Raw genomic sequence first — 56649 nt, forward strand, 5'->3', positions numbered from 1 at the left:
GCGGTGCGGCTGGGGTGGTTCCCCATCGGCGGCTACGGCACCTTCGCGCATCTGGTGCTGCCCTCGCTGACGCTCGGCATTCTCGGGGCGGGGTGGTATTCGCGGATGATGCGGTCGAGCATGGTCGAGGTGCTGCGGCAGGACTTCGTCCGCACCGCCCGCGCCAAGGGCCTGACGCGCCGGCGGGTCATCCTGCGCCATGCGCTGCCCAACGCCGTCCTGCCGGTGATCGCCATGATCGGCATCGACATCGGCATCTTCATGGGCGGCATCGTCGTGGTCGAGAGCGTCTTCGGCTGGCCCGGCATCGGCCAGCTCGCCTGGCAGGCGATCCAGCGCGTGGACATCCCGATCATCATGGGGGTCACGCTGGTGTCCGCCGTGGCCATCGTGCTCGGGAACCTGCTGGCCGACCTCGTCGCGCCGCTGATCGACCCCCGAATCCGACTTCGCTGAATTCGACCTCGCTGAACGACCAACACGGGAGAGACCAATGAAACGACTCCTCGCCTCCTCCGCGCTGCTGGCGGCCCTCGCGGCCCCGGCCCTCGCCCAAGCGACGGACCCCTACCAGCCCGACCCGGCCGCCACGCCCGGCGGCACGATCACCGTCACCTACAAGGACGACGTGGCGACGCTCGACCCGGCCATCGGCTACGACTGGCAGAACTGGTCGATGATCAAGTCGCTGTTCGACGGCCTCATGGACTACGTGCCCGGCACCACCGACCTGCGCCCCGGCCTCGCCGAACGCTACGAGATCAGCGAGGACGGCCTCACCTACACCTTTCATCTCCGCCCCGGCGTGACCTTCCACAACGGCCGCGAGATGACCGCCGAGGACGTGGCCTATTCGCTGAACCGCGTCACCGACCCGGCGACGCAATCCCCCGGCGCGGGCTTCTTCGGCATGATCGAGGGCTTCGACGCCCGCATGGCGGGCGAGGCCGAGACCCTCTCGGGCGTCACCGCCGTCGATCCGCTGACCGTGCAGGTCCGGCTCTCGCGCCCCGACGCCACCTTCCTGCACGTCATGGCGCTCAACTTCGCCTCCGTGGTCCCGCAGGAGGCCGTCGCGGCGGCGGGCGAGGACTTCGGCCGGCAGCCGGTGGGGACGGGAGCCTACCGACTCGCCGAATGGACCCTGGGCCAGCGGCTCGTGTTCGAGAAGAACCCCGACTACTGGCGCGAGGGCATCCCCTATCTGGACGCCATCACCTTCGAGGTCGGGCAGGAGCCTGTCGTGGCGCTCCTTCGCCTCCAGAACGGCGAGGTGGACGTCCCCGGCGACGGCATCCCGCCCGCCAAGTTCCAGGAGGTCATGGCCGACCCCGAGCAGGCGGCCCGCGTGGTGCAGGGCGGCCAGCTCCACACCGGCTACATCACCATGAACGTGACGCAGCCGCCCTTCGACAACGTGGACGTGCGCCGCGCCGTCAACATGGCGATCAACAAGGACCGCATCACCCAGATCATCAACGGCCGCGCCGTCCCGGCGAACCAGCCGCTGCCGCCGACGATGCCGGGCTACACCGAGGGCCACGAGGGCTACGCCTTCGATCCCGAAGGGGCCAAGGCGCTGCTCGCGCAGGCGGGCGTACCCGACGGCTTCGAGACCGAGCTTTACGTGATGAACACCGACCCGAACCCGCGCATCGCCCAGGCGATCCAGCAGGACCTCGCGGCGGTGGGCATCGACGCCTCCATCCAGTCGCTCGCCCAGGCCAACGTCATCGAGGCCGGGGGCGCGGGCACGGCGCCGATGATCTGGTCGGGCGGCATGGCCTGGATCGCCGACTTCCCGGACCCGGCGAACTTCTACTACCCGATCCTCGGCTGCGCCGGCGCCGTGGAGGGCGGCTGGAACTGGTCGAAGTACTGCAACGAGGAACTGGACGCCATGGCGACCCAGGCCGACTCCCTGTCCGACCCCGCCATGGCCGGGGACCGGCTCCAGATGTGGTCCGACATCTACATGAAGGTGATGGAGGATGCCGCCTGGGCCCCCGTCTTCAACGAGGAGCGCTACACCATGAAATCGCCGCGCATGGGCGGGGCCGACGCGCTCTATGTCGACCCGGTGTCGATCCCGGTGAACTACGATTACGTCTACGTGACCGAGTAAGCATCATGTGCAAGGCCTGCGACTACACGATCCATGGCCGCCAGCACCATTTCGGCTGGGACAACTCGCTTGTCCCGGCCGAGAGGGTGGCCCCCGGATCGACCATCCTGTTCCACTGCCACGACAGCTCGGCGGGCCAGCTCGGGCCCTCCTCCACCCTTCAGGACGTGGTCGACCTCGACTTCGGCAAGATCAACCCGGTCTCCGGGCCGATCTGGGTTGAGGGGGCCGAGCCCGGCGACGCGATCAAGGTGACGCTCGACTCCTTCGCTCCGCAGCTCCGCGAGGGGACGGCCTGGGGCTGGACGGCGAACATCCCCGGCTTCGGGCTGCTGGCCGACCAGTTCGCCGACCCGGCGCTGATCGTCTGGAAATACGACGCCGAGACCCTCGCACCCGCCCTGTGGGGAACCCAGGCGCGCATCCCGCTCAAGCCCTTCACCGGCACCATCGGCAACGCGCCCGCCGAGCCCGGGCTCCATTCGGTGGTCCCGCCCCGCCGGGTGGGCGGCAACCTCGACATCCGCGACATGGGGGTGGGCACCACGCTCTACCTCCCGGTCGAGGTGGCGGGCGCGCTGTTCTCCGTGGGCGACACCCACGCGGCGCAGGGCGACGGCGAGGTCTGCGGCACCGCCATCGAAAGCCCGATGGACGTGGTGCTGACGCTCGACCTCGTGAAGGGCGCGAACCTGCGGACGCCCCGGTTCGTCACCAGCGGCCCGGTGACGCGCCACCTCGACGCCAAGGGCTACGAAGTCACGACCGGCATCGGCCCGGACCTCATGGCCGGGGCGCGGGACGCGGTGGCGAACATGATCGACCACCTCTGCGCCACCAAGGGGATGCAGCCCGAGGAGGCCTACATGCTCTGCTCGGTCTGCGGCGACCTGCGGATATCCGAGGTCGTGGACGCGCCGAACTGGGTCGTCTCCTTCTACTTCCCCCGCATGGTCTTCGAGTGAGCCTCGCCGAACCCCTCCGTTCCGGGGCCGCCCAGGCCCCGGACGGCGCCCCGGTCCTCTCGGTCGAGGGGCTGTCGGTGTCGGTCGCCACCGAGGGCGGATCGCGCCCCCTCGTCCAGGGCATCTCCTTCGCGCTGCGGCGCGGAGAGACGCTGGCCATCGCCGGCGAATCCGGGTCGGGCAAGTCCATCACCTCGCTCGCCGTCATGGGGCTGCTGCCCGCGAACGTCCGGGCCACGGCGGGAACGGTGCGGCTCGGGGCCACCGACCTCCTGCGGCTCCCCGAATCGCGGATGCGCGCCATCCGGGGCGACCGCGTCGCCATGATCTTCCAGGAGCCGATGACCTCGCTCAACCCGGTGATGACCGTGGGCGCGCAACTGGCCGAGGCGATCCGGGCCCACGCGCCGCTGCCCCGCCGCGCGGCCCGTGCGCGGGCTCTCGACGCCCTGCGCGCCGTCCGGCTGTCCGAGCCCGAGCGGCGGCTCGACCAATACCCCCACGAGCTGTCCGGCGGGATGCGCCAGCGGGTGATGATCGCCATGGCGCTGGCGCTGAAGCCGGACGTCCTCATCGCCGACGAGCCGACGACCGCGCTCGACGTGACCGTGCAGCGCGAGGTGCTGGACCTCCTGCGCGAGCTTCGGCGCGAGACGGGGACGGCCCTGGTCCTCATCACCCACGACATGGGCGTGGTGGCCGAGATGGCCGACCGCGTGGTCGTGATGAAGGACGGCCGCCTGGTCGAGGAGGGCCCCGTCGCCCGCATCTTCGCCGCGCCGCGCCAGCCCTACACCCGCGCGCTCCTCGCCGCCGTGCCCCGCATGGGGACGCGCCCGCCCGCCGACGTGCCCGCCGACGCGCCCGCGCTCCCGTCCGCGCCGCCGGTCTGCACCTTGCGCGACCTCACGGTGCGCTTCGACATCGGGCGCGGGCTCCTCGGGCGGCCCACCCACCGCGTCCACGCCGTCGAGGGCGTGTCCTTCGACATCCGCGCGGCCGAGACCTTCGCGCTGGTGGGCGAATCCGGCTGCGGCAAGTCTACCATCGCCAGGGCCATCGCCGGCCTCGTGCCCTTCGCGGGCGGGATCGACCTCGCGGGCCACGAGCTGCGAGGGCAGGGGGACGTGACCCGCGCCGTGCGCCGCGACGCGCAGATCGTCTTCCAGGACCCCGCCGCTGCGCTCGACCCCCGGATGCGCGTCGGCGACCTCGTGGCCGAGCCGCTGGTCATCCACGGCATCGGCACCCGCGACGAACGGCGCGCGACCGTCGAATCCCTCTTCGAGCGCGTGGGCCTGTCGCGGACCCAGCTCGACCGCTACCCGCACGAGTTCTCGGGCGGGCAGCGGCAGCGCGTCTGCATCGCCCGCGCCCTGGCGCTCCGCCCCCGGCTGATCGTCGCCGACGAGAGCGTGTCGGCGCTCGACGTGTCGGTGCAGGCGCGCGTGCTGGCCCTCCTGCGCGAGTTGCAGGACGACATGGGCGTGTCCTTCCTGTTCATCTCGCACGACATGGCGGTGGTCGATTCCATCGCCGACCGCGTGGCGGTGATGTTCCTCGGGCAGATCCTGGAGATGGGCACCCGCGCGCAGGTCTTCGGCGACCCCCGCCACCCCTACACCCGCCGCCTGATCGAGGCGGTGCCCGTTCCCGACCCGACCCATGTCCGTCCCCCGCGCGACCGGCTGGCCTCCGAGGTGCCAAGCCCCGTGCGCCGCCGGGACGACCCGCCGCGCCGTCTGCGCCTCCGCGATGTCGGGGACGGCCATCTGGTCTCGGAGCCCGGACCGCCGGGCGAACCCGTCTGATCCCTCCCGGGGCACCGACCGGGCCTGCGGTCGCTGAGGAGGGAACGCAGCCGTGCGCGGCGCGCGGCCCTGCCGTCCCATCCCGCCCGTCCGTCCAGGCCCGATGGCCGGCAGGCCTCGCCGCCGCCGGTCCGGGCTCGGACCGGCATGGGGCCCGGCCGCGCGATCGAGGCCGCCCCGCCCGGCCGGATTTGTCATCGCTTTGTCAGCCATGATGCGATCCCGCCCGCATCCCCTTGTATCGTCGGGCTCCACCCTTGATGATGGGCGGGAAAAGCGAATGACATCCTGCTTGGGGCCAAGCCTTTGACGGTGCAGCTAGCCATCCTGGCCGACGATCTAACCGGGGCGCTCGATTCGGCGGCGCCGTTCGCGGCGCGCGGCTGCCGGGTGGAGGTCGCCCTGTGGCCGGGCGCCACCGCGGGCGCCTGCGCGCAGGGGGCGGAGGTCGTCTCCGTCAGCACCCGCTCGCGCGAGCTGACGGCCGAGGAGGCCAGGGCCGCGACCGCCCGCGCGGCGGCCGCGCTGCCGCCGGGAACGCGCATCTTCAAGAAGATCGACTCGCGCCTGAAGGGGAACATCGAGGCGGAACTATCGGCGCTGGCCTTCTCCCGCGCGCTGGTGGTCCCGGCGATCGTCGATTTCGGACGGGTCGTGAGGAACGGGGCCGTGACGGGCTTCGGCGTCGATGGATCGATCCCGGTCGCGCCGGCCCTGGGCCGCTTCGCGGAGCGGTGCACGATCCCGGACGTGGGCAGCGACGAGGAGATGCGGGCGGCGCTCGACGGGGCAGGGGGCCTCGACCTGCTGGTCGGCGCGCGCGGGCTGGCCGAGGCGCTGGCGCGACGGGAGACGGGGACCAGGGAGCCGGTCGCGCCCGCCCTGGCCGGTCCGAGGGGGCTTTTCGTCGTCGGCTCGCGAGACCCGATCACGCTGGCGCAGGTCGAGGCCCTGCGGGACCGGGCCGGGGTTCTCCACGTGGCCGCGCCCAACGGGGTCTTCGACGCGCAGGCGATCCTCGCGGCGGAGGCGGACCTTGTGCTGGTCCAGGCCGTGCCGGGGGATCGCGCGCTCCCGCCCGCTGCTGTCGCGGCCAACCTGGCCCGGCATCTGCCGCCGCTCGTCCCGGCCTGCTGCGGCACGCTGCTCCTGACCGGCGGCGCCACGGCCGAGGCCGTGCTCGCCGCCCTGGGCATCGACCGCCTGAGCCTGCTGGGCGAGTGCCTGCCCGGCCTTCCGGTCGGTCGGTCGGGCGATCTCACGGTCGTCGCCAAGTCCGGCGGCTTCGGCGACGCCGGGACGCTCGCGCGCGTGGCCGACCTGATCGGGGGGGCGAGCCAGTGAGTCCCGCAGCCGACGGCCTGGGCCGAAAGAGCCTCGCCGACGTGGTGTTCGACCGGATGCACCGGGCCATCAAGTCCGGCGCCTACAAGCCGGACGAGCGCCTGCCCACCGAGCACGAGCTGTCCGCCGAGTTCGAGGTGTCGCGCCCCATCGTGCGCGAGGCGCTGCGCCGCCTGCGCGAGCAGGGGCTGATCTATTCGCGGCAGGGCGCGGGGAGCTTCGTCCGCTCCATCGGTCTCAAGCAGCCCCTGGGCTTCGGGCAGCTGGAGAACGTGTCCGACCTGCTCAACTGCTACGAGTTCCGCCTGACGCTGGAGCCCGAAGGGGCGGCGCTCGCGGCCGAGCGGCACCGGCCTGCGACGCTGGCCCCCATCGAGGCCGCGCTGGAGATGCTGCGCGACGCCACCAACCGGCAGTCGCACCGCGAGGACGCCGACTTCGAGTTCCACCTCGCCATCGCGCTGGCGGCGGAGAACACCTACTTCTCGACCGCGCTGGAGGCGCTCAAGGACCACATCGCGGTCGGGATGCGCTTCCACGGCATCTCGGTGAAGCGCGACAGCACAGGCCTGTCCCGCGTGTTCGGGGAGCACGCCGCGATCTTCGAGGCGATCCGCGCCCGCGACGGGGTCCGGGCGCGCGACCTGATGCGGAGCCACCTGACGGGCTCGCGCGAACGCCTGTTCGAGCGCCGGCGTCCCGCCGAGGGCGAGATGGTCGCCGAGTAGGCTCAGAACGCGGCCTGGTAGATGGAGAGGACGTCGCCCTCGCTCATGTCGCGGGGGTTGTTGTCCATCAGGCGGCGGATGCCGTGGGCGTCGCGGGCGAAGCGGGGAAGCTGGCCCTCGGTCGCGCCGTGGGCCTTGAGGCTCATCTCGACGCCGAGCCGGGCGCAGAAGCCGTGCGCGGCCCGGAGCAGGTCCTCGTCGGCGGTCCGCTCCACGAGGCCGAGGGCGCGGACGATCTCGGCGGTCTTTGCGGGGGCGACGGGCTCGTTGTAGGCCAGGACGTGCGGGAAGATGATCGCGTTGGCGAGGCCGTGCGGCAGGTGCAGGAGCGTGCCCAACGGATAGGCGAGCGCGTGGCCCGCCGCCGTGTTGACCGGACCGAGGCAGATCCCGCCGTAGAAGGAGGCCAGCATCATGCCCTCGCGCGCCTGGGTGTCCGAGCCGTCGGCGACGGCGCGGGCGAGAAAGCGGCCCACGAGGTCGATGCCCATGCGGGCGAAGCCGTCGATCACCGGATGGGCGTTCACGTTGGTGAAGGCCTCGACGCAATGGGCCATGGCGTCGATCCCCGTCGCTGCCGTCACCGCGGGCGGAACGGAATAGGTCAGCTCGGGGTCCAGCACCGCAAGGTCGGCGATGAGGTGCGGGCTCTCCACGGCGATCTTGGCGCCCTGTCCCGGATCGGTGACGAGCGCGCGGATGCCCGCCTCGGACCCCGTGCCGGCCGTGGTGGCGACCTGCGCCAGCCGCGTGCGCCGTCCGGCCACGCGGTTCGGGCCAGCCACGTCCCGAAGCCCCTGGTCGCCGTCCCAGAGAGCGGCCACGAGCTTCGCCACGTCGAGGACCGACCCGCCGCCGAGACCCACCACGAGGTCGGGCCGGGCCTCGCGCGCGGCGGCCAGGGCCGCCTCGAAGGTCGGGATGTCGGGCTCGCCGGGGATGGCGTCGAAGACGGCGACCCGGCCCCTGAGGCCCAGCCGGTCCACGAAGCCGGAGGTGTGCGGCGTCGCCAGGACGAAGACGCGGGCGGCGTCCTCGGCCCAGGCGCCGACGCGGGCCGAGGCGCCCGCGCCGATCTCGAGCCGCTTGGGCTGGTGCAGGGTGATGATGCGGGACTTGGACATGGCGGGACCCCTTCTCAGAGCGCTTCGAGACGGGCCATCTCGGCCCAGACCTTCTCGCGCTCGGGCTCGGAGAGCGGCGTGAAGGGCGGATGGATGTGGAGCCAGCCTCCGTCGCCCCGCCGACGGGCGAGCATGGTCTTGACGGTGGGGAGCTGGACATAGGCGTTGGTCAGGTTGCGCCAGGCGACGATGGTCTCCTGCGCCGCCTTGACCTCCTCGGACTTCGCGGGGTCGTCCCAGTGGTCGTAGACCACCCGCAGCTCGCGCGCGACGACGTTCGAGGAGGCAGTGATGCAGCCCGCCCCGCCGGCCTGCAGCACGGGCAGCAGCAGCGGGTCGGCCCCGGCGAGGACGCCGAAACCGGGGAAGCGGGCGGACATGGCCTCCATGTTCTCGATCTTGCCGTCGCTGTCCTTGATGCCGACCACCGTGTCGGGGAAGGCCTCGCGCAGCATGGCGATGAGCGAATGGCCGATCGGCACGCCGGTCAGCATGGGGATGTGGTAGAGCAGGACGCGCAGCCGGTCGTCGCCCACGCCCTCGATGACGCGGGCGTAGAAGCGGAACAGCCCCTCGTCCGAGAAGGCCTTGTAGTAGAAGGGCGGCAGCATCACGACGCCCCTGGCCCCCGCCTGCACGGCATGGCGGGTGAGCGCGACCGTGTCGGTCACGGAGGGAACCGAGGTGCCGGGAAGGAGCGCGTCGGCGGGGACGCCCGCCTCCAGCGCCGCCTCGAGCAGGTCCATCCGCTCGCGCAGGCCGAAGCTCGCGGCCTCGCCGGTCGAGCCCAGGAGGGCGACGCCGTGGCAGCCTTCGTCGAGGAGCGCCCGCGCGTGGGCCCCGAACAGCCGCAGGTCGGGCGTGCCGTCCTCCCGCAGGGGGGTGGCGGCGGCGCAGTAGACGCCTTCGATGGCGAAGCTCATTGGGCGCGTCCCCCCTGGACCAGCTTGCGGGCGTAGGCGATGGCCGCGTTCATGTTGCCGTGGTCGGCGAGGCCCTTGCCCGCGATGTCGAAGGCGGTGCCGTGATCGACCGAGGTGCGGTCGATGGGCAGCTCGACCGACACGTTGACTGCCGTGTCGAAGGCCACGAGCTTGATCGGGATGTGGCCCTGGTCGTGGTATTGCGCCACCACGAGGTCGAAGGCCCCCGAATAGGCGCGGTGGAACACCGTGTCGGCCGAGATCGGCCCCAAGGCGTCGATGCCCTCGGCCCGCGCGGCGGCGACCGCCGGGGCGATCCTCTCGTCGTCCTCGGTGCCGAAGAGGCCGTTCTCGCCGCAATGCGGGTTCAGGCCGGCGACGGCGATGCGCGGCGCAATGATGCCGATCCGCTTCAGATGCGCGTTCCCGGCGCGTATCGTCGCCAGCACCCGCTCGGGCGTCAGCCGCTCGATGGCCTCCCGCAGCGAGACATGGGTGGAGACATGGATGACCTTGAGCCGGTCCGAGGCAAGCAGCATGTAGGCCGCCTTGGACTCTGTGAGCGACCGCAGCATCCCGGTGTGGCCGTCGTAGTGGTGGCCGGCGGCGTTCAGCGCCTCCTTGTTGATCGGCGCGGTGACGAGGCAGCCGATCCGCCCGGCCTCGGCGTCGCGCACGGCCTTCTCGATGAAGCGGAAGGCCGCGTCGCCGGCGACGGGGGAAAGGCGGCCCCAGGGCAGCGGGGCGCCCTCGACCGGCAGGTCCACGACTTGGCCCGTCAGGTCCAGTTCGATCCCCAGCACGGCCCTTACCGCCTCCAGGGTCGGAAGGTTCCCGTAGATGCGGGTGCGGGCGCGGTCGGCCTCGGTCATCTCGGCCAGGGCGCGGACGCAGATCTCGGGGCCGACCCCGGCGGGGTCGCCCATGGTGATGCCGATGATGTCGCTCATGCCGAGCCTCCGGTTGTGGTCCAGCCGGGCGCGAGGCGGACGTATCTGATCGCGCGGCGGTGGTAGGTGTAGGCGATGTGGAGCGCCCCATCCGGCCCTTCGAGGAGCCAGGGATACGACATCTCCTTGTTGCGGCCGTCGGTGGAGTCGTTCGACGTGCAGGTGCCGGGGCCGTCCTCGATGACGATCCGGCGCGGGAAGCTGCGCCCCCCGTCCGAGGACAGGCAGACCGCCACCGGCGCGCGGGGCACGCCCCAGACCGGCGCGCAGCCCCCGGCCGGGTCGGCGTCGGGCCGGGCGTCGTCCTCGCCCAGCTCGTCGTAGAGCGAGGCGCGGCGGTCCGGGGAGGTCGCGGCGGAGGCGGGGTTGCAGATCACCGCGACCTCGCCCGAGGCGAGCCGGATCGCGGCGAGGGAGGAGTTGTTGTTGGGAACGTCGGTCGGCTCGGGCGCGGACCAGCTTCGGCCGCCGTCGAGGCTCTCGGAGCGGTGGACGAAGTCGGCCTGCCGGCGGCGGTAGAAGGCGGCGTAGCGGCCGTCGCCCAAGAGCACGGGGCTCATGTGGACCGAGCCGATGGAGCCCGGCACCTCCTCCAGCGCCCAGGTCGCGCCCCCGTCGAGGGAGACGCCGACCGCCGCCACGTCGTGGCTGCCGTTCCACCTCTGGCCGGGCCGCTGGACGCAGCGGAAGATCGGCAGGAGCCAGGCCCCGTCCCCGCGCACCACCACCGGCGCACGGATGAAGCAGCCAAGCGGCAGGTCGAGGAGCCGCCCCTCCTCCGCCGCGATCCGCGTCGGGTCCGCCGGATCGCGGTGGAGGCGGGCCATGCGGATGCGGCATTCGTCCTGGTTGCCCGCAGGCTGGGCCGTGTGGAACAGCCACAGCCCGCCGTCGGGCGCCGTGAAGACCACCGGGTTCTGCTCGGACCGCTGCGGATCGCCGCTGAGCGGCTGGGCCGGCCCCCAGGCCGAGGCCCCCGGCGGCAGGACCGAGGCGTGGATCGAGATGTCGGACTTACCCTCCAGCGTGCCGCCGAACCAGGCGCAGACCAGCGCCCCGTCCGGCAGCCACGCCAGGAAGGCGGCGTGGTTCTGCACCTTGGGCGAGGGCAGGAAGGCCTCAAGACGGCCGGGGTCCGTCTGGACCAGCGCGCCGGTCATGCGGGCGGCGATGTCGTCGGGTTCCATGCCGGGCTCCTCCTCCAGCGGATGGGCCGCACGTTCAACAGCCTCGCCATGTTGTCAAGTTGAAGTTGATGACATCGCTGGCCTTTGTCGAGGTTATGAGATGGAAAAGCGTTACGAAACATTATCTTGATGCCGAATCTGGAATAGCGACCCCGGCGAGGCGACGTAAGTGTTGACAAGATGGGGTCTCCTGTCCCATGGTCTGCCCGCCGGGCATGGAGGATGCCCGGAGCGGAGGAGCCTTTGACCCGAGACGTGGGAAGAACTGCGCCCGTGGCCCACGCGGTGGGTCTGGCGGCCGTGGCCGCCGCCTTGGCCGCCGCCGACGCGGCCATCGTCCGGGCGCTCGGCGGCTCGGTGCATCCCTTCGTGATCGGCTTCTTCCGCGCGGCCTTCGGCGCGCTCGCCGTCCTGCCCTGGATCGCCCTGCGGCCCGGCGTGCTGCGGACGGCCCATCCGCTGCGGCAGCACGCGCTGCGGGCGGGGCTGAAGCTGCTTGCCCTGGTCTCCTTCTTCGCGGCCTTCTCCCAGGGACCTCTGACCGACGTGACGGCCATCGCCTTCACCGCGCCGGTCTTCGTCGTGATGGGCGCCGCCGTGGTTCTGGGGGAGCGGCCGGGGACCGTCGCGTTCCTCGCCGTGCTGGCCAGCCTCATGGGGGCGCTCCTCGTGATCCGCCCGGGCGGCGGCCCGCCGGCGGCGGGGCTGGGCTTCGCCCTGGTGGGCGCGCTGCTCACCGCCCTCATCCAACTCATGCTCAAGTCCATGTCGTCCGGGGACCGAACCGACACGCTGGTCGCGTGGAACCTGCTGCTGACCGCGCCCATGGCCCTCGGGCCCTCCTTCCTGTTCTGGACCACGCCCAGCCTATCGGAAGGCGGGCTCCTGGCCCTCCAGGGCGTGCTCGGCGCGGCCTGCATGGCCTTCATGACCCACGCCTTCAGCCTCGCGGACGCCTCCATCGTGGCGCCGGTGGACTTCCTGCGGCTGCCCCTCGTCGCCGCCATGGCCTACGCGTTCTTCGGCGAGGTGGCCGGCCCCGCGACCTGGCTGGGCGGGGCCATCATCTGCGGATCGGCCCTGGCGGCCTCGCGCCTGGCGCGCGCGGCCCCGGCCCGGACCGCCAGCAATCTCTGATCGTCAACTGGGAGGAAGACGGATGCTCGGACGAACGATGACCTGGGGGGCCCTGCTGCTCGCCACAAGCCTGACCCCCGCCTGGGCGCAGGACGACACGGCCGTGACCATCGTGCTCAACGAGGAGGTGGACGTGCTCGAACCCTGCATGGCCACGCGCTCCAACATCGGCCGCGTGATCCTGGGCAACGTCAACGAGACGCTGACCGAGCTCGACGTGCGCGGCGACGGGGGCCTGATGCCCCGCCTCGCCGAATCGTGGGAGCAGCGGGAGGACGGGAGCTGGCGCTTCAACCTCCGCCAGGGCGTGACCTTCTCGGACGGCACCGCCTTCGACGCGCAGGACGTGAAGCACTCGTTCGACCGGGTCTTCGATCCCACCATCACCTGCGAATCCGCGCGCTACTTCGGCGGGATGACGGTCACGGCCAACGTGGTGGACGACCACACGATCGACTTCGTGGTCGATCCCGTGCAGCCGATCCTGCCGCTGCTGCTCTCGCTCGTGACCATCGTCCCGGCCGAGACCCCCATCGAGTTCGTCCGCGACCCCGTGGGCACCGGCCCCTACGCCGTCACCGAATGGAGCCCCGGCCAGCAGATCGTGCTGACCCGCCGCGACGGCTACTGGGGCGCGGCCCCGGCGGTCACGCAGGCGACCTACGTCGTCCGCACCGACCCCGCCGTGCGCGCCGCCATGGTCGAGGCCGGGGAGGCCGACATCGCCCCCACCATCAGCCAGGACGACGCCACCAACCCGGCGACGGACTTCCCCTACCTGAACTCCGAGACCGTCTACCTCCGGCTCGACGCCTCCCAAGCGCCGGTCAGCGACATCCGCGTGCGCCGGGCGATCAACATGGCCATCGACCGCGAGGCCTTCATCGGCACGCTGGTGCCGCAGGACGCGCTGCTGGCGACCGCGATCTACCCGCCCACCACGCAGGGCTGGAACCCCGACGTGCCCGTGCCGGCCTACGACCCCGAGGGCGCCAAGGCGCTCCTGGAGGAGGCGCGCGCCGACGGCGTGGCGGTGGACACGCCCATCACCATCCTCGCCCGCACCGCGAACTTCCCGAACGTGACCGAGGTCATGGAGGCCATCCAGCAGATGATGCAGGAGGCGGGCTTCACCGTCGAGCTCCAGATGGTCGAGGTGGCCGAGCACGAGGTCTACTACTCCAAGCCCTACCCGACCGACCGGGGCGCCTACATCATCGCGGCGATGCACGACAACCGCATGGGCGACCCCAGCTTCTCGGCCTACTTCAAGTATCACTCCGAGGGGCGGCAGTCCGGCATCTCCGACCCCAAGGCGGACGACCTCATCACCCGCGCCTCGGCGGCCACCGGCGAGGAGCGCGCCCAGCTCTGGTCCGAGCTCCAGGCCTACGTCCACGACGAGGTGGCGGCCGACGTGCTCCTGTTCCACATGGTCGGCTTCGCCCGCGTGGCCGAATCCATCGACTGGACGCCGACCATCGCCACCAACTCGCAGCTCCAGCTCTCCGAGATCGGCTTCCGCAACTGACGCCCCGGGCGCGGGGGGACGGCCTCCCCCCGCGCCGCCCTTCCCTGGGAACGCCCCGCCATGCTGACGTTCATCCGAAAGCGCTCCTTGGCCAGCCTCGTCTCGCTGGTGGGGCTCGTCGTCCTCGTGTTCTTCCTGTCGCGGCTGACGGGCGACCCCACCGACCTCTACCTGCCGCTCGACGCCACCGACGAGATGCGGGCGCGGTTCCGAGAGATCTACGGCCTCGACGATCCCCTCCTCGTCCAGTTCGGCCGCTACGTGGGCGACCTCCTGCGGCTCGATTTCGGCGACTCCATCCGCAAGGCCCGCCCCGCCATCGAGGTCGTGCTCGAAGCCTTCGTCTGGACGCTCCAGCTCGCTCTCGTCACCATGGCGCTGGTGACGGTGGCGGCCATCGTCGTGGGCTCGCTCGCCGCCTTCCGCGTGGGGGGCTTCTTCGACCGCGTGTCGGGCATCCTGTCCCTGGTGGCGGCCTCGGCGCCCGACTTCTGGATCGCCATCGTCGCCATCGTCGTCTTCGCCGTGGGCCTGGGCTGGCTGCCCACCTCGGGCACGGGGACGCCCTGGCACTGGGTCCTGCCCATCGCCGTCCTGTTCATCCGGCCCTTCGGGCTCATCGTGCAGGTCGTGCGCGGCTCGATGATCTCGGCCCTGTCCTCTCCCTACGTCAAGACCGCGCGGGCCAAGGGGCTGCGGCCCCGCAAGATCATCTTCGTCCACGCGCTGCGGAACGCCATGCTGCCCGTCATCACCGTCATCGGCGACCAGGCGGCCTCGCTCCTCAACGGCGCGGTGGTGATCGAGACGATCTTCGGCTTCCCCGGCGTGGGCAAGCTGATGATCGACTCCATCCTCCAGCGCGACTTCACCGTGGTGCTGGCCTCGATCATGGTCACGGCGCTGGCGATCTTCCTGATGAACCTCCTGATCGACCTGGCCTACGCCACCCTCGATCCCCGCATCCGCCACTAGGGAGCCCGCCATGAGCAACGCCCCCGCCGTGACCGAAGGAACGGCCCTCCCCGCCGAGCCGAGCGCGCCGCGCCGGTTCCTGCGGATGCTGTGGGCGGACAAGTTCGCCCTCGCCGCCCTCCTGTTCCTCCTGCTCGTCGTCCTGATGGCGCTGCTCGGCCCGGCCCTGCTGGGCGACGTCGCGCAGAAGCAGAACCTGCGCGGGCGCAACGCCCCGCCCTTCGAATGGGCGCGCGGCTGGCTCTGGTGGATGGGCGCGGATTCGCTGGGCCGGCCGCTCCTGGCCCGGATCATCGTCGCCGCCCGCAACACCGTCGCCATCGCCGCCGGGGCGGTGCTCGCCTCGGCGCTGGTCGGCACGACGCTGGGGCTGGTCGCCGGCTACGCCTCCCGCCGGGTGGGCGAGGCCATCATGCGTCTGGCCGACGTCATCATGTCCTTCCCCTCGCTCCTCCTCGCCGTGATCGTGCTCTACGTCCTCGGCCCCTCGGTGACCAACGTCGTCCTCGTCCTCGCGATCACCCGCATCCCCGTCTACCTCCGCACCACCCGCGCCGAGGTGCTGGAGATCCGCGAGCGGATGTTCGTCTCGGCCGCCCGCGTGATGGGGGCCTCCCCCCGCCGGATCGTCCTGCGCCACATCCTGCCCGTCGTCCTGCCGACGCTGACGACCCTCGCCACGCTCGACTTCGCCTATGTCATGCTGGCCGAGAGCGCGCTGTCCTTCCTCGGCATCGGCATCCAGCCGCCCGACATCACCTGGGGCCTGATGATCGCCCAGGGCAAGGAGCACCTGACCCGGGCGTGGTGGCTGTCCTTCTGGCCGGGCCTCGCCATCATCCTGACCACGCTGTCGCTGAACCTGCTGTCGAACTGGATGCGGATCGCCCTCGACCCCACCCAGCGCTGGCGCCTTGAGATGAGGGGGCGTCCCGATGCCTGACCACCTGCTCGAAGTCCGCGACCTGTCGGTCGAGTTCCATACCGCCGGCGGCGTCGTGAAGGCCGTCCGGGGCGTGAGCTGGCACGTGGACCGCGGCGAGACCCTGGCCATCCTGGGCGAATCCGGCTCGGGCAAGTCCGTCTCGACGGCGGCCATCCTCGACCTGATCGACATGCCGCCGGGCCGGATCACCTCGGGCGAGATCCTCTTCGACGGCCGCGACCTGCTCCGGCTCGGCGCGGCCGCGCGGCGCGACATCAACGGCCGGCGGATCGCGATGATCTTCCAGGACCCGCTCAGCCACCTGAACCCGGTCTATCCGGTCGGCTGGCAGATCGTGGAGACCATGACCGCCCATGGCCTGCCCGGGGCCCGCGCGCGGGCCGAGGCCCTGCGCCTCGTCACGCGGGTCGGCCTGCCCGACCCGGCGGGCGCGCTGCGGAAGTATCCGCACGAGTTCTCGGGCGGCCAGCGCCAGCGCCTGATGATCGCCATGGCCCTCGCCATGAAGCCCGACGTGCTCATCGCCGACGAGCCCACGACCGCGCTCGACGTGACCGTGCAGGCCGAGGTGCTCCTCCTCCTCAAGGAGCTCCAGCAGGAGACCGGCATGGGCGTCGTCATCATCACCCACGACCTCGGCGTCGTGGCCGAGATCGCGGATCGCGTGGTGGTGATGAACGCCGGCGAGATCGTGGAGTCCGGCCCCGCGCGCGAGGTCTACCACGACCCCCGGCACCCCTACACCCGCAAGCTCATCGGCGCCGCGCCGGGCAAGGGCGAGATGCACCCGCCGCTCGCCCGCGCCGAGCCGGTGCTGAGCGTCCGGAACGTCCGCAAGGCCTATGGCACCTTCACCGCCCTCGACGGCGTGAGCCTCGACCTCATGCCCGGCGAGACGCTGGCCGTCGTGGGCGAGAGCGGCTCGGGCAAGTCCACGCTGGCCCGCGTCCTGCTCCGGCTCGACGAGCCCGACTCCGGCGAGGCGCTCTGGAAGGGCCGCGACCTCTTCCGCCTCTCCCCGGCCGAGCTCTTCGCGCTCCGCCGCGACCTCCAGATGGTGTTCCAGGACCCCACGCAGTCGCTGAACCCCCGCATGACGGTCGCCCAGCTCATCAGCGAGGCCTGGGCGATCCACCCGCGGATCCTGCCCCGGGACCGCTGGCGGGCCCGCGTGGCCGAGCTGCTGGCCCAGGTGGGCCTGCGGCCCGAGCACGCGAACCGCTACCCGCACCAGTTCTCGGGCGGCCAGCGCCAGCGCATCGCCATCGCCCGCGCCCTCGCCCTCGAACCCGAGCTCATCATCTGCGACGAGGCGGTGTCCGCGCTCGACGTGTCGGTGCAGGCGCAGGTGATCGACCTCCTCGACCGGCTGCGCCGCGAGATGGGCATCGCCTTCATCTTCATCGCCCACGACCTGCCCGTGGTGCGCGACTTCGCGGATCACGTCATGGTCATGCAGCGGGGCCGCGTGGTGGAGCACGGGACCGTGCGCCAGGTCTTCGACTCCCCGCGCGAGCCCTACACCCGGGCGCTGCTCGCGGCGGGGCTCGACCCCGACCCCGACGTGCAGGCCGCCCGCCGGGCCGCCCTCCGCACCGAGCGCCGGGCCGCCGGCGCCTGACGGGCGACGGCGACGGCGGCGGTCAGCCGGGCCTGACGCCCAGCCCCTCGGCGCGCTCCCCCGCCGGATCCAGGAGATCCCTTCTGGACCGCCGCCCGGCGTCCCGGACCGCCGGCTTGACCCCTGGAAAGCACCTGCTAGCCTCGGCCCAGGGGACAGGGAACGAAAGGCACCATGCTGGATCTCATCCTGCGGAACGTCCGCCTGCCCGACGGGCGCGGCCCGCTCGACATCGCCATCCGCCAAGGCCGCATCGCCGCCCTGGAGCCGAACCTCGACGCCGACGCGCCCCGGGTCATCGACGGCGGGGGCCGCCTCGCCAGCCCACCCTTCGTGGACCCCCACTTCCACATGGACGCCACGCTCTCGCTCGGCCTCCCCCGCCTCAACCGCTCGGGCACGCTCCTCGAAGGGATCGCCCTCTGGGGCGAGCTGAAGCCCATCCTCACCCCCGAGGCGGTGATGGAGCGGGCGCTGCGCTACTGCGACCTCGCCGTGGCGCAGGGCCTCCTGGCGATCCGCACCCACGTCGATGTCTGCGACGACCGCCTCACCGCGACCGAGGCGCTGATCGAGGTCCGGTCGCGGGTCAAGCCCTACATCGACCTTCAACTGGTCGCCTTCCCCCAGGACGGCCTCTACCGCTCCCCCACCGCCGAGGCGAACCTGCTCCGCGCCCTCGACCTGGGCGTGGACGTGGTCGGCGGCATCCCCCACTTCGAGCGCACCACCGAGGACGGCCGACGCTCCGTCACCCGCCTTTGCGAGCTCGCGGCCGAGCGCGGCCTCCCCGTGGACCTCCACTGCGACGAGAGCGACGACCCCCTCAGCCGCCACATCGAGACGCTGGCCTTCGAGGCGACGCGCCTGTCCCTGGGCCCTCGCGCCGTGGGCTCCCACTGCACCTCCATGCACAGCATGGACAACTACTACGCCACCAAGCTCATCCCGCTGATCGCCGAATCCGGCATCCACGTCGTCCCCAACCCCCTCATCAACATCACCCTCCAGGGCCGCGCCGACACCTACCCCCGCCGCCGCGGCCTCACCCGCATCCCCGAGCTGCGCGCGGCCGGCGTCAACGTCGCCTTCGGCCAGGACTGCACCATGGACCCCTGGTATCCGCTGGGCTCCGCCGACATGCTGGAGGTCGCGCACATGGGCGTCCACGCCGTCCCCATGACCTCGCGCGAGGCGATGCGCTGGGCCTTCGACGCCGTGACGGTGAACGGCGCCGCCGTCCTGGGCCTGCCCGACCCGACGCTGCGCGTGGGCGGCCCCGCCACGCTCGTCGTCCTCCAGGCCCGCGACCCGATCGAGGCGGTGCGCCTCAGGGCCAGCCGCCTCTGGGTGATCCGCGAGGGCAGGGTGCTCGCCGCCACCGCGCCCCGCGTCGCCCATCTCTCCCTCGACGGCCGGCCGGCCACGGTCGATCCGGCCGACTACGCGCCCCAGGCGCTCGACTGAAGAAGAAACGACCGACCCGACAGGAAAGGACCACCCCGATGCCGATCCACCCCACCCGCCGCCGGCTCCTCGTCGGGGGCGCGGCGCTGCTCGCGCTCCCCACCGTCCTCCGCGCGCAAGGCACGCCCCCCCTCCGCGTCGCCGCCGTCCATGCCTCGCCGGTGGAGAACGCCTGGAACAGCCGCGTCCACCTCGCCTTCCAGCAGGCCGCCGAACGGGGCCTCATCGCCTACGAGTTCTCCGAGGGCGTCGCCGCCACCGACTACCCCCGCGCCATGCGCGAATACGCCGAATCCGGCGCGCGCCTCGTCTGGGGGGAATCCTTCGCCGTCGAGAACGAAGCGCGCGAGGTCGCCGCCGACTACCCCGACACCGCCTTCCTGATGGGCTCCTCCGGCGGGCCGTCGGGCGACAACTTCGGCGTCTTCGGCACCCGCAACCACGAGGCCGCCTTTCTCGCCGGGATGCTCGCCGGGGCCATGTCCCAGTCGGGCCGCTTCGGCTCGGTCGGCGGCTACCCGATCCCCGAGGTGAACCTCCTCATCAACGCCTTCCGCTTCGGCGTGCAGGAGACGCGGCCCGACGCCACCTTCTCCAACATCTTCATCGGCGCCTGGTTCGATCCCGCCAAGGCCAAGGAGGCCGCCATCGCCCAGATCGACGGCGGCGCCGACATCCTGTTCGGCGAGCGCATCGGCACCGCCGACGGCGCGGCCGAACGCGGCGCCAAGGCCATCGGCTCGCTCATCGACTACACGCCGCGCTATCCGGGCACCGTCTTCGCCAACGCGCTCTGGAACTACGGCCCGACCATCGAGGCGATCGTCGCCGACGTGCAGGCGGGCAATCCCACGGGCCGCGACTACACCGAATACTCCTTCATGCGCCACGGCGGCAGCGAGCTGGTCTTCGTCCCCGAGGAGGTCCCCCCCGAGGCCGTCGCCGCGATGCAGGCCCGCGAGGCCGAGATCAGGTCCGGCGCCTTCGAGGTCCCCATCGACGCCGACGAGCCCGCCTGAGTGCCCGACCGCGCGGGCGACGCCACGGCCCTCGCCGCTGCCATCGGGCGGGGGCAGACCACCGCCGCCGCCGCGCTGGAGGCGGCGCTCGCGGCGGCCGACCGCCTCGCGGGCCTCGGGGCCGTCGCCCGCCTCGCCCCCGACCTCGCCCGCGCCCGCGCCGCCGCCCTCGACCGCGCGCCGCCCTCCGCGCGCGGCCCCTTCCACGGCGTCCCCTTCCTCGCCAAGGACCTCGGCTCCCACGCGGCGGGCCTCGCCCCCGCCGCGGGCTCCCCCGCGCTGCGCCGCCGCCTCTCCGACCCCGACACGGACAGCGACCTCCTCGCCCGCCTCCACCGCGCCGGCCTCAACACCTTCGGCCTCACCACCACCCCCGAGTTCGGCCTGTCCCTCGTCTCCGAGCCGCCCGGCGCGGCCCCCGCCCGCAACCCCTGGGCCCCCGATCTCACCCCCGGCGGCTCCTCGGGCGGCGCGGCGGCGGCGGTCGCGGCGGGGATCGTCGCCATCGCCCACGCCACCGACGCGGCAGGCTCCATCCGCGTCCCCGCCGCCGCTTGCGGCCTCGTCGGCCTCAAGCCCTCGCGCGGGGCCATCCCCGGCGGCCCCGACTTCGGCAACCACCTCCTGGGCCTCGCCGCCGAGCTGGTCCTCGCCCGCTCCGTCCGCGACGTGGCCACCGCCTTCGGCATCGCCGCCGACCCGCTTCCCGACCGCGCCACGCCGCCCCGGCCCCGCGTGGCCCTCGTCCTCCCCGCCGCCTGCGGCCCCGACCAGGCCGCCGCCGCCCGCGCCGCCGCCCAAGCCCTCGCCCGCGACGGCTGCGACGTGACCGAGATCCCGCCCCCCGCCGCGCTCGCGCGGGAGGCCGCGCGCCTCGCCCGCCTCGTCCTGTCCGTCGCGCTCGCCGACTGGCTCGACGCCCTCGCCGTCCCGCCCGGGGAGGTCTCCCCCCTCGCCGCCGCCACCGCCGCCGAGGGCCGCGTCCTCCCCGGCCCCGCCGTCCTCGCCGCCAGCCGCGACCTCCTGCGCCTGTCCCACCGCGCGGCGGCCCTGTTCGGGAACGCCGACGCCCTCCTCCTCCCCGTCCTCTCCGGCCCGCCGCCCCGCGTCGGCACCTTCGACGCCGCCACCACCCCCGACGCCCGCTTCGCCGCCATGGAGCGCCTCGCCCCCCTGGCCGCCCTCGCCAACGCGGCGGGCCTCCCGGCGCTGGCGCTCCCCTTCGGCACGGCGGACGGCCTCCCCCTCGGCGTGCAGCTCCTCGGCCCCTTTGGCGCGGACCGCGCGCTCCTCGCCCTCGGGCGGCGGCTCGAACGCCTCGCCCCGCCGCTGGCCTTTCACCATCCCGTCGCGGGGCTGCCATGACCCGCATGGGCGCAGGGTTCACGGGCGCAGGGTTAACGAATCCCTGCCAGCGAACGCTCGGGCCCCGATTCGCGCAACACCCCCCTGGGCCGTGCTAATGTGCGGGCATCGGAACAGACAGGAGCCCGCATGACCCCCGCCGCCCTCGAACTCGACAGGATCACCAAGCGATTCGGCCCGCTCGTCGCCAACGACGCGGTCAGCCTGTCGCTGGCCCAAGGCGAGGTCCTGGCGCTGCTGGGCGAGAACGGCGCGGGCAAGACGACGCTGATGAACATCCTGTTCGGCCACTACCGGGCCGACGAGGGCGAGGTGCGCGTGATGGGCCGCCCGCTCCCGCCCGGCCAGCCCCGCGCCGCCATTGCGGCGGGCGTCGGCATGGTCCACCAGCACTTCACCCTCGCGGGGAACCTCACGGTCCTCGACAACGTGCTCATCGGCTCCGAGCCGCTCCTGCGCCTCCGCTCCCGCCGCGCCGAGGCCCGCACGCGCCTCCTCGACCTCGCCGCTCGCTTCGGCCTCCCCGTGGACCCCGACGCCCGCGTGGCCGACCTCTCGGTGGGCGAACGGCAGCGGGTCGAGATCCTCAAGGCCCTGTATCGCGACGCCCGCATCCTCATCCTCGACGAGCCCACCGCCGTCCTCGCCCGCCCCGAGGCCGAGCGCCTGTTCGGCACCTTGCGCGGCATGACGGGGCAGGGGCTCTCCATCGTGTTCATCTCCCACAAGCTCCACGAGGTCATGGCCGCCTCCGACCGCGTGGCCGTCCTGCGCGCGGGCCGGCTGGTGGCCGAGCGCCGGACGACCGACACCACCCCCGCCGAGCTGGCCGAGCTGATGGTCGGCCGCCGCGTCGCGCGCCCCCGCCGCGCCGCCCGCGCGCCGGGGCCGCCCGTCCTGACCGCCGACCGCGTGACCGTCGTGGAGAAGGGCGAGACCCGCCTCGACGCCATCTCCTTCGAGGTCCGCGAGGGCGAGATCCTCGGCATCGTCGGCGTGTCCGGCAACGGCCAGGCGACCCTCGGCCGCCTCCTCTCGGGCCTCGCCCGCCCGTCCACCGGCGCGCTGGCGCTCGGCGGCCGGGACATGGCCCGCCTGTCCCCCCGCGCCCTGGTGCGCGAGGGCGTCGGCCGCATCCCCGAGGACCGCCACGCCGAGGGCGCGATCGGCGAGCTCGCGGTCTGGGAGAACGCGATCCTCGAACGCGCCCGCGACCCCGCCTTCGCCCGCGCGGGCCTCGTGCGCCGCGCCGCCGCCCGCGCCTTCGCCGCCGATCTCATCGCCCGCTTCGACATCCGGGGGGCCGGCCCCGACACCCGCACCCGCCTCCTGTCGGGCGGCAACATGCAGAAGCTCATCCTCGGCCGCACCCTCGCCATGAACCCCCGCTTCGTCCTCGCCAACCAGCCCACGCGCGGCCTCGACGAAGGCGCGATCGCCGCCGTCCACGCCCGCCTGCTGGAGGCGCGCGAGCGGGGGGCCGCCATCCTCCTCATCTCCGAGGAGCTGGAGGAAGCCCTGGGCCTCGCCGACCGCCTCCAGGCCATCGTCAAGGGCCGCCTCTCCGACCCCATCCCCGCCGAGGAGGCCGACACCCGCCGCCTCGGCCTCCTGATGGCCGGCGTCTGGGAGGTGCCCCATGCGGCTTGAGCGCCGGACGCACGTCCCCTTGGCGGCCGCCGCGCTCGCCCCCCTGGCCGCCGTCGGGCTGGCGCTCCTCCTCGCCGCCGGCCTGATCGCCGCCGCCGGGGTGAGCCCGCTCGCCGCCTACGCCGAGCTGCTGCGCGGCGCGCTGGGCTCCCGCCTCGCGCTGACCGAGACGCTGGCCCGTGCCACGCCCCTGATCCTCACCGGCCTCGCCGCCGCCGTGGCCTTCCGGGCGCGCGTCTGGAACATCGGGGCCGAGGGCCAGTTCTACGGCGGCGCCCTCCTGACCGCCTGGGCGGGGCACGCCCTCCTCGCGGGGGGCCCCCCCGTCCTCGGCGTCCCGGCGCTCCTGCTCCTCGGCATGGCCGCCGGCGCGTTGCTCCTCCTCGGCCCCGTGGCGCTGCGCCTGTCGCTCGGCGTGGACGAGGTGGTGACGACGCTGCTCCTGAACTTCGCCGTCCTCCTCTTCGTCGGCCTGATGATCGAGGGGCCGCTCCGGGACCCCCTGGCCTTCGGCTGGCCCCAGTCCGTCCCCGTCGCCTCCGACCTGCGGCTCCCCGACCTCGTGCCCCGCTCACGGCTCCATGTCGGCCTCCTCGTCGCGCTCGCCGCCGCCGCGCTGGTCTGGGCCGTCAACGCCCGCACCGTCTGGGGGGCCGAGACGCGGGCCGCCGGCCTCAACCCCCGCGCCGCCGCCTTCGCCGGCGTGTCGCTGCCCCGCACCCTGCTCGGCGTCGCCGCGCTCTCGGGCGGCCTCGCCGGCCTGGGGGGCGCGACCGAGGTGCTGGGCGTCACCGGCTCCGTCACCACCAACCTGTCCCCCGGCTTCGGCACCGCCGGGATCGTCGTCGCCATGCTCGCCGGCCTCCACCCCGCCGGGGTCGTCGCGAGCGCCGTCTTCCTCGCCACGGTTTTCGTCGGCGCCGACGCCATGAGCCGCGCGACCGAAGTCCCGTCCTTCATCGCCGATGTCATCATGTCCGCCTCGCTCCTCGCCATGGTGGTCGCCCTCCTCCTCGTGACGCACCGGGTGGCCCGATGAGCGACGCCCTCGACCTCCTCTGGACCGCGAGCCTCTGGGCCGCCGTGCTCCGCATCGCCACGCCGCTGATCTTCGGCACGCTGGGCGCGCTCCTGTGCGAACGCGCGGGCGTCCTCAACCTCGGGATCGAGGGGATCATGACCATGGGCGCGATGGTCGGCTGGCTGACCGTGCACCTCGGCGGCGATCTCTGGACCGGCCTCCTCGCCGCCGCGCTCGCCGGGGCCGCGCTCGGCCTCCTGCACGCGGCGCTGACCGTGCCGCTGGGGCTGTCGCAGCACGTCTCGGGCCTCGGCATCACGCTCTTCGGCTCGGCGCTGGCCTACTACCTCTACCGCCTGCTCGTGGAGGTCGGCGACCTCCCTCCCACCATCGAGCCCTTCCAGGCGATCCGCGTCCCCGTCCTGTCGGACCTGCCGTTCCTCGGCCCCGTCCTCTTCTCCCAGGCCGCGCCGACCTACCTCGCGCTCCTTTGCGCGGGCGTGCTGGCCTTCGTCCTCGCCCGCACGCCGCTCGGCCTCGCCCTCCGCATGACTGGCGAGAACCCCCATGCCGTCGAGGCCCAGGGCCTGAACCCCGTCCGCCTGCGGGTCGGCGCGGTGGTGGCGGGCTCCGCGCTGATGGGGCTCGGGGGCGCGTTCCTCACGACGGCGGCCTTCAACAGCTTCTTCCCGACGATGGTGCAGGGGCGGGGCTGGATCTGCATCGCGCTGGTGGTCTTCGCCTCCTGGCGGCCGGGCCGGGCGCTCCTCGGCGCGCTCCTCTTCGCGCTCTTCGACGCCTGGCAGCTCCGGCTTCAGCAGGCGGTGCCCGGCGTGCCCTACCAGCTCTTCCTGATGGCGCCCTATCTCCTGTCCATCCTCGCCCTGGTCCTCGTCGCCCGCCGCGCCCGCGTCCCCGAGGCGCTGATGGTGCCCTACCGGCGGGGCGAGCGATGACGCGGGCCGCGCGGATGGGCTTCTGGCCTCGTCAACGCGACGTCGATGCGGGCCCGGGGGGCAGGGGGAAGGAGGAACGTGCCCTCCAGTCCCGGCGCCACGCGGTCGGCGAAGGGCGCGGTGAGGTTCGGGCCGTGCCTCACCGCGATCCCCATGATCGCGAGCTGGTGGCAGATGTCGAGGCCGGACACCGGCTCGTCGAGGTGGGGCCAAGCGGGCCTGCCGCCGCGCCGAGGATGGCGTTGACGATGCCGATCCCGACCGACACGGCCACTGCCGCGCCAGTGGTGGCAGCCATGGCCAGGATCGCCCCGGTCCTGAGGCCCTCCACCGGCACGCCCGGGTGCCCCGCCACCGTCTCTCACAGGGCGAAGGCGTCGAGCCCGTGCGCGAGGAGGGGCGTCAGCAGGATGATCGGCCCGGCGATCCGGACCCTGGCCCCGCCCAGCCCCATCATCGAAATCGCGGCGAGCCCCGCGCCCACGTCGACGAGGCCCGGATCGCCCAGCGAGTTGCGGGAGAGTCCCAGCATCACCGCGCCGTTCGCCCCCATCGGCATCCCCAAAGTCAGCCGGGGCAGGCGCACATCCCACAGGATCACGCGCTCGCGCAGCATCACCGCCTTGCCCCGCGCCATCTGGCTCAACGCATCCCACAGCGAGGTCCCCGAGGCACCGGTCGCGAGGCGGCCCACCGCGACGGCGAGCATGAGGACAAGTCCCCACCGCAGCCGGCGCGCGCACCTCGCGCGGGTCGGCCAGCGGGGACAGGCTCAGCGCCTCAGCCGCCATGTCCGCCGCCCCTGTCCATCATCAGGATCGCGTCCGGCGCTGCTGCCGCGACCGCCTCGTCGGAGAGCGGCTTGTAGCCTTCGACGTCTTCAGCGCGTTCACGCCGCCCGCCAGGGCGATGATCCCGTCGGTGGCGGTGCCTCGGCTCCCGCCCATGATCCGCCGGCCCTGCACCGAGAGCACGAAGATCACGCGCGGCCGCTCGACCTCCGGCGTGGCGGCGGCCTGCGCCTTTGCAAGCTCGGCCTCGACCTCGGCGGCCAAGGATCTTGGCCGGTCGGGTACGCCCAGCGCCTCGCCCACGACGGCGATCTTCTCCAGCAAGCCTGCGCCTTCGGCGGCCTCGGGCACCTCCATCCAGGGGATCTCGGCCGTCTGCATCAACTCCACCGTCTCGGCCGGCCCGGCCCCTGCCTCAGCGAGGATCTGCTCAGGCTCAATCGACAGGATGCCCTCGGGGTTCAGCCACGGACATAGCCCACGTCCGGCAGCGCCAGGAGGTCGGGCGGAAAGGTCATGTTGCTGTCGCGTCCCAAGAGCCGCTCGGCCTAGGCCCTATGGGCGCTTGCCTCAATCACGGGACGCTGGCGGCGAGGGTGGCGACGGCGGGGTAGTTCTGGGCTGTTTTCTTGTATCGTGTGGCTACCCGCCGGACCTGCTTGAGCTTGGCAGGGCGGCATTCGCTGAGGTGGCGCTCCTTGTGGAGGTGCCGATCGAAGGGGTGCTTCTTGGTCCGCGAGGGGCTGTTGGGGATCACGGCCGTGGCGCCGATCCTTTCCAGGGCGGCCCGAAGGTGGTCGGCCTCTTAGGCCGCATCGGCCAGCACGACCTCGGGCCGGTCGCGGGCCAAGAGGGCTGCCGCTTGGGGCGCGTGGCCCCGGTGGCCGGCTGTTCGGACAAGGCGCACCGGGCCGCCCAGGCCACGCGCGTCCAGATGAACCTGGTGCTCGGGCCGCCGCGGGAGCGGCCAGGGGCCTGTTCCGCAGACCCCCCCTGTCCGCACCCACTGCATGCTGGTGGGCGCGCACGATGGTGGAGGCGAGGATCGGGCGCTCAAAGTCCGGATCCGCGGCCCTGACGTCGAAGAGGCGCGGCCCCGCGCCCTTCTGGCGCTACCGCGAGAAGCGCCGCAATCCGAGCGGCCCCTCCGCCGTCAGCAGACCCGCCTGGAACTTCCGCCGCCAAAGCGTCAGAAGCGAGCGCAAGATCCCATGCGCCGCGCCGTTGCGGCAGCCTGCCGGGCACCGCGCAGGCTTTCCTCCACGATACGGATCCCGTCCTCGGCGGCCCGGTTCCTGCGCCGACCCACGTCGGACGTCGAAGGGACCTCCACTTGCGATGGGGCCTTTAGCAGGTCGCTGAAGAACTCGGCCCTCGACGCGTTTGGGAGGACATGACTCACCGTTCCGGAGAAACTGGGGGCGGTGATGCGCGGGACGGACGAGGTGACGGTGTCGCTGTTCAGCTACGTCGACCTGGAAGAGCGCATCCCCGCCCGTCACCCGCTGCGCAAGGTGCGCCGGATCGTCAGCGAGGCGCTGACCAGCCTCGATGCCGAGTTCGATCGACTCTATGCGCTCGAGGGTCGTCCGTCCATCGCGCCGGAGCGGCTGGCTCGCGGGCTAGCCTGATCCAGATCCTGTTCTCGGTCCGCTCCGAGCGGCGGCTCATGGAGCAGATGCACTACAACCTGCTGTTTCGCTGGTTCGTGGGCCTTGGCATCGACGATCCCGTCTGGGTGCCGGAGGTGTTCTCGAAGAACCTCGATTGCCTGCTGACGACCGACATGTTCCGCAAGGTCCTGGCGGCGATCCTGGCGCACCGGGAGGTGGCATCACAGCTGTCGGACGAGCACTTCTCAGTCGATGGCACGCTGGTGAAGGCCTGGGCGTCGATGAAGAGCTTCCAGCCAAAGGGCGAGTGGGTGCCACCCGATGAAGGCGGCGATCGGGGCGAGCCACCCTCTGACTGCTCCGACGCCGCTCCCGACCAGCTCCAGACCGAGACCGCCCCGATGACCCGTCCCGCCCGCCAGGATCGTAACGCCGAGGTCGACTTCCGGGGCGAGAAGCGATCAAACGCCACGCATGCCTCGATCACCGACCCTGAGGCGCGGCTCTACAAGAAGTCGCCCGGCACCGGCGCGATGCTCTGCTTCAAGGGGCATACCCTCATGGAGAACCGCAGCGGCCTCATCGTCCAGGCCGACCTCACGCAGGCCGGCGGCCATGCCGAACGCCGGGCTGCGCTCGCCATGATCCACCGCCACTCGCCGGGCTCGACACGCCGCCTCACCCTCGGCGGCGACAAGGGCTACGACAGCGCCGACTTCGTCACCGAGTTGCGGCAGGCCTGCGTGACCCCGCATGTCGCCCGAAAAGCGCGGCACTCTGCCATCGATGGCCGAACCACCCGTCATGCTGGTTAAGCCCTGTCCCAGAAGCGCCGCAAGAAGATCGAGGAGCCCTTCGGCTGGACCAAGACCGTGGGCGGCATGGTCCAGACCGTCACCCGTAGCGTCGAGCGGGTCCGGGCCAGGTTCACGCTGACCATGGCCGCCTGCAACCTCGCCCGACTGCCCCGCCTGCTGGCCATGTGATCGGGGACACCCAGCAAGCGCCCCTGCACGACCGACCACAACAGCTGCCGTCAAACCCGACCGATCGGGAAACCGTCCTGATCGCAAGACTTCTTCAGCGACCTGCTAGAGCCTGCCAGGAGCCCGCAAGGCAGTCGCTGTCTGTGCCGTGTGCGATCACGGATGCCGCGACTTCAGGCGGGATGCCGGAAGGGCTGTGAGGCTGGACGGGCCAATCGGGTGCGAAGTCGTCGAAGGCATAGCGAGGCGGCTCTCTTCGGTTGCAGCCGCCCCTGGCGAGACTTGTGTTCAGTCCCAGTCGGGACTCTCATTGGCGCCGACCTCGGCCTCCCACCGCTACCCCATCCAGCGGACGAGCCCCACGGCGACCGCGGGCACGAAGAAGATCAGGAGGAGGCGCAGGACGTCCGCCGCCACGTAGGGCATGACGCCCCGGTAGGTCTCGCGCAGGGGGACGTCGCGGGCGATGGCGCCGATGACGAAGACGTTGAGCCCGATGGGCGGGGCGGTGAGGCCGATGCCCACCACGACCAGCACCAGGATGCCGAACCAGAGCGCCACCTCGTCGGGCGGGATGCCGAAGTCGAGCGCCTGCACCAGCGGGAAGAACACCGGCAGGGTCAGGATGATCATGGCGAGCTCGTCCATGACCGCGCCCAGCACGACGTAGCTGAGGAGCAGCAGGGCCAGGACCAGCGTCGGCGCGAGGCCCAGGCCGGAGATCCACTGCGCGAGGCTCGACGGCATCTGCGTGAGCGCCAGGAAGGCGTTGAACACCTCGCCCCCGAGCAGGATCAGGAAGATCATGGCCGTGGTCTCGGCGGTGATGCGGAGGCTGCGGACGAGGCCGTCCCAGCCGAGCTTGCGGGTGACGAGGCCGATGAGCAGCATGGCGATGGCGCCCACCGACGCGCCCTCGGTGGGCGTGAAGACCCCGCCGTAGATGCCGCCCAGCACGACCACCGCCACCGCGACGGTCGGCCAGATGGCCACGAGCGCCGGCAGCCTCTCGGGCCAGGGGACGCGGGGCAGGACGGGCGCGAGGTGGGGCCGGCGGCGGACCACGACGGCGATGGCGAGGCAGTAGAAGAGCGCGGCGAGGAGGCCGGGGATCAGGGCGGCCTGGAACAGCTTGGCGATGTTCTGCTCGGTGGTGATGGCGTAGACCACCAGCACCACCGAGGGCGGGATCAGGATGCCCAGCGTGCCGCCGGCCGCGATGGTGCCGGTCGAGAGCGAGCCGGCGGTGCCGTAGCGCTGGAGCTCGGGCAGGGCGGCGCGGCCGAAGGTGGCCGTGGTGGCGACCGAGGAGCCGCAGATCGCCCCGAAGCCGGTGCAGGCGCCGATCACCGCCATGGCGAGCCCGCCCTTGCGGTGGCCCAGGCAGGCCCGCGCCGCCGTGAAGAGGTCGCGCGCGAGGCCCCCCTGCTCGGCCAGGGCGCCCATCAGGACGAAGAGCGGGATGACCGTGATCGTGTAGTTGGCGAACAGGAAGTAGGGCGTGGTCTTCATGTAGGCCAGGAAGGGCAGGAGGCCCGACATCGACAGGTAGCCGCCGATGCCGACGACCAGCATGGACATCCCGATCGGCATCCTGATCCCTATCAGCAGGATCAACGCGAGGAAGCCCGTCAGGGCCGCGAGGTTGCCGCTCATGCGCCCTTCCTCCAGGTGCGGAAGCCCACGACCAGGGCCGTGAGGGCGAGAAGCGCCATGAGCGCCGCGCAGGCCGCCACCGCCCACCAGGTCGGGACCGGCAGCATCATCAGCGTGACGCGGCTGCGGAACTGGTCGGCCGCGCCCAGGGCCAGCCGCCAGGCGAGGATGGCCGCGACAAGGCCGAACACCACGTCCCACAGGCCGTCGAGCGCATCCTGCGCGCGTTGCGGCAGGCGGGTGGTGAAGGTGTCCACCGCGATGTTGCCGCGGACCGCCACGCAGAGCGGGAACATGCAGAAGGCCGCGATCGCCGCCGCGAGCTGCACGATCTCGAAGTCGCCGGTGATCCCCGCGCCCGTGACCGTGCGGAGCGCGACGCTGGTCGTGACCAGCGCCGCGATGCCGAGGAGGAGCGCCCCGCCTCCAAGGGCGAGCCCCCGCGCGAGCGGCCCCATGCGGGGGCCGGCGATGCCGTCCTCGGCGTGGGGCACGGGCTCGGGATGCGGGGTCGCCTCCTCGAGCTCGGCGTGGACGTTGGCCTGCCTTTCCTCGGCCTCCATGTCAGGCGCCCTGCCCGTGCTTGGCGATGAGCGCCTGCGCTTCGGCCAGCAGCGCCGCGCCGTCGAAGCCCTGGTCGGCCGAGGCGGCGATCCAGGCGTCGCGGACGGGCTGGGTGGCCTCGGTCCAGCGGGCGACCTCCTCGGGCGACAGAGTGGTGATCGTGTTGCCGGCCTGGGTGGCGAGGTCGATCACCTTGGGGGTGTTGGTGTCGAACATGGCGGCGACCATGTCGGTCGCGGCCTGCCCCGAGTTGGCGTCGATCACCGCGCGCAAGTCCTCGGGCAGCCCCTCGTAGCGCGCCTTGTTCATGGCGAGCAGGAAGGTGGACACGTAGAAGGTCGGCGTGCCGGGGAAGCCCAGGTGGTTCGACACCAGTTCGTGCAGCTTGATGGAGGGCACGATCTCCCATGGCACGGCCGCGCCGTCGATCACGCCCTGGCTGACCGCCTCGGGCACCTGCGGCACGGGCATCCCCACCGGCACGGCCCCGAGCGCCGCCAGCCCCTCGCCGGCGAGGCGGGTGGGGAAGCGGATCTTGAGCCCCGCCATGTCGTCCAGCGTCGTCACGGGCGTGTCGGTGTGGATGAGGCCGCCGTCCGAGGCCCAGAAGCAGATCGGATGCACCTCGGCGAACTCGTCGGCAAGGTTCGCCTCCGCGAACTCCTGCACGGCGCGCGAGTTGACGCGGGAGGTCTGGGCGCCGACGAAGGGCAGCTCGAAGACCTCGATCTTGGGGAAGCGGTTGGCGGTGTAGCCCGGCAGCGTCCAGACCACGTCCACCACGCCGTCGCGGGCCTGGTCGTAGAGCTGCGGCGGCGTGCCGCCGAGCTGCATGGACGGGAACACGTCGATCTTGATGCGGCCGTCCGACTCGGCCGCGACCTTCTCGGCCCAGGGCACGAGGAACTCGTTGTGGCCCGGCGACACGCCCGACATGAAGTGATGGAGCCGCATCGAGACCTCCTGCGCGCCCGCGCGGGTCGCGCGCAGGACGGCGGGGGCCGCGAGAAGGCCTCCCAGGACGTGGCGTCGGTTCAGCATGGTGGTCCTCCCTAGGCGGCGCGCCTCCCGCGCCCTGATCGCTGGCGGGCGTCTGAAGGCCGGGTCATGGCCCGGCGACGCCCTCCTCCGGACGGCCACGGGCCCGGTCTCCTCCGGCCTGCGTGACGTCCTCCCTCCCGCCTCATCGCCCGACTCCGGTCCCCGGAGCCAATCAAAGCGGGGAAGGGGTCATTGAATCTGGCTATAGGGCCTGACTGTCCGGGCGCGGGCCGCCTGCGCCACGCAGTCGAGGAAGGCCTGCTGCGAGGCGGTCGGGACCCAGTCGATCCGGGTGGTGAGGCCGATGGGCCGGGTGGTGCCGGGCAGGAGCAGGGGCAGGGGCACCAAATGCCCGTGCGCGATCTCGGCGGCGACCTGCAGGCGCGAGGCGCAGCCCAGGTGGTCGCTCTGCTCGAGGAGCTGGCGCATGAGGATGAGCGATCCGCTCTCGATCAGGCTGCGCGGGGCGGGGATGGCCTGATCCGCGAACTGCGCGTCGAAGAGCGACCGGATGGGCGAGCCGGGGCGGTTCACCACGAAGGGGAACTCCGCCACCTCGGCGAGGGTGAGGCCCCCCCGCCCGGCCAGCGGGTGGCCGGGGCGGGCGACGATCACGAGGTCGTCCTCGAAGAGCGGCGCCTGCCGGATGTCGGCGATGGGGGAGGGCAGGCGCAGCGCGCCGATCAGCACGTCGGTCTCGCCGCGCCTGAGCGCGCCCAGGAGGTCGTCGTAGGGGCCTTCCTCCACCCGGATCGTCAGCAGGGGCCGGGTCTGGCGGAAGGCGGCGATGGCCTGGGGCAGGAGCAGCGAACGGGCCAGCGGCATGGAGCCCACGACGATGCGCCCGACCTCCCGCCCGGCCATCTCGGCGAGCTCCATCGCCGCCTGGTCGAGCTCGGCGAAGGCCAGGCGCGCGGCATCGGCCAGTGTCCGGCAGGCCTTGGTGGCGATCAGCCCGTGCGCCGTGCGCTCGAAGAGCGGGCGGCCCGTCTCGCGCTCCAGGTCCGAGACGGCGCGATGGACGCTGGGCTGGCTGAGGCCGAGCCGCCGGGCGGCGAGGGTGAAGTTCTCGGCCTCGCGCACGGCGATGAGCGCGCGGAGCTGCGAGCCGGTCGTGGTGAGCGCGAGCCGGGGCGACAGCGCCGCCGCCGCCGCGTCGAGCCGCCCCAGCGCGCGGCGCACCCGTGCCCCCAGCGCGAGGCCCGCCTCGGTGGCGAAGAGCCCCTGCGGCATATGGCGGAACAGCGGCAGGCCCGCCTCGGCTTCGAGCTTGGCCACGGCCTGGGTCACGGCGGGCTGGGACAGGTGGCAGGCCTCGGCCGCGCGCGTGACCGAGGTGGTGTCGAGCACCTCCAGGAAGACCCGAAGGTGGCGCAGGTTGCGGATCATGCGAGGGGCCGCAGCGCGGCGAGCGCGAGGTCCGCCCGCGCCTCGGGCTCGGCGCCATGGAGGTCCAGCCCCAGCGCGCCTAGCCGCTCCTGCCACGCGACCGTGGCGCCCGCCATGTCAGCGGGGAGCCCGAGGTCCGCCAGGAAACTCGCCACCTCCCGCATCTCGGCGGCGCGGCGGAGGCCGTGGGAGGCCATGCGTTCGAGGTTGTAGGCTCCGCGCGCGGCCCAGTCCCAGCCGGGGTCCGAGGCCTGGAGCGAGGCCAGCACCTCCGCGTCCACCCCCGCCGCGCGGGCAGCGACGAGGCACTCGGCGGTGATCGCCTCCAGGCCCTTGATGACGACCGAGCGCAGCATCTTGATGGCCGAGGCCTGCCCGACCTGCGGCCCCACCACGCGCGGGTGCATCCCGAGTCGCCGAAGGAACTCCGCGGCCTCCTCCGCATGGGGCCCGGAGACGAGGAGAGGCACCCGGATCCCTTGCGGATGGACAGGCGCCATGATGGCCACGTCGGCGTAGCGACCTTGCCGCGCCTCGATCCGCTGGGCCGCGCGGCGCTTGGCCTCGGGGGCGCAGGAGTTCCCGTCGAGCCAGAGCGCGCCGGGGGCCAGCCCCTCCGCAGCCTCGGCGGCGGCCACCGCCTGGTCGGCGGTCACGAGACAAAAGGCGGCCTCGGCCCCGGCCAGCGCCTCGGCGGCGTCCTTGGCCGCTGCGACCCCGCGCGCCGTCATGGCGTCCCGCATGGACGCGGCCTCGGCGGAGGCGAGCTTGAGGTCCCAGGCCGCGCGGCCGGGGGCCGCCGGCGCGATCCCCTCGGCAAACAGACGTCCGGCCTCGCCGAAGCCGATGAAGGCGATCCGCCCGCCCCGCGACGCCCCATCCGCCATTCCCATCCTCCCGTCCGCCAGCATTCCGAGATTGGACCGGCGCGGGTCCCCGCGCCAAGGGCGCATAGCCAGAACTTATGGCTGGTGCCTCTTTCGAAATTGGCGTTCCAGGCCGATTGGCGCAGGCAGGCGGCACGACCCAAGAGGAGGATTCCATGCCCGACCCGAAGACCGCGCTGGTCATCAGCGCCCATGCCGCCGACTTCGTGTGGCGCTGCGGCGGCGCCATCGCGCTGCACGCGAGCCAAGGCTACGAGGTCACGGTGGTCTGCCTGTCCTTCGGCGAGCGGGGCGAGAGCGCCAAGCTCTGGAAGCAGCCTGGCATGACGCTGGACCGCGTCAAGGCCGCGCGCCGGGACGAGGCGGAGAAGGCGGCGCAGGCTCTGGGCGTGCACGACCTGATCTCCTTCGACCTCGGCGACTATCCCCTGCGGCTCACGGACGAGGACAAGTACCGGCTCGTGGAGGTGATCCGGAAGGTCCAGCCGTCCTTCATGCTGTCCCACTCGCAATACGACCCCTACAACACCGACCACGCCTACGCGACGCAGGTGGCGCTCGAATGCCGCATGATCGCGCAGGCCTGGGGGCACGAGCCCGGCGCGAGGGTCCTGGGCGCGCCGCAGCTCTACCTCTTCGAGCCGCACCAGACCGAGCAGATGAACTGGAAGCCGGATGTCTTCCTCGACATCACGTCCGTCTGGGACCGCAAGCGCGCCGCCATCGAGTGCATGGAAGGGCAGGAGCACCTCTGGGAGTACTACACCCGGGTCGCGCAGAACCGCGCCAACCACTTCCAGCGCAACTCGGGCGGGCAGTCCGGCGGGCGGCAGGCGAAATACGCCGAGGGCTTCCAGTCCGTCTTCCCCCGCACCGTCGACGAGCTCTGAGGTCCGACCCATGAACCACGCCACCAACCCGTCCTTCGACCTCGCGCACCTCGCCCATGTCGAGATCTACACCGACCGCTTCGAGGACAGCCTCGACTTCTTCACCCGGATCTATGGCCTGAAGCTCTCGGGCCAGGACGAGACCTCGGCCTACCTTCGCGCCTGGGACGACTACGAGTTCCATTCGCTCAAGCTCACCCGCTCGGACCGGACGGGCGTGGGCCATGTCGCCTACCGCGCCGCCTCGCCGGAGGCGCTGGAGCGGCGCGTCAAGGCCATCGAGGCCTCGGGCTACAAGGTCCACGGCTGGACGGAGGGCGACCTCGGCCATGGCCACGCCTTCCGCTTCGAGGACCCCTTCGGCCACGTCTTCGAGATCTACTGGGAGACGACGTGGTTCGAGGCCCAGGAGGACGCCGAGCGCGCGGCGCTCAAGAACACCGCGTCCGCCTTCACCGGCGCCGCGCCGCGCCGGATCGACCACCTGAACCTGCTCAGCTCCGACGTGACCGAGTTCCGCCGCTTCATGGAAACCTGCCTGGGGTCCCGCGTGACCGAGATCATCCAGCTCGACAACGGCCGGCTCGGCGGCTGCTGGTTCACGATCAACAACAAGACCTACGACCTCGCCTGCACCGAGGAGCACGGGGGCGGCCACGGGCGGCTGCACCATGTCACCTACGCCACCGACCAGCGCGAGGACATCCTGCGGGCGGCCGACCTCTTCCTGCAGAACGGGGTGCACATCGAGACCGGCCCCCACAAGCACGCCGTGCAGGGCACGTTCTTCCTCTATGTCTGGGAGCCCGCCGGCAACCGGGTGGAGCTGGCCAACGCCGGCGCGCGGCTGATCCTCGCGCCCGACTGGGAGCCGGTGGTCTGGACCCAGGCCGACCGGATGAAGGGGCAGGCCTGGGGCCTCAAGACCATCGAGTCGTTCCACACGCATGGCACCCCGCCGGTGCAAAAGGCGGAGGCCTGAGATGGGGGTCGTCATCCAGACCATCGAGCGCGCCGATCCGGCGGTGATCGACGGCCTCGCCCGCGCGGGCGTGGCGACCGTGCACGAGGCGCAGGGCCGCAAGGGCTACCTCGGGCCGCGCCTGCGCCCCATCTGGGCGGGCGCGCAGGTGGCGGGCTCGGCCGTGACCATCTCCGCGCCCCCGGGCGACAACTGGATGGTTCATGTCGCCATCGAGCAACTCCGCGAGGGCGACATCCTGGTGCTCGCGCCGACCTCGTCCTGCACGGACGGCTACTTCGGCGACCTGCTGGCCACCTCCGCCCTGGCGCGGGGCTGCCGGGGCCTTGTCATCGACGCGGGCGTGCGGGACGTAAGGGATCTCACGCGGATGGGCTTTCCGGTCTGGTCGGCGGCGGTGTCCGCCCAGGGCACGGTCAAGGAGACGCTGGGCGCGGTCAACGTCCCCGTCGTCTGCGGCGGGCAGGCGGTGGCGGCGGGCGACGTGATCGTGGCCGACGATGATGGCGTGGTGGTCGTGCGGCGCGCCGAGGCCGCCGAGGTGCTGGCCGCCGCCGAGACGCGCCTCGCCGCCGAGGAGGCCAAGCGCCAGCGCCTCGCGGCGGGCGAGCTCGGGCTCGACCTCTACGGGATGCGCGAGCGCTTGGCCGGGAAGGGCCTGCGGTATGTCTGACCGACCCGATCCGGTTCGCGACGGCATCCCCTGCCTTTGGATGCGGGGGGGCACGTCGAAGGGGGTCTACCTTCTCGCCGCCGACCTGCCCTCGGACCCGGCGGAACGCGACCGCCTGCTCCTGCGCCTGATGGGCAGCCCCGACCCGCGCCAGATCGACGGGATCGGCGGGGCGGACCCGCTCACCTCCAAGGTGGCGATCCTCTCGCCCGCCTCGCGGGCCGACGCGGACGTGGACTACCTGTTCCTGCAGGTCTTCGTGGACCGCCCGCTCGTCACCGACGCGCAGGGCTGCGGCAACATCCTGGCGGGCGTCGGCCCCGCCGCCATCGAGCGGGGGCTGGTGGCGGCGCAGGACGGCGAGACGCCCGTCCGCATCCACATGCGCAACACCGGCGAGGTGGCCCTGGCGCGGGTCCGCACCCCTGGCGGGCGGGTGAGCTACGAGGGGGACGCCGCCATCGACGGCGTGCCCGGCACCGCCGCCCCCGTGCCGCTGATGTTCCAGGGCATCGCGGGCTCGATGTGCGGCGCGCTCCTGCCCACCGGGAACGCCGTGGACGTGGTGGAGGGCGTGGAGGCGACGCTCATCGACAACGGGATGCCCTGCGTGGTCCTGCGCGCCGCCGACCTGGGCATCACGGGGCGCGAGGACCGCGAGGCGTTGGAGGCCGACGCCACCCTCAAGGCGCGCGTCGAAGCCGTCCGCCTCGCGGCCGGGCCGCGGATGAACCTCGGCGACGTGACGGAGACATCCGTGCCCAAGATGATCCTCGTCGCCGCGCCCCAGGCTGGCGGCGCCATCGCCACGCGCGCCTTCATCCCCCACCGCGTCCACGCCACCATCGGCGTCTTCGCCGCCGTCTCGGTCGCCACCGCCTGCACGCTGCCGGGCTCGCCCGCCGCCGGGCTCGCCAAGCGGCCCACCGACGGCCGCTTCGCCATCGAGCACCCCACGGGCGCCGTCGAGGTGCTCCTCACCTTCGACGAGGCAGGCCAGGTGACCGGCGCGGGCACGCTGCGGACCGCGCGCAAGCTCCTGGACGGGCGGGTCTTCGCTGGAACGGCGGCGAGCGCACGTCGTTGCGGGTCCAAACGCCCCGATGCCCGAGAAGGCCCGGGCGGGCCCTAGGGCACCGCCTGGGCGGAGCTGGATCGTCAGAACCGGGCGGTGGTTCCGAGCCAGAGGCTGCGGCCGGCGCGGGTGGTGCCGAACTCGGACTCCTCGATGGTCTCGTCCAGCACGTTGTATATCGCGGCGGAGAGCGTCACCGACTCGCTGACATCGTAGCTCACGCCGAGGTCCACGGTGGCGTAGGCGCCGTAGGTCCGGCCCACGACGACGCCCTCGTCGTTGGTGATCGCCTCACCATTCTCGCCCACGCGCAGACCGACGTTCTGCTCCTCGCCATGGTAGGCGGCGAGGCCCCACAGGTCGAGCCCGTCGATGCGCGTCTCGTAGTCGAGGCGAAGGCTGGCCAGATGCTCGGGCGTGCGGGCGAGGGGGTAGCCCTCGTAGTCGCCGTTGAGCTGCTCGCTGTCGGTGTAGGTGTAGGTGGCGCGGAGGGCGAGCCGGTCGGTGGGCTTCCAGTCGCCGGTCAGCTCCAGGCCGCGGATGCGGGCCTCGCCGATGTTGTAATGGTAGAAGAGGGTGTAGCGCGGGTCGTCCGGGTAGACGGCGAAGCTGCCCTCGGCGTCGAAGACGCGGGCGTTGGTGATCTTGTCGCGGATCTCGTTGTGGAAATATGTCGCGCCGAGGGACAGGCGGTCGGTGCCGTAGAGGACGCCGAGTTCATAGTTCGTCGAGGTCTCGGCCTCCAGGTCCGGGTCGCCGACGATGACGCCGCAGGGCTGCGCCGCCGTGGGGTCGAGGACGCAGCCGCCGCCTCCGGTGGTGTAAAGGTAGCCCGGCGCGATCTCGCGGATGTCGGGGGCCTTGAAGCCGGTGGAGACGCCGCCCTTGACCGTCAGGCTGGGCGTGGCCTGCCAGACGCCGTAGAGGCGCGGGGTGAAGGTGTCGTCGTATTCCTCGTGCCGGTTGAGGCGCAGGCCGGCGGTGAGGGCGAAGCTCGGGACGATCCGCCATTCGTCCTCGACGAAGATGGCACCCTGGGCGATCTGGAACTCCTGGTCCTCCTCGATCCCGGTGCCGGGATTCTGGTCGGTGAGGACGGAATCGATGATCTGCGTGCCCAGCGTGAGGGTGTGGAGGCCGTGGAAGGCGAGGCTGCGGGTGGCCTTGGCGTCGAGGATGGTGGTCTCGATCCGGGGGGAGCGCGCGTCCTCGGTGAAGGCGAGGTCGGTCGAGGCGCGCTCGAAGTTGGTGCGCTCGCCGGTCTCGCGCTGGAGGTCGAGGTCGAGCGTCCAGCCGGCGAGGGTCCCATCGTAGCCGAAGGCCAGGTGCTCGCGGGTGTTCTTGCGGCGGGAGAGGGCGTCCTGCGCCTCCTCCTCGATGGTGGTGCGGCCGGCCTCGGCGTAGAGGGTGTGGCCGGGGGCCGCGCGCCAGGTCAGGCGGCCGGTGAGGTCGCCCTGGTCGCCCTCGTAGTCCGCGCCTTCCACGTCGCTGCCGTCGCGGTCGAGCCCGCGGCCCCAGACCTGCAGACCGAGCCGGTCGGCCAGGAGCGGGCCGCCGGCGTAGAAGCCGAGCTGCTGCTCGGCCCCGAAGGCGTCGTCCTCGGGAAGGCTGGTCGAGGCGGTGACCTCGCCGCCCCATTCGTCGGGGACGGGCTTGGTGATGATGTTGATGACGCCGCCGATGGCGTCCGAGCCGTAGAGCGAGGACATCGGCCCGCGTACGACCTCGATCCGCTCGATAGCGGCGGCGGGCGGGATGAAGCTCTGCTCGTAGCCCGAGGAGCCGTTGACGCGGCTCTCGCGCGTGCCTTGGCGGCGGCCGTCCACGAGGATCAGCGTATACTCACCGGGCAGGCCGCGGATGTAGATGTCGTCCTCGTTGGCGGTGCCGGTGGTCACCACGCCCTGCACGCCGCGCAGGGCGTCCGACAGGTCGGTGACCTGCTCGTTCACCAGGTCCTCGCCGGGGACGACCGAGATGCTGGCGGGCGCCTCGGCCACGTTCTGCTCGAATCCCGAGGCGGTGACGACGATGGTGCCGAGGAAGACCGGCGCCTCGCCCGAGACGTCCATCACGGGAACCTCCTGCGCGCGGGCGAGGGTGGGGGCGAGCAGGGCGGCGAGGGCCGCCGCATGGCGGAGCCGGGACGGGCGGGGTCGTGTCATGTTCGTGATGCCTTTCGATGTCGCGCGCGCCTGAGACGGGCGGCTCCGCAGGCGGAGGCGCCGACCGGCGGCGGCCGGGGATGCCGGCGCGCGCAGGGCGGCCGGGGATTGGAGGGGCGGCGACGCGAAACTGGCATTCGGGCGGGCTGGCGCGCCGGGTCGGCCGGGCCGGGCCCGGGCGGGGCAAGAGCTAGTTTGTCCTACTTAAATCGTCAACCATCCGCGAGGCCCGCCTCCTCAGCCGTAGTGGAGCGCCACCGGGCGGCCGTCGACTTGGCGGACAGGGACCGGCGTGCCGTAGAGCGCGCCCAGACGCTCCTCCGTCAGGACCTCGGCCGGCGCGCCCTCGAAGGCGAGGCGTCCTTCCTTGAGCGCGACGATGCGGTCGGCGTGGGCGGCGGCGTAGTTCACCTCGTGGATCACCACGACGACCGTGCGGCCGTGCCGGTCGGCCACCTCGCGCAGGGTCCGCATCAGGTGGCGGGCGTGAGCCATGTCGAGGTTGTTCAGGGGTTCGTCGAGCAGGAGATAGTCCGTCTCCTGCGCGAAGGTCATCGCCACGAGCGCGCGCTGGCGCTGGCCGCCGGACACCTCGTCGGCGTAGCGGTCGCCCAGGTCGTGCAGGCCGAAGAGGGCCAGCGCCTGCTCGACCTTGGCGCGGTCCCCGGAGCCGGGGCGGCCGCGATGATGGGGGTAGCGCCCGAACTCCACGAGGTCGCGCAAGGTCAGGCGCGCGCCGAACACGGTGTCCTGCCGCAGGATCGCCAGCTTGAGAGCGAGGCGGTCGGTCGGCGTCCGCGTCACGTCGAGGCCGTCGAAGCTGATCCGCCCGGCCTGCAACTTTTGCAGGCGGGCCATCAGCGACAGCAGCGTGGACTTGCCCGCGCCGTTGGGGCCGATGAGCGCCGTGACGCCGCCCGATGGCAGGCGGAGCGTCACGTCGCTCAGGATGGGACGGCCCGAAATGGCATGGCTCACGCCCAGGATCTCGATCATCGCGCGCGCTCCCGCAGGACGAGGACAAGGAAGGCGAGGCCGCCCAGGAACTCTACCACCACGCCCAGCGTGGCGGTCAGACCCAGGAGGCGCTCGACCACGAGTTGTCCGCCGACCAGCGCGATCCCGGCGATCAGCGCGGCGGCGGGAAGGAGGAGGGCGTGGCGGTGCGTCCGCATCAGCCGGTCGGCCAGGGCGGTCACCAGGAGGCCGAAGAAGGTCACGGGGCCGACAAGGGCGGTCGAGGCGCTGACCAGCGCCGCTACCAGCACCAGGACCAGGAGGACGGAGCGGGCGTGGTCGAGGCCAAGGCCGATGGCCGGGTCGCGGCCGAGCGCCAGCACGTCGAGCCGGTGGCGCATCCGCCAGGCGCCAAGGCCGGCGGCGGCGGACAGGAAGGCGGCTAGGGCGAGGAGCTGCGAGTCGATGGCGCCGAAGCTCGCGAAGGAGCTGGCCTGCGCCACAACGAAGTCGTTGGGGTCGATGAGGCGCTGCAGGAAGCCCGACAGGCTGCGGAACAGCACGCCCAGGATCAGGCCGGTCAGCACCATGCGGTGGAGATCCTGCCGCGCCGAGCCGAGCAGCGTGCCGAAGAGGAGGAGCGCCGCCCCCATCAACAGCCCGAACTCCAGCCCGAAGCGGAGGAGGGCGGGCAGGGCCGCCGCGCCCACGCCGCCGAGGGCGAACACGAGCCCGGTCTGGAGCAGCACGAAGAGCGCGTCAAAGCCCATGACGGACGGGGTAAGGATGCGGTTGCCGCTGACGGTCTGGAAGAGGACGGTCGCCGTCGCGATGGCCGCGCCCACGACGAGGAGGGCGGCGAGGCGCGTTCCCCGCCAGGCCAGGACGAAGCCCCAGTCCCCCCGCGCGCCCAGCGTCAGGAAGGCGGCGCAGAGGGCGAGAAGCAGGACCAGGAGGGTCGCGAGGCGCTTATCCGGCACGGCCGGGCCTGCCATGGAGCAGCAGGAGGAACACCACCGCGCCCACGACGCCGAGAACGGTGCCGACCGGGATCTCGTAGGGGTGGCGCACGATCCGCCCGATGAGGTCGCAAGCCAGCACCAGCGTCGCCCCGAGCAGCGCCACGCCGGGCAGCGTCGCCCGCAGGTTGTCGCCCAGGAGGCGGCTCGCGATGTTGGGGACGACGATGCCGACGAAGGGAATCATGCCCACGGTCGCCACCGTCAGCGCCGAGACGACCGACACGATGAGGAGCCCGAGGAGCACGACCCTGCCGTAGTCGAGCCCGAGGCTGACGCTCGCCTCGCGGCCCAGGCCCGCGATGGTGAAGCGGTCGGCGGCGAGGTAGGCCGCCACCGCCACCGCGCCCGAGGCCCAGAGGAGCTCGTAGCGGCCGAGGATCACGCCCGAGAACTCCCCATTGGTCCAGACCTCGACGTATTGGAGGAGGTCGAGCTGGTAGCCGATGAAGACGACCACCGCGCCGATGACCGAGCCGTAGACCAGCGCCACCATCGGCACGAGGAGCGGCTGCGTGGGCGGGAGGCGGCGCACGACGAGGAGGAGCCCCCCGGTGGCGAGGAGGGCGCAGAGGCTCGCGGCGGCCATCTGCGCCAGGATCGGCGCGTCGGACCAGAACAGGGTGACGAGGAGGATGCCCAGCGCCGCGCCTTGGCCGGTGCCGGAGGTCGTGGGTTCCACGTAGCGGTTGCGGACCAGCATCTGCATGACGAGGCCCGCCACCGCCATCGACGCGCCCGTGAGGATCACGGCCAGGGTGCGGGGCAGGCGGCTGACCAGCAGCACGCCCCAGGCCCCGGGGTTGCCGGGCGCGAGGTCGATCACGCCCGTGAGCAGGCTCGCCACCGCAAGGACGGCGAGCAGCGCCGCCGTCCCCCATGTCACCCCGGCCGTCACCGATCAGCTCGCCGAGCCGAAGGCCTTGATGATCCGGTCGAGGTTGCGCGACAGGGCCTGCACCCCGCCGCCCGCGACGTAGGACTCGGCGGCCGGCAGGTAGATGACCTGGCCCTCGCGCCAGGCGGTCGTCTCGGACACGAGGGCGTTGTCGAGCGTCGCCTGGGCGCGCGCGTCCTCGGAGCCGATGGCGGCGGCGCGGTCGATGACGATCAGCCAGTCGGGGTCGGCGTCGCGGATGAACTCGAAGCCGATGGCCTCGCCGTGGGTGTCGGTGGCGAGGCCCTCGACGGCCTGCGGCAGCCCGAGGTCGGCGTGCAGCCAGCCGAAGCGCGAGCCCGCGCCATAGGCCGACATCTTGGGGCCGTTGGTCAGCACCACGAGCGCCGTGCCCTTGCCGGCCACGGCGACACGCGCCTGCGCGAGCTTGGCTTCCACGTCGGCCTTCAGCGCCTGCGCCTCGGCCTCGCGGCCCAGGATCGCGCCGTAGGCGTCGAGCCGGGACAGCGCGGTGCCCACGAGGTCGGTGCCGGGGATGGTCATGTCGATGGTCGGGGCGACGCCCGCCAGCGCCTCGGCCTGCGCCGCCGAGCGACCGCCGGCGATCACGAGGTCGGGGGCCAGGGCGTTCACCGCCTCGAAGTCGGGCTCGAAGAGGGTGCCGACGGGCTCGGCTTCGGCCACGAAGTCCTGAAGGTAGTCGAGCGATACCTGGTTCGGGACGCCGGCGGCGGTGGCCCCGAGCGCGTCCAGCGTGTCCATCGCCGCCACGTCGAAGACGACGAGGCTGGCGGGCTGCTGGGGCACCTCGACGGGTCCGCGGGCGGTCTCGACCGTGACGGTCTGCGCGAAGGCGGGCGAAGCCAGAAGAAGGGTTGCCGCGGTCAGCGCGGAAAGGCGGCGCATGGGAGGGTCTCCTGCTATGGACGGGGGCCCAGCGTCCTGGCTCGGAATCGGCGTCCTGGCGGCGCTAGTGGCCCCGGAGGTAGCGCATCGGTCGAAGGCCGTCCAGACAGTAAGTTGAGTGAAAGAGTAGGAGACCGGAGCGGGGCCGCCCGCGACCGGGGCGGCCCCATGGCTCAGGCGGGCTGCCAATCGAAGGCGAGCGGCGCCTCGCGGAAGGCGAAGCGGTCGAGATGGCGCTGGACCGCGCCCTTGAGGCCGTCGAGCTGGCCTTCCGCGCTCGCGGCGAGGCAGCATTGGAGGGCGTCGTCGGTGGCGGTCAACGTGAGAACCGCCTCGCCCGGCCAGTCGGCGCCGCGCGCGTCGCGAGGGAAGGTTACGGTGCCCAGGGTGTCGTCGAACTCGACCCGGAGGTTATGGGTCCAATGCTTGCAGAGCTGCTGGAGATACTTGGAGGCGTGCGGGGTGGGCACGCGCGCGATGGCGCTGGGCATGGTCAGAGCCTTTCGATCTTGCGGGCCGCCTCGTCGATGAGAGCGGCTGCGTCGAGGATCAGCGCCCGGTCCGCGCCGTCCTGGCTGAAGCGTCCGTGAAGCGCGGCCTTGAGGTTCTGCATGGCGCGGCGGATGGGAGTGGCGTCGGTGCGCTCCTGCACCTGGGCCAGAGCCGTAAGGCGGGCGAGGGCGGCCTCGACCTCGGCGGCGCGCTCGGCAAGGTGCTGGCGCCCGGCCTCGGTGGCGGCGGCGACCTTTCGCGCGCCCTCGCCCGCCGCCTCCTCGGCGAGGCCCATGTCGAGGAGCAGCGTCAGCGTTGGATAGACGACGCCGGGGCTGGGCGCGTAGGCGCCCCCCGAGCGGGCCTCCATCTCGCGGATGAGGTCGTATCCGTGGCGCGGCGCCTCGGCCACGAGCCAGAGGAGCACGAGGCGCAGCTCGCCGGGCTCGAAGACGCGGCGACGGCCGCCACGGGTGTCGAGCGCAGGGCCATGCTCCGCGCCGCGAGGGCCGCGACCAGGCCGGGCGAAATGGCGCCGTCCACCGAAGGGGGGGTGATGGGGGTGATGCATGGATGATCCTTCGCGATGATGCCGACGTAAGATATAACTTGTAACGATCTTCGCAAGGGCCGGGCGATCACGGGCCCTGCCGGGGATGGGCTAAGGGTCCGGGGCTTCGTCCTGCGCGCCGCGACGGAATCCACATCGAGCCGCGTTGAAGGGGCGCAGTTCTGGTGGAGACCCCCAATGCATCCGTTCCGTCCGCTGGCCTTGGCCGCCCTCGCCCTGCCGCTTCTGGCCGCCTCGCTCTCCGCCCAGGACGCGTCCAGCGCGGCCTTGCCCGATGTGGTCGCGCAGCTCGGGCTCACCGAGGTGGAGGCGCACAGCCATCGCGGCGAGGGACGGCACCTTCAGGGACGGCTGCCCGAGGGGGCCTGGGTCGAGGTGGACCTCCACCGCGACGGCCGCGTGGAGGAGGTCGAGGCTCACGATGGCGACGGCTTCCCGATCGCGGCCGTGGCGGCGCTGGTGCCCGAGGCGGTGCGCGCGAGCCCGTCCTTTCCGGCCGAGGCGCGGCTGCACAAGCTGGACTGGGACGGCGACCGGATCGAGATCGAGGGCCGCGACGGCGAAGGCCGGGAGTTCGAGGCGGAGTTCGCCACGGATGGCCGGCTGATCGAGATGGACGTGGAGGACTGACCCTCGCCCGGTGTTGAGCCGGCTGGCGCGCTCCGTTCGGCCGGTCAGGGTCGCGGAGCGGCGAACCCGCCTCGGCCGCGATGATGGTCCGGGCGGTCCTGAAGCATCGCGGCCCGGGTCGCGCGACGACCACGATGCGCGACTTCGGCCTGGCCAAGCAACGCGTGACCAGGCCGTCGGGAAGGCTTTTCCTGGCTTGCCTCTCGGGAACGCGTCGCCGCCATCCTCGTTCCGGTTCCGTTCGGGCTGTCGCCGATCGGCGCGCGCCCGAGAGTGGCCCGGCGAGGAGGCAGAAGGAGACGTGACGCCAGTCCGGGTTCTCGGGATGCTGCGAGCCCAGTTGCGCGCGGGCGGCGTTGGTGATCCTGACGCCGAGCCTGACGAGATCGTGAGCCTCGCCCGTCCTGAGCGCGCAGCCCAGCGCCGCCGCGTCCAGGATCACGAAGCTGCTGCCTCCGCGGACGGTATCGACCCGCGGTCCCCCGAGCCCCTCGACGTCCAGCTTCGCGTCGAGCCACGCCGCGAAGGACGGGAGGTTGCGACGAAGATGCGTTCGGCCTTGCCGTTCCGGCATCCGCCCGCACCCGGACCAGGCCGCCCGGCGCCTCAAGCACGAGGTGGGTTTCCGGCTCCAGCATCGGGACGATCCCGGCGTCGAGCAGCACGGTCGCCACGCAGATCGAGCTCGCCTTCGGCATGGGCGGAGATCACGTGGATGGTCCTGCCGGAGCGCACCTCAGAGGTCCTTCACCAGCCGCAGCGCGTCATAGATCGCCGCATGGGTGTTGCGCGAGGCTACCGCGTCGCCGATGCGGAACAGCCGGAACCGCCCCTCGGGGTTCCGCACGATCCCCTGCGCGCGCCCCGTCGCCAGCGCCTCGTGATCCACCTCGCCGCTGTTCGCCGACAGCGCCCTGAGGTCGAAATACACCTCGTCCAGCGGCCGCGTCCCGTGGTTCACCACCACCTGATCGACGACCCTCTCGCGCGTCATGTCGCCGTAGTCGCTCCCCAGCGTCGCGACGAGTTGGTTCCCCTCCCGCCGCACCGCCACCAGCCGCCACGTCACCGTGAAGGTCACGTCCCGCCGCTGAAGGCTCCGCATATAGGGCACGAGGTTCATCGCCATGACCTCGGGCGCGAAGGACCGATCCGGCGTCACGACCTCCACCCTGGCCCCCGTCGCGGCGATCATCTCGGCGGCCTGGAGCCCCGCGTGGTCGCCGGCGTCGTCATGGACCAGCACGTTCGTCCCCGGCCGCGCGTCCCCCGCCAGGATGTCCCAGGCCGAGACCACCAGATCGTTCCCCGCCCGCAGCACCTCCGTATGCGGCAGCCCGCCCGTGGCGACGATCACCTCGTCGGGCTCGGTCGCCAGCACCGCCCCGGCGTCCGCGAAGGTGTTGAAGTGGAAGCGCACGCCCTTCTTCTCGCACTGCGCCATCCGCCAGGCGACGATGGAGATCATCTCCCGCCGCCGCTCGCTTTGCGCCGTCAGCCGGATCTGCCCGCCGGGCTCGTCCGCCGCCTCGAAGACCGTGACCGCGTGCCCCCGCTCGGCCGCGACTCGCGCCGCCTCCAGCCCTGCTGGGCCCGCGCCCACCACCGTGACGCGCTTGCGCGCCGGGGCAGGGGGGATCGCGTGCGGCATCGACCCCTCGCGCCCGGTGGCCGGGTTGTGGATGCAATAGGCCGCGCCGCCCTGGTAGATGCGATCCAGGCAGTAGTTCGCCCCCACGCACGGCCGGATGTCGTCCTCGCGCCCCTCCAGCACCTTCCGCATCAGGTGAGGATCGGCCATGTGCGCCCGCGTCATCCCCACCATGTCGAGCTTGCCCTCGGCGATGGCGAATCGCGCCGTCGCGAGGTCGGGGATCTTGGCGGCGTGGAACACCGGGAACCCCGTCGCCGCCCGCACCTCGCCCGCGAAGTCGAGATGCGGCGCGTTCGCCATCCCCTGGATCGGGATCACGTCCGTCAGCGCCGCGTCGGTGTCGATGCGCCCCCGGATGACGTTCAGGAAGTCCACGAGCCCGCTGTCCCGCAGCCGCCGCGCGATCTCGAACCCCTCGGCCCGGGTGATGCCGCCCGGATGCGCCTCGTCGAACACGCCACGCACGCCGACGATGAAGTCGGGGCCGCACCGCTCGCGCACCGCCCGCAGCACGTCGAAGGTGAAGCGCAGCCGGTTGTCGAGAGACCCGCCATAGGGCGCCTCGAGGTCGTTGGTCAGCGGCGACCAGAACTGGTCCATCAGGTGCCCGTAGGCCTCGAACTCGATGCCATCGACGCCCGCGGCCTTCATCCGCTCGGCGGCGTCGGCGTAGTCGCCGATCACCCGCGCGATGTCCCAGTCCTCCATCCGCTTCGGAAAGGCCCGGTGCGACGCCTCCCGCTCGTGGCTGGGCGACACCACCGGCAGCCAGTCCCCCTTGTCCCAGCGCGTCCTGCGCCCAAGGTGCGTGAGCTGGATCATCACCGCCGCGCCGTGGTCGTGGCACTCGTCCACGAGCTGGCGCATCCAGCCCACCACCTCGTCCTTCCAGGCCAGGATGTTGTTGAACACCGGCGGGCTGTCCCGCGCCACGGAGGCCGAGCCCGCCGTCATCGTCAGCGCCACGCCGGCGCGGGCCCGTTCCACGTGATAGGCGCGGTAACGCTCCTTCGGCATCCCGTCCTCGGGATAGGCGGGCTCGTGGCTGGTGATCATCACCCGATTGCGGAGCGTCAGGTGCTTGAGCCGGTAGGGCTGGAGAAGGGGGTCGTGGATCATGGCGAGGGGTTTCCGCAAAGGTGGCGACGTCCGAAGGGCTAGACCCCTCTGTTCACCTGTGTCAAGATCGTGTCCATGGATGAACACGTGACCGACAGAACCGTCCGCCGCCCCGCCCCGCCCGAGGAGCCCGCCGCCCGCGGCTCCGCCGACCTCTGGCTCGACGCCGCCTATCAGGCGCTCATCGAAGGCGGCGTGGACGCGGTGAAGATCCTGCCGCTCGCCGCGCGCCTGAACCTCTCGCGCACCAGCTTCTACTGGTTCTTCAAGGACCGCGACGGGCTCCTGTCCGCGCTGGCCGACCGATGGGCCGGCACCAACACCGCCGCGCTGATCGCCGCGACGGACGCCTACGCGGAGACCGAATCCGAGGCGATGCTCAACGTCATCGGCTGCTTCCTCGACGCTTCCGCCTTCGATCCCCGCTTCGAGTTCGCGGTCCGAAGCTGGGCGCTCCAGTCCCCCGTCCTGACCGCCCGCGTGGCCGAGGCCGACCGCGACCGGCTCAAAGCGCTCACCGCCATGATGGAGCGCTGGGGCCACGCCCCGCTCGACGCCGACGTGCGGGCGCGCACCGTCTACCTCGTCCAGATCGGCTACATCTCGCTCCAGACCCAGGAAACGCTGGCCGAGCGGATGCGCCGCGCCCCCGTCTACGTCGAGATCTACACCGGCCGGCGCCCCGAGCCGCGCGAGCTGGCCCGCTTCCACGCCCGCCACGGCCACGACCCCCAGGAGGACACCGCCGCCTGACCCGCCTCGGCCTCATCGGCGCGACCGGCTGGCTCGGCTCGGCCCTCACCCGCGCGCTGCTGGCGAACGACCTCGTCCCCGCGACCTCCCTCGTGCTCCTGAACCGGAGCGGCGCGCGCCCTGCCGACGTCGTCCACTCCGCCGTGACCTGGGCCACCGACCCCGCCGACCTCGTGGCCCGCGCCGACGCCGTGATCCTGTCCGTCCGCCCCGAGGACTTCCCCGCCCTCGCGCTCCACGCCCCCGGCCGTCCCCTCGCCAAGCCGCGGGCGCGCCGTCAGGGTCGTTCCGAGCCAGTCGGCGAACCGCGTCCGGCGGCCGGGCTCGGTTCGCGGCCGAGGGCAAGGACGACATGGTGGCGGTCCTGCCGGCCAGGGCGGCCTGGGTCACGCCGAACCCTCGGCGGCCCGCGTGACGCTCTCGGTCCGCGCCGCCGCCTCGAAGGTCACGAGGGCGCCTCGGGACGAGGTGCTGCGGCGCATCGTCATGCCCTGATCCTTCCGTGCGCCTACCCGTCGCATCGAAGGGAATCATGCAAGAACGGAAGTTCTCCGTGATCGAGCAAGGACTCCTCCGAGGCGAGTCCCCCCTGCCGCCGGCGCGCGCGGGGCGACCGGCGGGCACCGATCCCATTCCGAACCCGATGCGACCGATGATCCCGTTGCCCCTCACGGGTGCGCCGGCCTGGAGCGACCGCGAGCCGCTCGAATGCGGGATGGTCCGCCCGGCATCTGCTTCATGCGGTGCGCCAACCGCCCGGCGGACCTGATCTTCGGCAAGCGGCTCGAACACTATCGCCGCGGCGGCCTCGGCGGGGCAGGTCGCGGCGTGGCCTTGCGGCTGCGGGCCGGTCGCCTAGCTTGGGCGCATGGACAGGGCGTTGGTGATCGGGGCGTCGGGCGGGATCGGAGCGGCGCTCGCGCGGGCGCTGGAGGCGCGCGGGGCCGAGGTCGCGCGGCTGTCTCGGTCGGGCGACGGGCTGGACCTGCGGGACCCGGCTTCCGTCGAGCGGGCGATGGCGGGCGTCGAGGGGCCGTTCGGGACGGTGCTGGTGGCGACCGGCATCCTCGCGCCCGAGGGGCGGGGGCCCGAGAAGTCGCTGGCCGCGCTGGACGCGGAGGCCATGGCCGAGGTGCTGCGGGTGAACGTCGTCGGCCCGGCGCTGGTCCTGCGGCACGCGGCGCGGCTCCTGCCCCGGAGGGGGCGGTCGGCGCTGGGGGTGCTCTCGGCCCGGGTGGGCTCGATCGGGGACAACCGGCTGGGGGGCTGGCATTCCTACCGCGCCTCGAAGGCGGCGCTGAACCAGGTCGTCCGGGGCGCGGCGATCGAGCTGGCGCGGACGCACCGGGAGGCCGTGGTGGCGGCGCTGCATCCGGGGACGGTGGAGACGTCCTTCACCGAGGCCTACGCGCCGGGCCACGGGAAGGTCACGCCCGAGGAGGCGGCGCGGCGGCTGCTGGCGGTGCTCGACCGGCTCGGCCCCGCCGAGACGGGGCGGTTCTGGGACCACGAGGGGCGCGAGGTGCCGTGGTGAGCGCGGCGGCCTAGTTCGCCGCGTCGGTGGCCGGAGCCTGGGGCGGCGGGTCGGCGGGCTCCCCTGCGGGCAGGGCGGGCGCGGCCTGGGGCGCGACCTGGGGGGCGGGCGCGGCATCGCCGGGGACGAGCGCGCCGTCGCGCCAGAGCCCTCTCTCGATCCCGCCCGAGGCGCGGCGGAGCGTGCCCTGGCCCTCGCGGCGGCCGTTGGCGAAGCCGCCTTCGTACAGGTCGCCGTTGGCGTAGCGGGCGGTGCCCTGGCCGCTGATCTCGCCGGCCCGCCAGCCGCCCTCGTAGGTGGAGCCGTCGGGCCGGGCGAGGCGGCCTTGGCCGTCGCGCAGGCCGTCGCGGAAGCCGCCCACGTAGACGGTGCCGTCGGGGTAGGTGGCCTGGCCCTGGCCGTGGCGCTGGCCGTTCGCCCAGTCGCCGTCGTAGGCGCTGCCGTCGGGATGGGTGGCGCGGCCCCGGCCCTCGATCCGGCCCTCGGTCCATCCGCCCTCGTAGGTGGAGCCGTCGGCGTAGGCGATGCGGCCCGACAGGGGCGCGCAGGGCGGCGCGGCGGGGTCGCAGCCGGGCCGGGTGTCGGCGAGGCCGTCGCGGAACGGCCCCTCGTAGACCGAGCCGTCGGGGTAAGTGGCGCGGCCCGGGCCCTGGAGCCGGCCCGCGACCCACTGGCCCTCGACGACGTAGCCGTCGGCGCCGGTGAAGGTGCCCTGGCCGTGGCGGCGGCCCTCGTGGAAGCCGCCGACGTAGCGATCGCCGTTGGCGTAGGTCGCGGCGCCCCGGCCCTCGCGCTGGCCGGCGACGAAGCCGCCCTCGTAGAGGTCGCCGTTGGGCTGGACGAGCCGGCCCTCGCCCTCGATCCGGCCGTCCACCCAGCTTCCCGCGTAGGTCAGGCCGTCGGGGCGGGTGAGCGTGCCGGTGCCTTCGCGGGCGTCGGCGGCGAAGTCGCCCTCGTAGGTGGAGCCGTCGGGGTAGGCGACGCGGCCGGGGCCCTGGCGGACGCCGTTGACCCACTGGCCGTCGTGGATCGTGCCGTCGGGGGAGGTCAGGACTCCCCGGCCGTGATGCATGGCGTTCTGGAACCCGCCCTCGTAGCGGGCGCCGTCGGCGTAGGTGGCGACGCCCTGGCCGGTGATCCGGCCGTCGCGCCAGTCCCCTTCGTAGGTGCCGCCGTCGGCGAAGGCGATGCGGCCCCGGCCCTCGGGCTTTCCTTTCGCGAACCGGCCCTCGTAGACCGAGCCGTTGGGATAGATGGCGCGGCCCTGGCCCCGGATCTCGCCCTCGAACCATTCGCCCACGTAGTCGTAGCCGTTGGGGAGGCGGTAGCTGCCCTGGCCGTGCTGGCGGCCGCCGACGAACTGGCCCTCGTAGATGCCGCCGTCCTCGTATTGCTTGGTCTCGACCGGCTGGGCGGGCGAGGGCGTGGCGAGGAGCGCCAGCGCGAAGGTGATGCCGATGGCGCGCATGGTCGCTTGTCCCGTCCGTCCTGCCCCAGGGCGGCAGACTAGCCGCCGGAGCCGGGGGAGACAACGCCGGGCCGGACGCGAGCGCGCGAGGCGCCGCAGGCAGGCGCGTGCACGACGCGCGGCGGCTGGGTCTTTGCGGCCCCGGCCCGGCGCATCGCTGCGCGGGGGCGGGTCCTCCCAGGGGGGCGCGGCGGAGATCGCCCCTTCAAACAGCGTCGCCCGGAGCTTGCGCCCCCGGGCGGGGATGGAGCCGTGCGCGACAGACCTCTTGGGCCCCAGCCCCCATCCCAGGGGGCCGCCCGTTCCTTCTCGCGTGGGGGGGAGGATCGCACCGATCCGTTAACGACGCCTGACAGCAACGGGCGTTGCGCGTTGCGTGGGATTTTAGGGATCGAGGGCGGGCCGGGACTCCTCGGCGGGAGCTCCTGGCCGGGGCGTCAGGACAGCAGGGCGAGCCAGGCGGCGGCGGTGAGGATCGACAGCGCGGTGCCGAGGAGGACGCAGGAGGCGGCCACCCGCGTCGCGCGGCCATACATCGCCGCGAACAGGTAGGCGTTGGCGCCCGGCGCCATGGCGGCGGTGACGACCACCGAGCGGAAGGCCTCGTCGGGGAGGCGCATCGCCGTGCCGAGGCCCCAGGCGAGCGTCGGGTGCAGGAGCAGCGACAGCGACAGCGTGAAGAGGATGGTGGGGAGGTCGCCCTCGATCCGGTAGCGGGCGATGACGCCGCCCAGGCCGAAGAGCGCCGAGGGGAGGGCGGCGCGGACCAGCATGGACAGCCCCTCGTCCACCACGGTCGGGATCGGGAGGCCGGTGAGGTTGACGATCAGGCCCGCGGTGATGCCGAGGATCAAGGAGTTGGAGAAGATCGCGCGGAGCACCTTGGCCGGGATCGTGTGGGGCGGGTGGCCGTGGGCCTTGGCGATCTCCATGGCCGTGATGCCGACCGCGTAGCAGAAGGGCGAATGGACGGCGATGATGGCAAAGTTCGCCTGGGTCGCGTCCGCGCCGAAGGCCCGTTCGGTGATCGGCAGGCCGAGGAGGAGGGAGTTCGAGAAGAGGGCGATGAAGCCGATGGCCACCGCATCCTCCCACTCGCGTTTGAACAGGTAGACCGCCGCCAGCATCCCGATCAGGAAGCAGGTGAAGGAGCCGGTGTAGAAGGTGCCGACGAGGCGGAGGTCGAACTCGCGCAGGTCGAGGTTCGCGATGGCCTGGAACAGCAGGACCGGGATCGCGAAGCCCTGGGAGAAGCGCATGATGCCGTCGATGCCGGCGGGGGAGATGGCGTTGCGCTTGGCGGCGAGGAAGCCGATGCCGATGACGAGGAACACCGGCAGGATGACCGAGAGGAGGATGCTCACGGATCGAAGGCCAGTTCCAGGCCGTCATGGGCGGGGGTGACGCCGGGGGGGAGGTCGCGGAGCAGCGTCGCGTGGTCGAGGTCCACGTGCATGTTGGTGATGACCGCGCGGGCGGGTCTCGCGCGGGCGATCCAGTCGAGCGCCTGGTCGAGATGGGCGTGGGTCGGGTGCGGCTTGTAGCGCAGGGCGTCCACGATCCAGCAGTCGAGGTCCGCGAGCGACGGCCAGGCGTCGTCGGGGATGGCGGACACGTCGGGGAGGTAGGCGAGGCCGCCGGTGCGGAAGCCGAGGGCGGGGATCGAGCCGTGTTCGACTGTGAAGGGGGCGAAGGCGAGGGGGCCGCCCGCGCCGTCGATCGTGACGGGGCCGGTGATGCGGTGGAGGGTGCAGATCGGCGGGTAGCCGGAGCCCTCGGGCGTCTCGAACACGTAGTCGAAGCGGGCCATGAGCTCGCGCGAGGTGGGCCCGTCGGCCCAGACGGGGAGGCGGGTCCGGCGGTTGAAGACGATCATGCGGAGGTCGTCGATGCCGTGGACGTGGTCGGCGTGAGGATGCGTGTAGAGCACCGCGTCGAGGTGGCCCACGTTCGCCGCGAGGAGCTGGGCGCGCAGGTCGGGCGAGGTGTCGATGAGGACGCAGGTCGTGCCGTGAGGCCCGGTGCGGGTGACGAGGGCCGAGCAGCGGGTGCGGGCGTTGAGGGGGTTCGCGGGGTCGCAGTCGCCCCAGTCGTTGCCGAGGCGGGGGACGCCGCCGGAGGAGCCGCAGCCGAGGATGCGGAATGTGCCCGTCACCCCCGCGCGGCCTTCGTGAACAGGCGGTCGAAGTTGGCGGCGGTCGCCTTGGCAAAGTCCTCGGGCGTCTGGTCCCAGAGATGGGCCACCGCGCGGGCGGTGTGGGCGACGTAGGCGGGCTCGTTGCGCTTGCCCCGGTGGGGCGGGGGGGCGAGGTAGGGGGAGTCGGTCTCGATCAGGATGCGGTCGAGGGGGGCGTGGCGGAGGATGTCGCGCAGCTCGCCGGATTTCGGGAAGGCGGCGATGCCGGAGACGGACAGGTAGAAGCCGAGGTCGAGCGCGGCCTGGGCCAGCGCCTCGCCGGACGAGAAGCAGTGCATGACGCAGGCGTAGGGCTTGACGAGGTAGCCCTCGGAGAGGAGGCGGGCCATGTCCTCGTCGGCGTCGCGGGCGTGGATGATGAGGGGCAGGCCGGTCTCCTGCGCGGCCTCGATGTGGACGCGGAGCGAGGTCTGCTGGATGGCGGCGCTGTCGGCGGAGTAGTGGTAGTCGAGGCCGGTCTCGCCGATGCCGACCATCCTGGGGTGGCGGGCGAGGTTCACCAACTCCTCGACGGTGGCGAGGGGCTCCTCGTGCACGCTCATCGGGTGGGTGCCGGCGGCGTAGAACAGTCCGTCGTGGGATTCGGCGAGGGCGCGGACCTGGGGTTCCGTGCGGAGGCGGGTGCAGATCGTCACCATGCGCCCCACCCCGGCGGCTTTCGCGCGGGCCAGGACCTCGGGCAGGTCGGCGGCCAGTTGCGGGAAGTCGAGGTGGCAGTGGCTGTCCACGAGGCCGGGGAGGGGAGTGGGGTCGGGCTTCAAGGCCGCCTCTCAGGCTGCGGCGGCCGTGCGCGCCGTCTGTTCGATCTGGAGGAGCATATCGAGCAGGAGCGCGGCGGGGTCAAGGTTGACGGCCTGCCCCCGGCGGGCGCGGGCGGAGGCGGTCGCCTGCCGGTCGGCCCAGGCGCGGGCCGCGAGGTCGTGGGGGGCGAGGCGGGCCAGGAGGGCGGATTCGCCGGGGGCGGCCTCGGGCGGGGGGCCCTGGAGGCCGGCGCGGGCGAGGCGGGTCAGGAGGAGGTCGAGGAGGTCGAGGAGGAGGTCGAGGCGGCCCTCGCTGCGCGCGCTTGCGGATTCGGCGAGGCGGATGGCGCGGGGGCGGTCGAGGCGGGGGAGGGTGGCGAGGAGGGCCACGAGGTCCGCGTAGAGGTCGAGGCCGCCGCCGGCCTCCAGCGTCACGGCGCGGCCGACGGAGCCCGAGGCGAGTTCGGCGAGGCGGTCGGGGGATGCGGTCGCGAGGCCGATGGCGTCGAGGGCGCGGGCGAGGTCGGACGGTTTCAGCGGCGACAGGCGCAGGGTGCGGCAGCGGGAGCGGATCGTGGGGAGGAGGCGCGCGGGCTGGTGCGCGACGAGGAGGAGCGTGGCGCGGGGCGGCGGCTCCTCCAGCAGCTTGAGGATGGCGTTGGCGGCGTTGGGGTTCAGCTCGTCGGCGGCGTCCACGATCACCACGCGGCGGCCGCCGTCGGCGGCGGACAGGCCGAAGAAGTCGCGCAGGCGGCGGGCCTCGTCCACGGAGATGACGGAGCGGAGGTTGCCCCGGTCGTCGAGGCCCCGGCGCAGGACGAAGAGGCGGGGGTGGGCGCCCGAGCGGAGGAGGCGGGCGTCGGGGTGGTCGGGTGGGAGGCCGAGGGTCGCGGGGCTGGGGTCGCCGGCGAGAAGGGTCGCGGCCATGCGGTAGGCGAGGGTGGCCTTGCCGATGCCCTCGGGGCCGGAGAGGAGCCAGCCGGAGTGGAGTTTTCCGCTCGCGATGGCGGCGAGGATGTCCTGCTCGGCGGCGGCGTGGCCGAAGAGGGCGGTGGATTCGCGCGGGTGGGGGGCGCCGTCGCGGCGGTCGGGCTCGGGCGCGGGGGCGTCGGAGGCGGGGGCGCGGGCCATCAGAGACGGGCCATGACGGCGCGGGTCACGTCGGCGGCGACCTGCGCTTCCGGGCGGTCGCCGTGGATGATGACGATGCGGGCGGGGTGGGTGCGGGCGAGGTCGAGGAAGCCCGCGCGAATGCGCTCCTGGAAGGGGAGGCCGAAGGTCTCGAACCGGTCCTCGGGGAGGGCGTCGGCGATGGGCGCGGCCTCGACCGGCGCGGCGTCGGAGCGCGCGGCGAGGAGGGCGACGGTCGCGGCGATGGTGGGGCCGGAGCTCTCCTTGGTGGGGGCGTGCTGGGCACCCGGCCCCTCCGGCAGGGCCATGGCGCCTGCGGCGGGCTCGGGCGGCGAGCCCAGCCGCGCGAGGCTGCGGGCGAGGGCGCGGGCGGGGTCCATGTCGATGAGAAGGGTGAGGTCGGGCTCCGTCCCGATCATCAGGTCGTGGAGGTGGTCCACCACGGCGCGCAGGTCGCCGCGCGTCGCGCCCTGGTAGAGGCGGGTCGAATCGGCGAAGCGATCGGTGACGACGATGGCCCCGCGTTCGAGGGCGGGGCGGATCGTGCGCTCCAGATGGTCGCGGCGGGCGGCGGTGAACAGGAGGATCTCGGTCTCGGGCGACCAGCGGGCGCGGTCGCCGGTGAGGACGAGGCGGCGGATCTCCTCGGCGCCGGGGGAGCCGCCGGGCTCGCGCGTGAGCACCACCTCGCGGCCGGTGGCGCGCAGGGTCTCGGCCAGGAGCCTCGCCTGGGTGGACTTGCCGCTGCCGTCGATGCCCTCGAAGCTGACGAAGAGGCCGGGGCCGTCAGTCGCCATCTTGCAAGGTCTCGCCGCCGGGGGAGGCCGGAGCGGGTTCGGAGGCGGGCGCGGCGGGTTCGTCCGATGCGGGCTCGGCCGGGGCCGGTTCGGACGGGGCGGGCCCAGTGGAGGCGGGCTCGGTGGCGGGCTCCTCGGTGGCGGGCGCGAGGACGGGGATCGCGGTCAGGCCGGCCTTGCCCATCAGCACGCGCAGGGCGGTGCCCACGCGGGGGACGAAGCCGCC

At 72.7% G+C, this 56649-nt stretch carries 49 protein-coding genes and 5 pseudogenes (2 of these 54 cut by a window edge); 26 read left to right on the forward strand and 28 right to left on the reverse strand.

Going from position 1 to position 56649, the window contains the following annotated elements; genetic code table 11:
* From J2Z33_RS10720 to J2Z33_RS10745, 6 genes are all read left to right on the forward strand, one after another.
* A protein-coding gene (locus J2Z33_RS10720) for an ABC transporter permease (RefSeq protein ID WP_209840674.1) crosses the window boundary here: on the forward strand, positions 1–456 show its 3' portion. It extends 465 nt beyond the left edge of the window; only the last 456 of its 921 coding nucleotides appear in the window; its start codon lies beyond the left edge, outside the window; the stop codon is at positions 454–456.
* Positions 457–493: 37 nt separating this feature from the next.
* The gene (locus tag J2Z33_RS10725; RefSeq protein WP_209840676.1) at positions 494–2125 is read left to right on the forward strand and encodes an ABC transporter substrate-binding protein; all 1632 of its coding nucleotides are present in this window, start codon (positions 494–496) and stop codon (positions 2123–2125) included.
* Positions 2126–2130: 5 nt separating this feature from the next.
* Positions 2131–3090 carry an acetamidase/formamidase family protein gene (locus tag J2Z33_RS10730; protein ID WP_209840678.1) on the forward strand — a complete coding sequence of 320 codons (960 nt, stop codon included), beginning with the start codon at positions 2131–2133 and terminating at the stop codon, positions 3088–3090.
* The gene (locus J2Z33_RS10735) at positions 3087–4901 is read left to right on the forward strand and encodes an ABC transporter ATP-binding protein (RefSeq protein ID WP_209840680.1); all 1815 of its coding nucleotides are present in this window, start codon (positions 3087–3089) and stop codon (positions 4899–4901) included. Before J2Z33_RS10730 ends, J2Z33_RS10735 begins: the two co-directional genes overlap by 4 nt.
* 312 nt (positions 4902–5213) lie before the next feature.
* Positions 5214–6245 (forward strand): four-carbon acid sugar kinase family protein, encoded by a 1032-nt coding sequence (locus tag J2Z33_RS10740; RefSeq protein ID WP_209840682.1) that lies wholly within the window; start codon positions 5214–5216, stop codon positions 6243–6245.
* Positions 6242–6973 carry a FadR/GntR family transcriptional regulator gene (locus tag J2Z33_RS10745; protein ID WP_342454167.1) on the forward strand — a complete coding sequence of 244 codons (732 nt, stop codon included), beginning with the start codon at positions 6242–6244 and terminating at the stop codon, positions 6971–6973. The genes J2Z33_RS10740 and J2Z33_RS10745 overlap by 4 nt, the downstream gene beginning before the upstream one ends.
* A 2-nt stretch (positions 6974–6975) precedes the next feature.
* Here J2Z33_RS10745 and J2Z33_RS10750 read toward each other — a convergent pair whose 3' ends face one another.
* Genes J2Z33_RS10750 through J2Z33_RS10765 form a run of 4 tightly spaced genes read right to left on the reverse strand, consistent with a single transcriptional unit; the run spans position 6976 to position 11157 of the window.
* Positions 6976–8097 (reverse strand): iron-containing alcohol dehydrogenase, encoded by a 1122-nt coding sequence (locus J2Z33_RS10750; RefSeq protein WP_209840684.1) that lies wholly within the window; start codon positions 8095–8097, stop codon positions 6976–6978.
* Between the two features lie 14 nt (positions 8098–8111).
* Entirely contained in the window at positions 8112–9020 is a 909-nt protein-coding gene (locus J2Z33_RS10755; RefSeq protein WP_209840685.1) for a dihydrodipicolinate synthase family protein, read from the reverse strand.
* Entirely contained in the window at positions 9017–9970 is a 954-nt protein-coding gene (pdxA, locus tag J2Z33_RS10760) for a 4-hydroxythreonine-4-phosphate dehydrogenase PdxA (RefSeq protein WP_209840686.1), read from the reverse strand. The genes J2Z33_RS10755 and pdxA overlap by 4 nt, the downstream gene beginning before the upstream one ends.
* Positions 9967–11157 carry a sialidase family protein gene (locus J2Z33_RS10765; RefSeq protein WP_209840687.1) on the reverse strand — a complete coding sequence of 397 codons (1191 nt, stop codon included), beginning with the start codon at positions 11155–11157 and terminating at the stop codon, positions 9967–9969. Before J2Z33_RS10765 ends, pdxA begins: the two co-directional genes overlap by 4 nt.
* Positions 11158–11430: 273 nt before the next feature.
* Between J2Z33_RS10765 and J2Z33_RS10770 the strand changes: the two genes are divergently transcribed.
* The 11 genes from J2Z33_RS10770 to J2Z33_RS10820 all read left to right on the forward strand — a co-directional run bounded on the left by J2Z33_RS10770 (position 11431) and on the right by J2Z33_RS10820 (position 24845).
* Positions 11431–12294, forward strand: a complete 864-nt coding sequence (locus J2Z33_RS10770) for a DMT family transporter (RefSeq protein WP_342454168.1) — start codon at positions 11431–11433, stop codon at positions 12292–12294.
* 37 nt (positions 12295–12331) lie between these two features.
* Entirely contained in the window at positions 12332–13825 is a 1494-nt protein-coding gene (locus J2Z33_RS10775) for an ABC transporter substrate-binding protein (RefSeq protein ID WP_245218768.1), read from the forward strand.
* Between the two features lie 60 nt (positions 13826–13885).
* Positions 13886–14800 (forward strand): ABC transporter permease, encoded by a 915-nt coding sequence (locus J2Z33_RS10780; protein ID WP_209840690.1) that lies wholly within the window; start codon positions 13886–13888, stop codon positions 14798–14800.
* Between the two features lie 10 nt (positions 14801–14810).
* Positions 14811–15743: an ABC transporter permease gene (locus J2Z33_RS10785; protein ID WP_209840691.1), complete on the forward strand. Its 933-nt coding sequence runs from the start codon at positions 14811–14813 to the stop codon at positions 15741–15743.
* Entirely contained in the window at positions 15736–17367 is a 1632-nt protein-coding gene (locus J2Z33_RS10790; protein WP_209840692.1) for an ABC transporter ATP-binding protein, read from the forward strand. Before J2Z33_RS10785 ends, J2Z33_RS10790 begins: the two co-directional genes overlap by 8 nt.
* A 174-nt stretch (positions 17368–17541) precedes the next feature.
* The gene (locus J2Z33_RS10795) at positions 17542–18834 is read left to right on the forward strand and encodes an amidohydrolase family protein (protein WP_209840693.1); all 1293 of its coding nucleotides are present in this window, start codon (positions 17542–17544) and stop codon (positions 18832–18834) included.
* 38 nt (positions 18835–18872) lie between these two features.
* Complete coding sequence (locus J2Z33_RS10800) at positions 18873–19853, forward strand: BMP family protein (protein WP_209840694.1); 981 nt, start codon at positions 18873–18875, stop codon at positions 19851–19853.
* On the forward strand, positions 19854–21218 hold the full coding sequence (locus J2Z33_RS10805) for an amidase family protein (RefSeq protein WP_209840695.1): 1365 nt from the start codon (positions 19854–19856) through the stop codon (positions 21216–21218). It abuts the gene before it with no gap.
* A 129-nt stretch (positions 21219–21347) separates the two neighbouring features.
* Complete coding sequence (locus tag J2Z33_RS10810) at positions 21348–22868, forward strand: ABC transporter ATP-binding protein (protein ID WP_209840696.1); 1521 nt, start codon at positions 21348–21350, stop codon at positions 22866–22868.
* Entirely contained in the window at positions 22858–23907 is a 1050-nt protein-coding gene (locus J2Z33_RS10815; protein ID WP_209840697.1) for an ABC transporter permease, read from the forward strand. Before J2Z33_RS10810 ends, J2Z33_RS10815 begins: the two co-directional genes overlap by 11 nt.
* Positions 23904–24845, forward strand: a complete 942-nt coding sequence (locus J2Z33_RS10820) for an ABC transporter permease (RefSeq protein ID WP_209840698.1) — start codon at positions 23904–23906, stop codon at positions 24843–24845. The genes J2Z33_RS10815 and J2Z33_RS10820 overlap by 4 nt, the downstream gene beginning before the upstream one ends.
* 361 nt (positions 24846–25206) lie before the next feature.
* Here J2Z33_RS10820 and J2Z33_RS10825 read toward each other — a convergent pair whose 3' ends face one another.
* The 3 genes and pseudogenes from J2Z33_RS10825 to J2Z33_RS18350 form a co-directional block, all read right to left on the reverse strand.
* Entirely contained in the window at positions 25207–25554 is a 348-nt protein-coding gene (locus tag J2Z33_RS10825; protein ID WP_209840699.1) for an ABC transporter permease, read from the reverse strand.
* Positions 25555–25657: 103 nt separating this feature from the next.
* Positions 25658–26101 (reverse strand): ABC transporter substrate-binding protein, encoded by a 444-nt coding sequence (locus tag J2Z33_RS10830; RefSeq protein ID WP_209840786.1) that lies wholly within the window; start codon positions 26099–26101, stop codon positions 25658–25660.
* Positions 26102–26210: 109 nt separating this feature from the next.
* Positions 26211–26742 (reverse strand): annotated as a pseudogene (locus J2Z33_RS18350) (IS5 family transposase); the annotation flags it as partial.
* A 321-nt stretch (positions 26743–27063) separates the two neighbouring features.
* On the opposite strand from J2Z33_RS18350, the pseudogene J2Z33_RS10840 reads away from it, so the two are divergent.
* Positions 27064–28235 (forward strand): annotated as a pseudogene (locus J2Z33_RS10840) (IS5 family transposase).
* 336 nt (positions 28236–28571) lie between these two features.
* Here the strand turns inward: J2Z33_RS10840 and J2Z33_RS10845 are convergent.
* The 5 genes from J2Z33_RS10845 to J2Z33_RS10865 form a co-directional block, all read right to left on the reverse strand.
* On the reverse strand, positions 28572–29891 hold the full coding sequence (locus J2Z33_RS10845) for a TRAP transporter large permease (RefSeq protein ID WP_209840700.1): 1320 nt from the start codon (positions 29889–29891) through the stop codon (positions 28572–28574).
* Complete coding sequence (locus J2Z33_RS10850; protein ID WP_209840701.1) at positions 29888–30454, reverse strand: TRAP transporter small permease; 567 nt, start codon at positions 30452–30454, stop codon at positions 29888–29890. Before J2Z33_RS10850 ends, J2Z33_RS10845 begins: the two co-directional genes overlap by 4 nt.
* Before the next feature lies 1 nt (position 30455).
* Complete coding sequence (locus tag J2Z33_RS10855) at positions 30456–31496, reverse strand: TRAP transporter substrate-binding protein (RefSeq protein ID WP_209840703.1); 1041 nt, start codon at positions 31494–31496, stop codon at positions 30456–30458.
* A gap of 189 nt (positions 31497–31685) precedes the next feature.
* Positions 31686–32885 (reverse strand): LysR family transcriptional regulator, encoded by a 1200-nt coding sequence (locus tag J2Z33_RS10860; protein WP_209840705.1) that lies wholly within the window; start codon positions 32883–32885, stop codon positions 31686–31688.
* Positions 32882–33772: an NAD(P)-dependent oxidoreductase gene (locus tag J2Z33_RS10865; protein WP_245218769.1), complete on the reverse strand. Its 891-nt coding sequence runs from the start codon at positions 33770–33772 to the stop codon at positions 32882–32884. Before J2Z33_RS10865 ends, J2Z33_RS10860 begins: the two co-directional genes overlap by 4 nt.
* Before the next feature lie 155 nt (positions 33773–33927).
* On the opposite strand from J2Z33_RS10865, the gene J2Z33_RS10870 reads away from it, so the two are divergent.
* Genes J2Z33_RS10870 through J2Z33_RS10885 form a run of 4 tightly spaced genes read left to right on the forward strand, consistent with a single transcriptional unit; the run spans position 33928 to position 37449 of the window.
* Entirely contained in the window at positions 33928–34662 is a 735-nt protein-coding gene (locus tag J2Z33_RS10870; protein WP_209840709.1) for a PIG-L deacetylase family protein, read from the forward strand.
* Positions 34663–34672: 10 nt separating this feature from the next.
* Complete coding sequence (locus J2Z33_RS10875) at positions 34673–35644, forward strand: VOC family protein (RefSeq protein WP_209840711.1); 972 nt, start codon at positions 34673–34675, stop codon at positions 35642–35644.
* Position 35645: 1 nt separating this feature from the next.
* A complete protein-coding gene (locus J2Z33_RS10880; RefSeq protein ID WP_209840713.1) occupies positions 35646–36317 on the forward strand; it encodes a 4-carboxy-4-hydroxy-2-oxoadipate aldolase/oxaloacetate decarboxylase in 672 nt (223 codons plus the stop codon).
* A complete protein-coding gene (locus J2Z33_RS10885; protein WP_209840715.1) occupies positions 36310–37449 on the forward strand; it encodes a 4-oxalomesaconate tautomerase in 1140 nt (379 codons plus the stop codon). The genes J2Z33_RS10880 and J2Z33_RS10885 overlap by 8 nt, the downstream gene beginning before the upstream one ends.
* 26 nt (positions 37450–37475) lie before the next feature.
* Here the strand turns inward: J2Z33_RS10885 and J2Z33_RS10890 are convergent, their stop codons facing one another.
* The 7 genes from J2Z33_RS10890 to J2Z33_RS10920 form a co-directional block, all read right to left on the reverse strand.
* On the reverse strand, positions 37476–39557 hold the full coding sequence (locus J2Z33_RS10890) for a TonB-dependent receptor domain-containing protein (protein ID WP_209840718.1): 2082 nt from the start codon (positions 39555–39557) through the stop codon (positions 37476–37478).
* A gap of 237 nt (positions 39558–39794) precedes the next feature.
* Complete coding sequence (locus J2Z33_RS10895; protein WP_209840720.1) at positions 39795–40553, reverse strand: iron ABC transporter ATP-binding protein; 759 nt, start codon at positions 40551–40553, stop codon at positions 39795–39797.
* On the reverse strand, positions 40550–41494 hold the full coding sequence (locus tag J2Z33_RS10900; RefSeq protein ID WP_209840722.1) for an iron chelate uptake ABC transporter family permease subunit: 945 nt from the start codon (positions 41492–41494) through the stop codon (positions 40550–40552). Before J2Z33_RS10900 ends, J2Z33_RS10895 begins: the two co-directional genes overlap by 4 nt.
* Positions 41484–42419 (reverse strand): ABC transporter permease, encoded by a 936-nt coding sequence (locus J2Z33_RS10905; protein ID WP_209840724.1) that lies wholly within the window; start codon positions 42417–42419, stop codon positions 41484–41486. The genes J2Z33_RS10900 and J2Z33_RS10905 overlap by 11 nt, the downstream gene beginning before the upstream one ends.
* Before the next feature lie 15 nt (positions 42420–42434).
* Complete coding sequence (locus tag J2Z33_RS10910) at positions 42435–43337, reverse strand: siderophore ABC transporter substrate-binding protein (protein ID WP_209840725.1); 903 nt, start codon at positions 43335–43337, stop codon at positions 42435–42437.
* Positions 43338–43510: 173 nt separating this feature from the next.
* On the reverse strand, positions 43511–43828 hold the full coding sequence (locus tag J2Z33_RS10915) for a DUF2218 domain-containing protein (RefSeq protein WP_209840727.1): 318 nt from the start codon (positions 43826–43828) through the stop codon (positions 43511–43513).
* A 2-nt stretch (positions 43829–43830) separates the two neighbouring features.
* Positions 43831–44400 carry a PadR family transcriptional regulator gene (locus tag J2Z33_RS10920; protein WP_209840729.1) on the reverse strand — a complete coding sequence of 190 codons (570 nt, stop codon included), beginning with the start codon at positions 44398–44400 and terminating at the stop codon, positions 43831–43833.
* A gap of 177 nt (positions 44401–44577) precedes the next feature.
* Between J2Z33_RS10920 and J2Z33_RS18355 the strand changes: the two genes are divergently transcribed.
* Positions 44578–45030, forward strand: a complete 453-nt coding sequence (locus tag J2Z33_RS18355) for an energy transducer TonB (RefSeq protein ID WP_245218770.1) — start codon at positions 44578–44580, stop codon at positions 45028–45030.
* 238 nt (positions 45031–45268) lie between these two features.
* Here J2Z33_RS18355 and J2Z33_RS18360 read toward each other — a convergent pair.
* A pseudogene (locus J2Z33_RS18360) lies at positions 45269–45737 on the reverse strand (proline racemase family protein); the annotation flags it as partial.
* A gap of 29 nt (positions 45738–45766) precedes the next feature.
* Positions 45767–47803, reverse strand: a complete 2037-nt coding sequence (hpbA, locus tag J2Z33_RS10930; protein ID WP_209840732.1) for an N-methyl-L-proline N-demethylase HpbA — start codon at positions 47801–47803, stop codon at positions 45767–45769.
* Positions 47804–47890: 87 nt separating this feature from the next.
* On the opposite strand from hpbA, the gene J2Z33_RS10935 reads away from it, so the two are divergent.
* The 3 genes and pseudogenes from J2Z33_RS10935 (at position 47891) to J2Z33_RS10945 (ending at position 50090) form a co-directional block, all read left to right on the forward strand.
* Positions 47891–48556: a TetR/AcrR family transcriptional regulator gene (locus J2Z33_RS10935; RefSeq protein WP_342454169.1), complete on the forward strand. Its 666-nt coding sequence runs from the start codon at positions 47891–47893 to the stop codon at positions 48554–48556.
* Positions 48557–48570: 14 nt separating this feature from the next.
* Positions 48571–48777: pseudogene (locus J2Z33_RS18705) on the forward strand (NAD(P)-binding domain-containing protein); the annotation flags it as partial.
* 647 nt (positions 48778–49424) lie between these two features.
* Complete coding sequence (locus J2Z33_RS10945) at positions 49425–50090, forward strand: SDR family NAD(P)-dependent oxidoreductase (RefSeq protein ID WP_209840736.1); 666 nt, start codon at positions 49425–49427, stop codon at positions 50088–50090.
* 10 nt (positions 50091–50100) lie between these two features.
* On the opposite strand, the gene J2Z33_RS10950 is transcribed toward J2Z33_RS10945, so the two are convergent.
* The 7 genes and pseudogenes from J2Z33_RS10950 to J2Z33_RS10985 form a co-directional block, all read right to left on the reverse strand.
* Complete coding sequence (locus J2Z33_RS10950; protein ID WP_209840738.1) at positions 50101–51558, reverse strand: MORN repeat-containing protein; 1458 nt, start codon at positions 51556–51558, stop codon at positions 50101–50103.
* A gap of 437 nt (positions 51559–51995) precedes the next feature.
* On the reverse strand, positions 51996–52922 hold the full coding sequence (locus tag J2Z33_RS10955; protein WP_209840740.1) for an AEC family transporter: 927 nt from the start codon (positions 52920–52922) through the stop codon (positions 51996–51998).
* Positions 52919–53713 (reverse strand): MBL fold metallo-hydrolase, encoded by a 795-nt coding sequence (locus tag J2Z33_RS10960; protein ID WP_209840743.1) that lies wholly within the window; start codon positions 53711–53713, stop codon positions 52919–52921. The genes J2Z33_RS10955 and J2Z33_RS10960 overlap by 4 nt, the downstream gene beginning before the upstream one ends.
* Entirely contained in the window at positions 53710–54516 is an 807-nt protein-coding gene (locus tag J2Z33_RS10965) for a TatD family hydrolase (RefSeq protein ID WP_209840745.1), read from the reverse strand. The genes J2Z33_RS10960 and J2Z33_RS10965 overlap by 4 nt, the downstream gene beginning before the upstream one ends.
* A gap of 9 nt (positions 54517–54525) precedes the next feature.
* On the reverse strand, positions 54526–55626 hold the full coding sequence (locus tag J2Z33_RS10970) for a DNA polymerase III subunit delta' (protein WP_209840746.1): 1101 nt from the start codon (positions 55624–55626) through the stop codon (positions 54526–54528).
* Between the two features lie 341 nt (positions 55627–55967).
* Positions 55968–56423: pseudogene (gene tmk, locus J2Z33_RS10980) on the reverse strand (dTMP kinase); the annotation flags it as partial.
* Positions 56413–56649: the 3' portion of a D-alanyl-D-alanine carboxypeptidase family protein gene (locus J2Z33_RS10985; protein WP_209840748.1), read on the reverse strand. 1077 nt of this gene lie beyond the right edge of the window; the window shows 237 of its 1314 coding nt (coding positions 1078–1314); its start codon lies off the right edge, out of view — the gene reads right to left on this strand; its stop codon occupies positions 56413–56415. The pseudogene tmk and the gene J2Z33_RS10985, both read right to left, overlap by 11 nt.

The organism is Rubellimicrobium aerolatum (assembly GCF_017872975.1).
Classification (GTDB): Bacteria; Pseudomonadota; Alphaproteobacteria; order Rhodobacterales; family Rhodobacteraceae; genus Rubellimicrobium; species Rubellimicrobium aerolatum.

Coding starts and splice junctions, on each gene's coding strand:
- J2Z33_RS10725 (WP_209840676.1), top strand. CDS start 494: ATGAAACGACTCCTCGCCTCCTCCGCGCTGCTGGCGGCCCTCGCGGCC.
- J2Z33_RS10730 (WP_209840678.1), top strand. CDS start 2,131: ATGTGCAAGGCCTGCGACTACACGATCCATGGCCGCCAGCACCATTTC.
- J2Z33_RS10750 (WP_209840684.1), bottom strand. CDS start 8,097: ATGTCCAAGTCCCGCATCATCACCCTGCACCAGCCCAAGCGGCTCGAG.
- J2Z33_RS10755 (WP_209840685.1), bottom strand. CDS start 9,020: ATGAGCTTCGCCATCGAAGGCGTCTACTGCGCCGCCGCCACCCCCCTG.
- pdxA (WP_209840686.1), bottom strand. CDS start 9,970: ATGAGCGACATCATCGGCATCACCATGGGCGACCCCGCCGGGGTCGGC.
- J2Z33_RS10765 (WP_209840687.1), bottom strand. CDS start 11,157: ATGGAACCCGACGACATCGCCGCCCGCATGACCGGCGCGCTGGTCCAG.
- J2Z33_RS10775 (WP_245218768.1), top strand. CDS start 12,332: ATGACCTGGGGGGCCCTGCTGCTCGCCACAAGCCTGACCCCCGCCTGG.
- J2Z33_RS10780 (WP_209840690.1), top strand. CDS start 13,886: ATGCTGACGTTCATCCGAAAGCGCTCCTTGGCCAGCCTCGTCTCGCTG.
- J2Z33_RS10785 (WP_209840691.1), top strand. CDS start 14,811: ATGAGCAACGCCCCCGCCGTGACCGAAGGAACGGCCCTCCCCGCCGAG.
- J2Z33_RS10790 (WP_209840692.1), top strand. CDS start 15,736: ATGCCTGACCACCTGCTCGAAGTCCGCGACCTGTCGGTCGAGTTCCAT.
- J2Z33_RS10795 (WP_209840693.1), top strand. CDS start 17,542: ATGCTGGATCTCATCCTGCGGAACGTCCGCCTGCCCGACGGGCGCGGC.
- J2Z33_RS10800 (WP_209840694.1), top strand. CDS start 18,873: ATGCCGATCCACCCCACCCGCCGCCGGCTCCTCGTCGGGGGCGCGGCG.
- J2Z33_RS10810 (WP_209840696.1), top strand. CDS start 21,348: ATGACCCCCGCCGCCCTCGAACTCGACAGGATCACCAAGCGATTCGGC.
- J2Z33_RS10815 (WP_209840697.1), top strand. CDS start 22,858: ATGCGGCTTGAGCGCCGGACGCACGTCCCCTTGGCGGCCGCCGCGCTC.
- J2Z33_RS10820 (WP_209840698.1), top strand. CDS start 23,904: ATGAGCGACGCCCTCGACCTCCTCTGGACCGCGAGCCTCTGGGCCGCC.
- J2Z33_RS10825 (WP_209840699.1), bottom strand. CDS start 25,554: ATGCTCGCCGTCGCGGTGGGCCGCCTCGCGACCGGTGCCTCGGGGACC.
- J2Z33_RS10845 (WP_209840700.1), bottom strand. CDS start 29,891: ATGAGCGGCAACCTCGCGGCCCTGACGGGCTTCCTCGCGTTGATCCTG.
- J2Z33_RS10850 (WP_209840701.1), bottom strand. CDS start 30,454: ATGGAGGCCGAGGAAAGGCAGGCCAACGTCCACGCCGAGCTCGAGGAG.
- J2Z33_RS10855 (WP_209840703.1), bottom strand. CDS start 31,496: ATGCTGAACCGACGCCACGTCCTGGGAGGCCTTCTCGCGGCCCCCGCC.
- J2Z33_RS10860 (WP_209840705.1), bottom strand. CDS start 32,885: ATGATCCGCAACCTGCGCCACCTTCGGGTCTTCCTGGAGGTGCTCGAC.
- J2Z33_RS10865 (WP_245218769.1), bottom strand. CDS start 33,772: ATGGCGGATGGGGCGTCGCGGGGCGGGCGGATCGCCTTCATCGGCTTC.
- J2Z33_RS10870 (WP_209840709.1), top strand. CDS start 33,928: ATGCCCGACCCGAAGACCGCGCTGGTCATCAGCGCCCATGCCGCCGAC.
- J2Z33_RS10875 (WP_209840711.1), top strand. CDS start 34,673: ATGAACCACGCCACCAACCCGTCCTTCGACCTCGCGCACCTCGCCCAT.
- J2Z33_RS10880 (WP_209840713.1), top strand. CDS start 35,646: ATGGGGGTCGTCATCCAGACCATCGAGCGCGCCGATCCGGCGGTGATC.
- J2Z33_RS10885 (WP_209840715.1), top strand. CDS start 36,310: ATGTCTGACCGACCCGATCCGGTTCGCGACGGCATCCCCTGCCTTTGG.
- J2Z33_RS10890 (WP_209840718.1), bottom strand. CDS start 39,557: ATGACACGACCCCGCCCGTCCCGGCTCCGCCATGCGGCGGCCCTCGCC.
- J2Z33_RS10895 (WP_209840720.1), bottom strand. CDS start 40,553: ATGATCGAGATCCTGGGCGTGAGCCATGCCATTTCGGGCCGTCCCATC.
- J2Z33_RS10910 (WP_209840725.1), bottom strand. CDS start 43,337: ATGCGCCGCCTTTCCGCGCTGACCGCGGCAACCCTTCTTCTGGCTTCG.
- J2Z33_RS10915 (WP_209840727.1), bottom strand. CDS start 43,828: ATGCCCAGCGCCATCGCGCGCGTGCCCACCCCGCACGCCTCCAAGTAT.
- J2Z33_RS10920 (WP_209840729.1), bottom strand. CDS start 44,400: ATGCATCACCCCCATCACCCCCCCTTCGGTGGACGGCGCCATTTCGCC.
- J2Z33_RS18355 (WP_245218770.1), top strand. CDS start 44,578: ATGCATCCGTTCCGTCCGCTGGCCTTGGCCGCCCTCGCCCTGCCGCTT.
- hpbA (WP_209840732.1), bottom strand. CDS start 47,803: ATGATCCACGACCCCCTTCTCCAGCCCTACCGGCTCAAGCACCTGACG.
- J2Z33_RS10945 (WP_209840736.1), top strand. CDS start 49,425: ATGGACAGGGCGTTGGTGATCGGGGCGTCGGGCGGGATCGGAGCGGCG.
- J2Z33_RS10950 (WP_209840738.1), bottom strand. CDS start 51,558: ATGCGCGCCATCGGCATCACCTTCGCGCTGGCGCTCCTCGCCACGCCC.
- J2Z33_RS10970 (WP_209840746.1), bottom strand. CDS start 55,626: ATGGCCCGCGCCCCCGCCTCCGACGCCCCCGCGCCCGAGCCCGACCGC.